Source organism: Acinetobacter sp. YH12058 (genome assembly GCF_013419805.1).
GTDB lineage: Bacteria > Pseudomonadota > Gammaproteobacteria > Pseudomonadales > Moraxellaceae > Acinetobacter > Acinetobacter towneri.
In genome coordinates this window covers 1-57671 of sequence record NZ_VOZL01000006.1, presented here as the reverse complement: position 1 = coordinate 57671, position 57671 = coordinate 1, and the positions used below count along the sequence as shown (strand labels likewise).

Here is a 57671-nt window from a genome sequence, read left to right as displayed (position 1 = left end):
ACATCGTAACCCCGTCTTTTTCCTCAAAGAACTCAATCGTTTCCCTATCAATGCGTTTAGCATAGCTAAGACTGCGCTGAAGAGTTGCTGTACTAAAGCGAGATAGAAAATTGATCAATGAGGACATAATTACCAGACACTAAAAATGTTTATACAATTATAACGGACAAAGGTATCATTTCAGAATATTAGCCGAACGGCCCAACCTGAGCATAACTTGGATTCACTCAAAAGGAATATTGTAAATAAAGACTACTTTTTGCATAAACATTCAAAGCCAAACCTCAATATGTCTACATCATCACAGCATGCATTTCCCACACATATTGACTGCGCATCAATTGCTTTAATTGTTTAAGGTCTTGATATTTTTCCAGTATCTCTTGCGCTCGAGCTAATTTTTGTTGAACATGTCGATAGTCTTGCTCATATTTTCGATACAAATCCTGCACTTTAATTTTACGGTTAGAATATAAAAACTGACTCCAATTAAAAGAGTAAATAATGTCATCTACTTGCATTTGCAAAGTTTCTAACTGTTCTTCTAAAAGCAGGTTATACGCTTTTAATTGTTGATTGGCGAAAGACAAATTATGCTGCTGACCCAACTGAATTTGCAAATTTAACAATGTCAATAAATCATTGGCTTCATAAGCCTGATTGGCTTGCTGCATCAATACGGTTTTTTCTTGTTTTTTCTGCTCATCTTGCTCACGATCTGGGTGAATCCACGCTGTAATTTTTAAGTAAATCGCTTTAATGGACTGATTTGCTAGTTTCTTGGCTTCTTCACGCTGTTGCTGTTTTTTTGCTGCTTTGGCTTTTTCACGGGCAATTTGCTGTTCGGCAAAAGCTTTTTGCGCACTACTCAACTGACTTAAAAAATCCAGCTCCTCTTGTTCTTGCATTTTTTGTTCAAATTTTTTTATAAAGTCATCTAAATCTAATGGATCATGCTGAAAATCAAAAAAATCTATATCTAGGTCATATTCTTCACAAAGAAAATGCTTCAAACTTTCTAGCTTGAGCTGTGCCAAGCACTCTTGTTCAAACTCATCATGTTCAAAACTATTTTGTTCACATTGTTCAACATTTTCGTCTTCTGACTCTGTTGCTGTTTTAGCTTCAGATCTTAAATCCACATCATCTGTGTCTAGCAATTCAATATGATGCCCATAACTGTTCAGCAATTCTGTTAAAAACTGAACTTGTTCGGTAGACATCTGCTGCGAATCCAAAAGTTGTAAACTGAGTTGCTCAATTTTTTGATCCAGCTTAGTTTGCTGGGCTGCCGTCACTTTTTGTTGTTTTTGCTGAAGCAATTGTTGAATTTGCTGAAATATAACTTCACGCAATTGCGCATAAGTCGGTAAAATTTCACGGCTGGCACGTGCCTGAATATCGGCTTGTGCGGTCTGCCATTCATTCAAACGTAGCTGTTCCTGCTCAATTTTTTGGCATAGTTTCTGAAATTTTTTCTGTGGCGCAGAAAGTTTCTGCTCTGGCTCTAAAGTACTTTTCTGTAATTCCATCTTCAATCATATCGAACACATAAGTCTGAGCCGTATTTTAACCAACTTCTTACTCAAGAAAAAACACCCTTGCCCATCACCACATCTTTTCTCATCCATAGTCTTTGACCTGAAACATCTTCAAGCAATTGATCTTCCATTCTATACAGCACATTACACACAGTTCGATTATCATAGGCAGCAATACGATTTTTCCAAATATTTAGGACAATACATGAGCACATTAACCTGTTTTAAAGCCTATGACATTCGCGGAAAATTGGGCACAGAACTCAATGAAGAGATTGCCTATAAAATTGGTCGTGCTTACGGACAAATTTACCAACCTAAAACCGTTGTAATTGGCTGCGATATTCGCCTTAGCAGCGAAGGCTTAAAGCAGGCCACCATTCGTGGTTTAAATGATGCAGGGGTCAATGTGCTCGACTTGGGAATGACAGGCACAGAAGAAGTCTATTTCGCAGCCTTTCATTTAGACGTGCAAGGTGGCATTGAAGTAACTGCCAGCCATAACCCCATGGACTACAACGGCATGAAGTTGGTACGCGAAAATGCGCGCCCGATTAGTGCCGATACCGGCCTAAAAGACATTCAGGCTTTGGCAGAATCAGGCGAATTTACCCCAGTTGAGCACAAAGGTAGTACTCAAAGCTACAATATTTTGCCTGAATTTATTGAACATTTAATGACGTATATCGAGCCTAGCAAAATTCACCCAATGAAATTGGTCATGAATGCAGGCAATGGCGCTGCAGGGCATGTGGTCGATGCAATTGAGCAAAAATTCAAAGCCCTGAATATTCCTGTTGAGTTTGTCAAAATTCATAATGATGCCGATGGCACCTTCCCCAATGGTATCCCGAATCCAATTTTAGTGGAAAACCGTGATAGCACCCGCAATGCCGTATTAGAGCATCAAGCCGACATGGGCATTGCATGGGATGGTGACTTTGACCGCTGCTTCCTGTTCGATGAAAAAGGCCAATTTATTGAAGGTTATTATATTGTTGGCTTATTGGCGCAGGCATTTTTACTCAAGCAAGCAGGCGAAAAAATTGTACATGACCCGCGTTTGGTCTGGAATACCTTTGATGTAGTCGCGCAATATCAGGGTGAAGCGATTCAATCTAAATCTGGACATGCCTTTATTAAAGATGTAATGCGTGAACACAATGCCGTTTACGGCGGTGAAATGAGCGCACACCACTATTTCCGTGATTTCGCCTATTGTGACAGCGGCATGATTCCATGGCTATTGGCGGTTTCGGTATTGTCTGAAACAGGAGAATCGCTATCGAGTCTGGTCGAAGAAATGATTGCCAAATTCCCATGTTCGGGGGAAATTAACTTTAAAGTGGCCGATACTCAAGCCACCATCCAAAAAATCTTTGAGCATTATGCTAGCCAAAACCCAGCAATTGACCAAACCGATGGCGTGAGTCTAGACTTTGGTACATGGCGTTTTAATGTGCGTGCTTCAAATACCGAGCCTTTATTACGCTTAAATATTGAAAGCCGTCGTGACCACAACCCACGCCCGATGCAGGATTATGTGGATGAGTTGACGCAACTCATTCAAGCTTAATCTGAAAAATCAAAGCAATATAAAAATGGGAGTCAAAACTGACTCCCGTTTTTATGCTCTAAACCTTGTGGCTGAGTGTATAGCTAGAATCATTCATCTTGACGATAACCATTCGGATTCTGCTTTTGCCAGTTCCAACTATCGGCCAACATATCTTCTAAGCCATATTGTGGAGTCCAACCCAGTTCTTGCACGGCACGACTATTATCTGCAAAAGATATCGCCACATCACCTTCACGACGTGGTCCAAACTCAAATGGAATCTGCACACCATTGACCTGTTCAAAAGTATTCTTCACTTGCAGCACCGAAATCCCATTACCCGTACCAATATTCCAAGCACGGCAACCCTGTGCAGTCAAACGGTTATTCAAGGCACATAAATGCGCATTGGCCAAATCGACTACATGAATATAATCGCGCACGCCTGTACCATCTGGCGTAGCATAATCCTGCCCAAAAATTGACAGTTTTTCACGACGTCCCACCGCTACTTGGGTGACATAAGGCATTAAATTATTTGGAATACCTTGTGGGTCTTCGCCAATGCAGCCACTTTTATGTGCCCCCACAGGATTAAAATAACGCAATAGCGCAATCGACCAACGTGCATCGGCAAGGGCTGCTTTTTGTAAAAGCTGTTCCACAATCAGCTTGGTATAGCCATAGTTATTGCTTGGCATACCCGTTGGCATCTCTTCATTCAACGGCGAAATATTGGATTCGTCATATACTGTAGCCGATGAACTAAACACCAGTTTAAACACATGCGCGCGTTGCATCGCCTGGATCAAGCTAATTGAACCCGCAATGTTGTTGTCAAAATAGCTCAGTGGAATTTGTTGGCTTTCTCCCACTGCTTTGAGTCCTGCGAAATGAATCACTGCATCAATTTGATGTTCCGCAAACAGGGCATCCAAAGCAGCGGCATCACGAATATCGCCCTGAATAAAATACAAGGTTTTGCCAGTCAGTTGCTGCACCCGCGCCAATGACTCTGCCGAGCTATTAGATAAATTATCTAGCACCACCACGCTGTGCCCTGCATTCAGCAACTCAACACAGGTATGTGAACCGATATAGCCCGCACCGCCTGTGACTAAAATATTAGCCATCTATTTTTCCTAATAAAATTTTTAATAAACCTTGGGTCGATGCATCGAGTGCCGATAAATCCTGTTGCTGCCCATTTAAAATAGGCAAGAGCTGATTGGCAATTTCCTTGCCTTTTTCTACGCCCCATTGGTCAAAAGGATTGATATTCCACAGCACCGATTGCACAAAGACTTTATGTTCATACAAAGCAATCAACATGCCTAAGCTATACGGATTGAGTTCTTGCAATAAAATACTGCTACTTGGCTGATTACCACTGTACTGCTTATATGCCGCTAAGCCATCTAATTCCTGCTGATCTAATGCCTGATTACCAAAGGCCAAAAGCCGCGACTGTGCCAAGCAGTTGGACAAGGCCAAATGATGCTGCTCTACCAAAGCCTCAGCATTTTCCGCATAGGTAAATTGATTGGCATTATAACGCTGCACAGGGGCAATAAAATCACAGCTGACCGCATGTGTCCCTTGATGCAACAATTGATAGAACGCATGCTGTGCATTCGGCCCGACCTCACCCCAAACAATCGGGCAAGTATCGACGCTCACCGCCTCGCCATTACGCTGAATCGACTTGCCATTCGATTCCATTTCTAATTGCTGTAAATACGAAGCGAAGTATTTTAAACGTCCATCATAAGGCAAGACCGCATGAGTCTGAATATTCAGGAAATTATTATTCCACACCCCCAGCAAACCCATCAGCACTGGGATGTTCTGATCAAATGCAGCATTTTGAAAATGCTGATCAACCGCATGTGCACCTGCTAAAAACCGCTGAAAACCCGCAACGCCAATGGTCAAAGCTATCGGTAAGCCAATACACGACCATAACGAATAGCGACCACCCACCCAATCCCAAAGCAAGAGCTGATTTTCAGGACAAATGCCCCAAGCGGTCATTTTATCGGCTTTGGTGGATACCCCAATAAAGTGATGTTTCAGAATTTGCGCATGTTTACCCAAGGCTTTTTCCAGCCATTGTTTCACGGTCTGCGCATTGGATAAGGTATCAATGGTGCCAAAAGACTTGGACGAAATAATAAATAAAGTGGTTTCAGGACGCAGACGATGCAGCAATTCGGATAGCTGGCTGCCATCCATAGTTGACACAAAATGTACATTCAGTGGTTTTTCTGTCGCCACTTTAAAATCAGATAAGGCTTGGGTCACCATTAACGGGCCTAAATCTGAGCCACCCACCCCAATATTGACCACATCCTGAATCACTTCACCCGTGGCACCACGGTATTGGCCTGCATGGATTTTTTCCACCAAGGCATACATACGCTCAAGCTGGGTATGGACTTGCTCAGTCAATGCAGCGTAAGCATCGGTCTGTTCGGAAGCGCTTGCTGCTGTGCTGGTCGCAGGCAAACGCAAGGCCCAATGCATCGCATCGCGCTGTTCGGTATAGTTGATTTTCTCTGAGCCAGTTTCTGTTGAAAATAAACGTCCAATCCACTCAGCAAGCTGACTCTGCTGTGCAAACTGAACTAGGGTTTGCAACACCTTGGCATCAATCCTATGCTTGCTATAGTCAAACAGCACACTGTCCAAAGCCACCGAGAAACGCTGAAAACGCTGCGGATCTTGAGCAAACAGCTGATTTAAATGCAGTTGCTGAAACTGCTGCTGCAATTGTTGTAACTGCGGCAAGGCATTGTCATTTGGAGAAATCGAGCTTTGCGTCTGTGGCATTGTGCTACGAATCATTAGCGCCCCACTCCCATATAAGCAAAACCTTGTGCCTTCACAAATTCAGGATCATAAATATTGCGACCATCCAAAATCAGTGGATGCTGCATCTGCTGCAACAAAGTTGGATAATCCAAACTCCAATATTGTTTCCACGCGGTCAGCACACATAATGCCGATGCACCTTCTACCGCTTGATATTGTTCTGCGCATAAAATCAGATCATCACGCTGACCATACTGTGCCACAATTTCAGGCAAGGCTTGTGGGTCATGCAATTTGACCGTCACACCCTGCGCCCACAACGCAGGCAACATCACATGAATGGGAGAATGTTGCACCCGTGCGGTATTTTCTTTAAAGGCCGCGCCCCAAATCGCCACAGTTTTGCCGTTTAAATCGCCCTGATAATAATTCCAAAGCTTTCTAAACAAGAGTTCTTTTTGTTGTTCATTAATGTCCCAGACCTGCGCCAACAGCTGACTTTTCACCCCTGTGGTGGAGACGGTACTGGCCAGAGTCTGAATATCATGGCTAAAGTTTTCACCACCAAAACCGGCGCCTGGATACATATAGGACGCACCAATCCTGCTATCAGCCGCCATGCCTTGACGTACATGCTCAATATCAATCCCGAGTTTTTCTGCCACCACTGCCAAGTCATTGATATAACTGATACGGGTTGCCAACATGCCTGAAATACTCAGTTTGGTAAATTCTGCATCCAACACAGGCATAAACAGATATTGCTGCGCACGTGGGAATAAGGGGCGGAGTAATTCTTTAAGTTTGACTTGCGCACGTTCATTTTCACAACCCACCGTGAGTTGCTGTGCGCGGGTCATACTTTGAATGGCATTGCCCTCTTGAATCATGTCGGGCAAATAAATCCAGTCATCTTGTGGCAAGATTTTTTGCAGGCGCTGTGTGCCATTTAAACCCAAAGTCGAGGCATTGATCATCAGTTTAGGGTGAATGATCGGACGTTGTTGCAACTGCCGCAAAACAGTTAAGGCGTGAGCTTCTTCAGTCGGGTTCAAACTGAGTAGATACACATCCACATCTAAAGGCAATGCAGCAAAATCACAATAGTGTAAAAAGCCCTTACTGCATTGTTGTTGTAATAACAGGCTCAAGGCTTGGTCTTGAAAGCTGAGATGTTGCTGTTCGAGTGGATGGGCAGCATCCTGAAAGATATCACACCAATAGACTTGATGCCCACATTCTGCCAAGAGTGCAGACATCACGCCTGCATAGAGGGTTTTTCCGAAGACTGCGACTTTCAAAATATGTTCCTGCGTATTGGGTTAACAGTGTTATTTTATTTCTATTAGAGAGGAATTTTCATCACCCTCAATTTTTACACCTTAAGACTCTAGCTTTAATTCTTGAATCAAGGCTTTGAAATCATCCCCTAATTTTGGATGATCCACCCCATAATGCAATACCGCTTTTAAATAACCCAACTTACTGCCACAGTCAAAAGTCTGACCTTGCATACGGTAAGCTTCGACCACACTGTTTTGTTGCAACATGGCAATGGCATCAGTCAATTGAATTTCATTGCCTGCCCCTTTAGGGGTGTTTTCGAGCAAAGTCATAATTTCTGCAGGCAAGACATAACGCCCCACCACCGATAAATTAGAAGGTGCCGTGCCTACTGCGGGTTTTTCGACAATGCCCTGCATCACGGTACTTTCACCTTCAGCAGGTGCTGCAGCTACATCCACAATACCGTATTGATCGACCAGATGATCTGGTACTGCTTCAACCATAATCTGTGCAGCGTTGCTTTGCTCAAAACGCTGAATCATGCGTGCCAAGTCATTTTGTGCAGCATCATCTTTAACCAATACATCGGGTAACAGCACTGCAAAGGCGTCATTGCCCACTACAGATTTAGCACATAAAACTGCATGCCCTAAGCCTAAAGGTTGTGACTGACGTACACTCACAACACTGACATGTGCAGGTAAAATTTCGGTAATTTCTTTGAGCAAATCCAGTTTTTGTTTTTGTGCTAATGTGGTTTCTAGCTCAAAGTTACGGTCAAAGTAGTTTTCAATGGAGGCTTTAGAGGAATGGGTCACCAAAATAATTTGTTCAATCCCTGCTGCAATTGCCTCGCGCACTACATATTCAATCGCAGGACGATCGACCACGGTCACCATTTCTTTGGGAATGGCTTTACTGGCAGGCAGAAAACGGGTGCCTAAACCTGCAACGGGTAAAATGGCTTTTTTAATCATCTCAGATATCTAATTTTACACAAATTTTTTAGTTAAATTTTACTCATCAACAAGTTGAACTGACTTACTTCAACTTAGTTTTTGAAATTTAGTTCACCTTAACTTCTGTCCCACGTGCATAACCATCCACATAGTGTTCAAGCTGTGCTAAAGCCCAGTCGATATCACTTTGAATTGCAGTTAAGTCATGCATACGCTCGAACACCATCAGCAATTCATCCAACGGATACATTTTTTCATAAGAACGCAAAATACGACTGTGCTGGGTCACTTCGGTATTATCGGCATCAATCAACAATTCTTCGTAAAGTTTTTCGCCTGGGCGTAAGCCTGAATATTGGATTTCAATATCACCTTCCTGACTGCCTGTTTCCCGTAATTTTAACCCACTCAGCGCAATCATTTGACGGGCCAAATCCTGAATGCGTACAGGTTCCCCCATATCCAGCAGGAATACATCGCCCCCCTGACCTAAAGCACCCGCCTGAATCACCAATTGCGAGGCTTCTGGAATGGTCATAAAGTAACGGGTGACTTCAGGATGAGTCACAGTAATGGGCCCACCTTTGGCAATTTGCTGTTTAAACAACGGCACCACCGAACCCGATGAACCCAAAACATTCCCAAAACGGACAATGCTAATTTGGGTCTGATCTTGCGCTTCTGCCATCGCCTGACAATACAATTCTGCCATACGTTTAGACGCGCCCATGACATTGGTCGGACGCACGGCTTTATCGGTAGATATGAGTACAAAGGTTTCTACACCTGTTTTGACCGCTGCATTTAAGCTAAATGCCGTACCAATGGCGTTGTTTTTCAAACCTGCCAATGGGTTACATTCTACCAAGGGCACGTGTTTGTAAGCAGCCGCATGGTACACGGTTTGAACCCTATACTGTTCCATCACTCGCTCTAGTTTGGCCTGATCGAGCACTGAACCTAAAATCGGGATAATCGTGACATCGCTATTTAAGCGTAATTCTTTGTCAATGCTATACAACGCAAATTCGGTCAGTTCATAAATCACCAAGGCTTTGGGTTTATTTTTAACAATTTGGCGACACAGTTCAGAACCAATGGAACCACCCGCGCCTGTGACCAAGACCATTTTGTCCTGAATATTTTTAGCCAACAGTTCGGGTACAGGCGGCACAGGGTCACGCCCGAGCAGGTCAATAATATCGACTTCCTGTATATCCGATACGTGAATTTCACCATCGACCAGTTTGGTCAGTCCTGGAATTTCGGTAATTTTAATATGTGCAGGTTCTAAAAATTTGACAATCTCGCTTTTACGCATCCGTCCTACAGAAGGCAACGCAATCAGAATTTCATCGACATTTTTTTTAGCTAACAATTTTAAGGCGCTGTCTGCGTCGTAGACTTTTAAACGTCCCAATTGCTGCCCAGTGAGTGAGGGATCATCATCAATAAACAACACAGGTAAGTGTTCATCGGAATTGTAGAGTGCTGCTGCGATTTGCTGTCCTGCATTGCCTGCACCATAAATCGCTACACGTTTTTTTTGTACATCGGCCTGTAAATAAGAACGCACGATAAAGCGAATAAAACCGCGGCTAAACCAAACCCATGCGAACATGAGAAATCCGAACATGAGCGGAATTGAGGTGGGGATAAAGGCATCGGTAAAGTAAGCCAGCGCATACAACCCTGCCACAGTCAATGAAGTGCCCAACCCCAATTTGACCATAAACAGTTCGCTGTAGGTGCGCACAATAAAGCGATACACCCCAAAAATAAACAGCGATACAACGGCAATCACACTTACCCATACCGAACCAAAAGCCAAGTTGGGCACCACTTCTGCGCCTAAATCAAACTGGCGAATGGCATAACATAGCCACAGTAATACAGGAAATACACAAAAGTCCAGCACCATTAAAAATGCGAGTTTGACTAAGCGGGGGGATTCTACAGCAGGTTCGATAATGGATTTCACGGAATGAGGCTTCTCAATTTTTTACTGAGGATAGATTGGATGAGACATCTTAAAACAACCCTCAGTTCACACTATTTTTATAAAAGTAAGATATATGACTTTGCAATATTTTACTCTATTTTCGATTTAAAGATTAGATGACTCTATCGCACTGCAATAGCCGAATGATGTAAAGCTGCAACAACCAACCTAACGCAGCCCTTTGCGCCCTATCGCAAGATGAAGATCATCACTTGAAGGCTGCATCATAAGTATGGCTTAGCCTGCCATCTTTTGTATCACCTGCTGAATTGCCGCAATGGTTTTTTCTATGCTGTCATTGCTTAAGTTTGGATGTACCAAGAACATTAAACTGGTTTCGCCCAATTGCTGTGCATTTACTAAACGCTGTGCAGGTCGCCATGCTGTACCATCAAAGGCGTGTTCTAAATACACTTCTGAACATGAGCCGCTAAAACAAGGTACATTCAGCACATTGATTTCCTGCATGATACGATCACGTGACCAACCCACAGGTAACTGTTCGCTATTCACCTGGACATAGCACTTGTAATTGGCATGTACATAGTCACTGTCTGGGTAATGCACAGTAAAAAATGGACTGTCCTGAAAGACTGCCAAAATGCGCTGTGCATGCTCGGTACGTTTTTGTGTCCATTCTGGCATGCGCTGTAATTGTATACGTCCAATCACGGCTTGCATTTCCATCATGCGCCAGTTGGTGCCAAAAGAGTCGTGTAACCAGCGGAACCCTGGTGGATGTTGTTTGTGATAAATGCTGTCGTAATTTTTACCGTGGTCTTTGTACGACCACATTTTTTTCCATAGGTTTTCATCGTTGGTGGTGACCATACCGCCTTCGCCACCTGTGGTCATAATTTTGTCCTGACAGAACGACCACGCACCAATATGTCCAATTGAACCTGCAGCTTTGCCTTTGTACATCGCACCATGTGCTTGGGCACAGTCTTCAATCACATACAGACCCTTTTCTTTTGCCAGTTGCATAATCGGATCCATATCACACATCCACCCTGCCAAATGCACACAAATAATGGCTTTGGTCTTTGGAGTCAGTACTGCTTCAATGGTACGGGCAGATATGTTTTGTGAATCGAGTTCTACATCTGCAAAAATGGGGTTGGCACCTGCTGTAACAATGGAGCTTGCCGAAGCTAAAAAGGTGCGTGAAGTGACAATCACGTCATCACCCGCACCAATGTTCAAGGCTTTTAGTGCAACATCCAAAGCGACAGTACCGTTGGCAAGTGCCACGGCATATTGGGTTTGCGCAAATTGGGCAAATTCTTTTTCAAATTCACGGCACTCTTGCCCTGTCCAGTAGTTAACTTTATTGGACAGTAAAACTTGAGATACGGCATCCGCTTCTTCCTGAGTAAAACTTGGCCATGGTTCAAATGCAGTATTTAGCATGCTTTATCCTAGAATATTAATCGTATTCGTCTTAAAAATTAGTTCTTTTTCAACAATCGCGCAGGGTTACCGACAACGGTCACACCTGCAGGTACACTTTTAGTCACTACTGCGCCCATACCAACCACCGCACCCCGACCAATAACTAAAGGTTGGTCTGGCGTGCCTTGTTTTATCACCGCACCCGCACCAAGATAGGCATGGTCATGAATGTGAATATTGCCATTACACTGAACACCTGGGGCAAAGGTCACAAAGTCACCAATCACACAATCATGTTCTACATAGCTATACAAGTTGGCATGAAAGCATTTACCAATTTTTATATTTGAGGTAATGCTCACAAAAGGGCTGAGTGCTGCACCTGCGGCAATTTCAACCTCATCCATCAGTACGACATTATCTGCCTGAACACTCCAGAGCTCAATTGCATCTTGTTCAAGTTGTATTGAAATTTTTTCACGTACTTTACTATTGGCAATCGCAATCAATACCTGTTTTTGGGTCGCAGGCTGTGCTTTAAATGCCGCATAATTCATGGCACGATGTGAGTTGATGATGGTTTCTGCAACTAAGCTATCATCTATAAATACGATTTCAGCAGAATTTCCCAAACGCTTTAATTGGGCCCTTGCCACTGGCATTAAACTGCGTCCACAGCCTGAAGCACCATAGATTGCATATAGTTCAGTCATGCTGTTGATCCGATTGTGTACCTGTAAATTTAGTCATAGTCGCTTCGCCTGCTTCGTTAATATCATCTTTGGCGAGCACTTTTTTAACCGTTTTCAGCATAATTTTAAAATCTAACCAAACCGATTGATTTTCGACATACCACGTATCGAGTTTAAATTTTTCTTCCCAACTAATGGCATTACGTCCATTTACCTGTGCATGCCCTGTCATACCTGGGCGGACTAAATGGCGTTTGGCTTGTTCTTGGTTATATAGCGGTAAATATTCCATAAGTAATGGCCGTGGGCCAACAATACTCATATCGCCTTTAATCACATTCCACAATTCAGGCATTTCGTCCAGACTGGTAGAGCGCAGCATTTGACCAAAAGGCGTTAGACGTTCACTGTCCGGCAATGGGTTCCCCTGCTCGTCCACAGCATCTTTCATGGTTCGAAACTTGATCATCTCAAAAGGCTTGCCATATAAACCGGGACGCACCTGCCGAAACAAGACCGGAGATCCCAAATTTTTTTTCACTTTGTAAGCAACAAATGCATAAAGTGGTGAAAGCAGGATCAGGGCAATGGAGGCGATGATAATATCGAATAGCCGTTTCAACATAAATCAGTCCACAAGAATTTTTTTATAGAAGTCAAAAACATCTTTAGATGTTTTTTTAACATCCAAAATTTGTTTGAGTTGTTTTGCTCCTTCTTGAGCCATATTAGAAGCATGTTGAGGATTTGATAATGCTTCTAAAATTGCTTCGGCCAAAGCCTTAGGGTTTTCTTTGGGAACTAACCAACCTGTAATACCTGGTTTGACTATATCAGGAAATCCACCAATATCAGTTGCAATAGTTGGCACAGCCATAAGGAGAGATTCTGCCGCACCACCTAAATTCTCAGAATGTGAAGGATGTACCACGACATCTATATCAGGATATAAATCGGGTACATCTGTACGTGTACCTAAAAATAAAATTTGATCACCTAATCTATTCTTGCCATATTCAACAATAGATTGAAAATATTGATCTGCACCCACCCAGGGACCACCAATAATTACACATTTAACATTAGGGTGAGAAGCTATAACTATTTCCATAGCATCTATAAGATCTTCGTGCCCTTTTAAACCACGCGTTTGTCCTAACCATTTTTTTGGTGCATAAGCATACGCAACCATACCAACGACTTTAATATCTTTGGAAATTTCAAATTCTTCTCTTAAAACACCTTTATCTTTTTTCTTATATGTAGATATATCAGTACCATAAAAAGTAGTCATTAAACGATCATGCTTAATACCTGAAGCTAAATAAATCTGTTGAGAAAGATTACAGGTAGGGATCCAATAGTCATATTTATTAGCTAACTTAAGGTCAAGAGCACGAGTTAATTTCTTTTCTAAATGTAAAGGGCCTGGCACTTGGAATATTTTTTTAATTCTTAAACCCTTCATCGCAATACGCATAAATATGGTAGTACCGACAAAATGTGAATGAACTATATCTGGTTTAATTTCTTTCAATAATGAGCGAAATAAACTTATATTAGAAAGAAATAAATTAGGCTTTTTAATTAAAGAGGAAAAATCGACATTTAGAATATGAACTTTAGCACCTTTATCCCTATAATTTTGAGCTAAACCTTGATTATTAGGTAAAACAATATGTATATCACAACCTAAAGTAACTAGTTGCTCAATTTGTTTCAAAGCCCAATTAGCACCAGAAGTAGTTTTAATTAAATGTAAAACTTTCATAACTGAAAACCCACAAAAAATATAATTAATAAAACTAAATTTTACTTTTAGTTTCTTTTATTAAATTTAATTGTTTAACATATTCATTACACACCTCTTCCGGAACAAATTCTTTATTTCTTCTTTTATGTAAAATAGACATCAAACCGAATAAAGAAAAAATTAACACAATAATTTTTTTTAAATTCAATTTAAAAAGACTAAACAAATATTTTCTATAACCAATTATTCCTTTATAGTTATTTTTTATAGCTTTGATTTGTATATTATAAGCCTTTAACATTTTATTTTTATTTACGTTTCCCTCTTCACGATAATAATATAAGTAATCATTAATAAATCCTATATTTAAATCATTATTAATAGCGGCTTTTAGCCATAATTCATAATCTTGAGCTACAACTGTTGACTCATTATAATTATTTCTTTTATACCAAGAACTTCTAGCAAGAATTGAAGCATGAACAATATTAGACTTACATAGAAGGACATCAGTTTTTGAAATTTCTTTATGTGAATAGGTTCTTAGTCCAATCAATTGATCCTTATTACTAATAGAAAGTAGCGACGTTGATACTAAATCGTACTCAGAATGTTTTAAAAGAAATTGTATTTGCTTCTCAATCCGATCATTAGGTATAAGATCATCTCCGTCCATACGTGCAATAAATTCATATTTTGCCTCGTTAATAATTTGATTTAATCTACTAGCTAACTTTTTATTTTCTCCGTCAGAAATTACCCTTATACGTTTATCTTTCTTTGCATATAGTTGCGCTATAGCAAGTGATTGATCAGTCGATCCATCATCAATTAGAATTAATTCCCAAAAGGTATGTGTCTGAGCTAGCACAGAACAAATTGCGGCCTCTAAATATTTTTCATTATTATAAAAGGGTATACCAATAGTCACGTAAATTGGGTTATGCATTAGAAAATCTCAAAAATTGGGTTAATAATATAAGGAGTAAGGTTACTAAACCTATAAGTAGTTAAGCTAAAGTATATCACAGAAAGAATAATAGAAATAAGAGTGATATATATATTATTAATTTTTTTCAAAGCAAATGGAATCAACAAAACCAATACCCATGTAAAATAATTTAATAAGCGCTGAGGACCTGATGGATTTAAGCTTAACATCATTATAGGCAACATAAAAAACACCCCCAAGCAATAAAATAAATAAATTTTATTATAATATTCATCCCTTATATTATAAAATTTATTTAAAATAAATAAAAGAATAGATAATATTAAATAGAAAAAAAAGGTTAAAACACCACCAGAGCTCTCAGAAACTTCTGAGTAAGATTCATATCTATCATTAGATGCAGAAAATACTAAAACCAATATTTCACCAAAAAACAAAGAAGAAAGAAAAGCAATAATAACCTTATATATACTTTTTATATGAAGATGCAATAAAAAATAAAAAGGAATTAAAAATAAAGCAGTGAGATGAAAAAGTGAAGCAAAGAAGCTTATGAATAAAAATGGAAGTAATTTTTTTTCTAATAAATATGGTGTAGCAAGTGTTAAAAATGCCATTGCCATGCCTTGTCTAAGACCATTAAAAAAAAATGTATATGTGCCTAATGTTATAAACAAAAAAATAGAAAAACCATAGTTAACACTATATTTTTTAATAATGATTAAATAAGAAAAAACAATTAACAGAGCAGTGACAAAAAATAATACAAAATATTCAACCTTAAGACTTAGTAATAAAAACTCTAAAACTTGATAACCTAATTCAATATTTTTATCAAATATAAAATACTCAGCATTAATGTTATTTAGAAAGTTCCTAACATAAGTTCTTGAGTCAGTACCTACTTGATAACTCCTTATTCCAGCAAAACCACTTAATAAAAATAAAGGAACAAAAAAAGAATTACGGTTTACTGACTTTTTCTCTACGTAAATCCATATCGTAGTAATAAGTATGAGCAAAAAATAAGGAATCATCTATAACTCTTAAAAAATATATCAGGAAATAAATATGATTTAAAAATTTAAATCTCCTTTTGTAATATAAAAGAGATATACTGTTCAGAAATAGTATTAATATGATATTTTGAACGATGATCTTGATAATTTTTTATAAGATTTTCCCGCATTAATGGATTGATCATTAATTCCTTTAAATAGAATTTATAAGTTTCTTTTTCATACATTGGTATTAAAAATCCATTTTTTTTATTCTGAATTAAATCTGCTGGGCCAGCTGGGCAATTATATGCAATACAAGGCAATGGATATGCTAATGCTTCACTCAAAGCATTTGGAAAACCTTCAGAGAGAGAGGTAAAACAAAAAATAGATCCATGTGCTAAATAACTATCTATATTTTTAACAGCACCAATAAGTTTAACACGATCATTTATCATTAAACTATTAATATAATTTTGTAACAACTCTTTATCTGGTCCATCTCCAATAATCCAAAGTTCCCAATTCTTCTCAATATCAACCTCGTAAAAAATATCAATTAATTCTTTAAAATTTTTAATAGGAATTAATCGACCTACCGAAATAATAATATTACTTTTATTCTTTATATATATATTTTCAATTTCTCTTAATGGATTAGGTATCACAGTTATATTATGATTATAATTTTTCTTTAAAGAGTTTTTTCTTGCTAATTCTGTTTGTGAAATCATACCATTTGCAAATGGATAAATTATTTTTCGTAATAGTTGTGTAATAAATCCTAGTTTTTTATTTGGACTACTTCTATCTGAAATAAATATAGGAATACCTGCTAGCTTAGAACAAACTATTGAAAAAGGGTTAAAAACCTCACTGAATGAAAGCACTACATTAGGTTTTATTTGTTTTAAACTCTTAACTAAATAATAAAATAATTTCATTTTATTTAAAAAGCCTTTTTTATATTTAAAATTTGGCTCAACTATATGCACATTACTATCTATATAGTAAAAACTATCCTTACTTACAAGACAAACAATATACAGACAATATCCTTTACCTACAGCATAATTTGATAGCAAAGAAATTACTCTTTCCATTCCTCCCATTTTTAGAGTTGGAACTATAAAGCATATTTTTTTTTCTCTATTCATAAAAAATTCTCTACTTTAATTTGCTCAATCATCCAACCATATGGATCAATACTACCTTCATGCCATTGTAAGAAATTATCCCAATAACCTGGACAATCTTTATATCCACTCACTGAAAAACCATAACTAATTTCTACAATTAAAGGATTACCATTAATATCAAAAATAAAATCGTAAGCTAAACACTGAGTTTTTAATTTATCACTTATTTCAAAAGCAACCTCTAAACACTTTAAATTAATTTCTGAGTTATTATAAATAATATTACCACTACCCGATGCACGAAAATCATTTTCTCTTACCATTCGCTTAATAGCAAAAGCCTTTCCCCCTATTACAATTATACGTATATCAAAATTGTTATTTGGAATAAATTCTTGAAAATATATATACCCTTTCTCAGAAGGCTGTTTCTTCGAAAAATCTGTACCTATAAAAAAACGACCTAATGCTTTTAATACTCCTAAAAAACTATCATGTCCTTTTTTAAATTTCCCATAACGTTCTTTTAAATTATTAACCTTGTCGAATTGGGAAAAACCTTTCCCAAAAGCCCTATTAATTAAATTTATAGCATCTTTACTATTATTTACTAATTTAACATTCGTAGCACCTGCCCCTCCTTTAAGCTTAAATACTTTAGGGTAAGTAGTCTTTTTAGCCCACTCTAAAGCTAGAGGTTTATCATAAAATACATAACTTGGCACTAAAGGTGCATTTATTGCCTCTAATAAATATTTTTGAGCTACTTTATTATCAAAATGCCACCCTGTTTTAAAATCTGGAAAAACTTTAATACCAGCATGCTCTAATGCAAATAATATTTTTTTTGCAGTTAGGACATCTTTAAATTGACCATGGTGATGATGCCACATAAATATATTACAATCTGAAACCTCTTTAATAATATCATTATTAAATGCATTCACAATTTTATAATCAATATTATTTTTTTTACAATATGCGATCCAACAATCTGAGAACCCACCTTGTCTATGATGAATTGCAATTTTCATTTTGCTAAAATACTCCGTTGTATAGCTTTAGCTTTAAACATAATACATAAACCTAGAATAACTCTTGTTCCTGCAATTACACAAGCTGCACCCAAAAAATTATAAAAATAAATAATTGGAAAAGAAAAAATAAAACCAATGATTGAACATATAATTGTAATATTTCTTAATGATTCTTCAAAGCCGTGAATTATTAAGTAATTCAAACCATAGGTATTTATGAGTGTTTGAAAAATTAAAGAAAATGCAATAATTTGTAAAACTGGTATTGCATTATAAAATTCAGGTGTAAAAAATATTTTAATAATAAAAGGAGCTAAAATAACCAATAAAGTAGAAAATATTACTGTAATTGAAATATTTATTTTTTCAAAAACACTGTGCTTGTTTGATCTTCTCGATAAAAAAGGGAAAAAAACTCGCGATAATATATTAATAAACTGTTGAGCAATATTGGCAAATTTACTACCTGCATCTAATAAACCATTTGCTACACTACCTCCCCAAAAACCAAGCAGTACCGATGAGAAACTATTATAAAAGTTTGGTACAATATTATTAATAAAAACATCTTTACTATTTTTTATAGTCAGCATTATCTCTTTTCTTTTAGGGGGTAATACTTTAACCTGCCATTTAAAAATAATCAAGTAAAATGAAACCACACCTACTAATATTGAGCCTAGACTTAAAAATAAAGGTTGTAAAATGAAATCAGATTTTTCTTTAACAAATAAAAAAATACATATGGTAAAAATAGCTTTAGAAATTAAATCAAAAATTGTAATAAATTTCATTTTTTCTATAGCTTGGAAAAACCAGTCAGCAAATAAAATTTTAGCCGGTACAAGCATAAAGGTAATGAATAATAGTATTTGATTTTCTTTTAGGTAAGGAATAAATTCAGTAAGAATAAAAAGTATAATAAAAGAAACTAAAGCAAGTAAACTTTTAGCCCAAAGTACATTAGAAAAAATTTCAGACACTTTTTCTAAATTATCTCTATTACGTGCTACATCACGGGTAGCAGTATAACTAAAGCCCCAATCAGTAATAGTCTGAAACCAAACTATTACTGCTGCTGCAAAAGCAATTTTACCAAAACCGTCCACCCCTATTACTCGTGCCAAATAAGGAATAGTGAGTAATGGAAAAATATAGCCAGCAATTTGCATTATCATCAAATAACCAAAGTTACTGGCTAAAGCTTTACCATCTTTATTAGCACTTAAACGATTTTTAAGTACCTTAATTCTATTTAGCATATTTACTTACTGAAATTGATATACCAAGGCATGGCTTGATCAATTCCTTGTGCAATTACAAATTGTGGCTGATAAGCTAATAAGCTTTTAATCTTTTCAATACTGGCTTGTGAGTGTCGTACATCCCCTGCACGGAAATCACGATATACAGGCTCTTTCGTATAAGTCACGCCACTTTCATTTAACGCAGCTTTAATGGCGTTAAACAAATCATTCAGTGTAGTACGATCCCCCACTGCCACATTATAAACCTGATTTTTGGCTTCATCATTTTGTGTGGTAGCAGCTAAAATATTGGCTTGAACGGTATTTTCAATAAAACAAAAATCCCGACTGGTTTCACCATCACCATTAATAAAAACATCATCATCTGCAATCATAGCTGCAGTCCATTTCGGAATCACCGCTGCATAAGCACCGTTCGGGTCTTGACGTTTTCCAAACACATTAAAGTAACGTAAGCCAATTGCCTTAAAACCATAAGTCCTTGCAAATACATCTGCGTATAACTCATTCACATATTTGGTTACCGCATAAGGCGAAAGTGGGTTACCAATATTTTCTTCCACTTTTGGTAACGCTGGGTGATCACCATAAGTTGAACTGCTGGCGGCATAGGTAAAGCTAGATACTTTAGCATCACGTGCTGCCACCAACATATTCAAAAAACCTGTAATATTGGCAGCATTTGTGGTAATTGGGTCTGCAATAGAACGTGGCACAGAACCCAAAGCTGCTTCATGCAAGACATAGTCCACTCCTGCACATGCTTTCTGGCAATCTGCAAAATTACGGATATCACCTTCATAAAACTTGAAGTTTGCCCACTGTTCAGGCTTGACCAGACTTTGCACTTCATCCAAATTATGTTGATGACCTGTGGCAAAATTGTCCAGACCTACCACTTTTTGGTTCAGCTTTAACAGGGTTTCCAGCAAATTCGAGCCAATAAAACCTGCCACGCCAGTAACTAACCAGGTTTTGGGTGCTTGTTCTAATTGCTCGCATACAGTCTGATATTGGCTCATTCTTATACAGGTCCCTAAAAATTATAAACGAAGGTCAGATTCAGATTGTTCTAATACATATTTTAAGTCATATAAAATATGTTCTGGTTTGGCTAAAGCACGAATATCTGTAGCCCCCATTGCTTTAAACTGCTCATGTGCAACTGCTAAAATGACGGCATCGTACTGGCCTTGCTCTAGGCTTGAAATTGGGGTAATACCGTATTCATGCTCGGCTTCCTGCACATCGACCCAAGGGTCATACACATCTGCCTGAATATTAAATTCTTGTAGCTCATTCACAATATCAATAATTTTGGTATTGCGAATATCTGGGCAGTTTTCTTTAAAGCTAAGCCCGAGCACTAAAACCTTGGCACCTTCAACCTGGATTTTTTTCTTGATCATGGCTTTAACCAATTGGGTCACTACATAAGCCCCCATACCATCATTCAGGCGGCGACCTGCCAGAATGATTTCAGGGTGATAACCGATAGACTGCGCTTTATGGGTTAAATAGTAGGGATCAACACCAATACAGTGTCCACCGACCAAACCCGGACGGAATGGCAAAAAATTCCATTTGGTACCAGCAGCCTGCAATACTGCTTCAGTATCAATACCCAACTTATTAAAGATTACGGCTAATTCATTAATTAAAGCAATGTTCACATCACGTTGGGTATTTTCAATGACCTTAGCAGCTTCAGCCACTTTTATACTCGCAGCCTTATGTGTACCTGCTTCAATCACAAGGTTATAAACTTGGTCTACAAAATCTGCCACTTCTGGGGTAGAGCCTGAAGTGATTTTTAAAATATTGGTGACTCGGTGTAGCTTATCGCCTGGGTTAATCCGTTCCGGACTATAACCGGCGAAGAAGTCCTGATTAAATTTTAAACCTGACACTTGTTCCAAAACTGGAATACAAGCTTCTTCAGTTGCACCTGGGTATACTGTAGACTCGTACACCACTACATCGCCTTTTTTAAGCACTTTCCCTATACTGGTAGAGGCTTTAATAAGTGGGGTTAAATCAGGTTGTTTAAATTCATCAATTGGGGTTGGAACCGTCACAATAAAAAAGTTGCAGCTGCGTAAGTCATCTAAATTGGCTGAGTAACTTAAATGTGTAGCTTGTTTAAGTTCTTCTGGCGACACTTCTAAGGTGTGATCTTCTCCACTTTGTAATTCTTGTATTCGTTTTTGGTGGATATCAAAACCAACCACTGGCAATTTTTTCCCGAATTCAACTGCCAAGGGTAAACCGACATAGCCTAAACCAATAACGGCAATTTTTAGCTCAGAGAGTTGTAGCATTTTAGCGCCTTTAATTTATATCTGTATTTTATGAAGAATGAATCTTTCGGCAGGGATACTAGCAGAAATTTATGAAATTTCTATTATGATTTGTGCTCAAGTGACGTGAAAAAGATTGCAATGTATAATTTTTGTGAATATTCACTTTTTCTATTTAGAATAACTTCATAATTTTTTTTATGAATTCTCTTTTCTGCCTTAAGATTCGGCCAAATATGCAAAATGGTTACAAATTGCTATATACCTCTTTCACAAGTTCGGTAAAATGACAGCAATTTATCCAAAACGATTTTAAAAAATTAATAATAGGATCTCGCGTGCGACACTTTCAACTGGCTATTTTATTGGCATGTGGCATTGCCACTACGGGGTGCGCTGTCACCTCTGGTTTACAAACCTATGACTTACCAAATGAAGGGGTCTATACCACCGACTTGGGTACAGCGGTCAATGTGATTAAACTCACCCAAGAATCAATGCTAGCAGTGCAGCCTGCAGTTCACAATATTCAACAAGACTATGCGCATTTATTTCATACACCACAGCGTCAATACACCTTAAGTTCAGGTGATATTCTCTCTATTTATTTATGGGCATATCCTGAAATTACCCCGCCAACCAATACCATTAGTAACGAAAAAGCCGTTGAGTCAAATGGTTATCAAATTGACTCACAGGGTTATATTCAATTTCCGATTATCGGGCGTTATAAAGCGGCAGGTAAATCTTTAGCGCAAGTGAATCGTGAGTTGCGCGGTCAATTGGCACGTTATTTAAAAACCCCAGACGTGATTGTGCGAGTCTTGTCTTACCAAGGACAGCGATACTCGGTACAAGGCAATGTCATGAAAGGCGGGCAATTCTATTTAAATGATCAACCTGTCAGTGTCTATACCGCTTTAGGTATGGCAGGCGGGGTCAATGCCCAACAAGGTGACAATGCTTCAATGACTTTAGTGCGTCAGGGGCGTAGCTATCAACTCAATACCGTAGAGTTGGAAAAAGCAGGCTTGTCATTGCACAACTTACTCATCCAGCCGAATGACACCTTGTATGTCAATAACCGTGAAAACCAAAAAATTTATGTGATGGGTGAGTCGGGTAAAAACCAGTCCTTACCTATGCGTGATCAAGGCATGAGCTTAAGCGATGTATTGGGTGAAAGCTTGGGCTTAAACCCACTGTCTGCCAGCCGCAGTAAAATTTATGTAGTCCGTAGCCAGCCGAATGCAGCACATACCGAAGTCTATCATATGGATTTAACTAGCATTGCCGATTTTGGTCTGGCCAATCAGTTTAAAATGCGCAGCAATGATATTGTCTATGTCGATGCTTCAGGCCTGGCCCGCTGGCAACGTGTCGTGAATCAGATTATTCCATTCTCAAATGCTTTATATAACCTAGATCGTTTGGGGAACTAATGAAAATTAATCACATTTTGGTGGTGTGTATTGGCAATATTTGCCGTAGCCCCATGGCAGAATACTTTTTAAAACAGCAATATCCACACTTACAGATTGAATCTGCAGGTATTTCAGGTTTGGTGGGTCATGCAGCCGATGACAAAGCCCGTTTATGTATGCAACGTCACGGCATCGACATGAGTCCACACGTAGCAAAAAAACTCAATGCAGACTTAATTAAAAAAGCCGACCTGATTTTGGTGATGAGCCAAAATCAACAAAAGCATGTGGAACAAACCTGGCCCTTTGCTAAAGGCAAAACCTTTAGATTGGGGCACTGGCAAAGTAAAAACGTGGCCGACCCCTATCAGCACGATCAGGCCGTATTTGATGAGACCTGTGCGTTAATTCAAGCCTGCATTGCCGACTGGAAAAAATATATCTAGTTTATTGATATTCTAGATTTTTTTAAAATTCTACTTTTTTGATATTTAAAATATGAGCCAAACCGCCAACACCGAAGATACCATTGATTTAAAGGAATTATTTTTTTCCTTAATCGCACAATGGAAAATGATTACACTTTGCGTTCTACTCAGTATTGTCTGCGCTTTACTGTATTTAAGAACTACGCCAGACACCTATGCAGTAGATGCTTTGGTACAGGTCGAAGACAGTAAAGGGGCCTCTGCAGCGTTATTGGGTGATCTGTCCAATATGATTGAGCAGAAATCACCTGCACAAGCTGAAATTGAAATTTTAAAATCACGTTTGGTGTTGGGCAGCGTGATTGATCATCTGAATTTAAATATTCGCGTTTCGGGTACAGAAGACAGTTTCTGGAATCGTTTAATTGCCAAGCATGAATATAACAGTGAATATTCATCTCAGTCAGTTCTGTTTAAAGACAATCAAAAAAGTTTTGATATTCGCCAGTTCGATATCCCGCAATATTTTCAAGATAAAAACTTAATTTTAAAATTTGCACAAGGCAAATACAGCCTAACCGATGCAGCAACCGAACAGGTGGTTTTTTCTGCACCTTTAAACCAAGTCAGTCAATTACAGTCTGAATTTGGGCTGTGGAAAGTCGCAATTTTTAGTCAAGACAGCTTTAACGCTGCCTATAACATCCGAAAGCAAAGCCTGCCTGCTGCCATGAAAAGCTTAACTGCCAACTATTCAGTAGCAGAAAAAGGTAAGTTAACAGGCGTGTTGGGGCTGAATTACCAAGGGTCAGACAAACAACACATTACCCAAGTACTGAATGCTATTTTAGCGGCGTATAGCCAACAAAATATTGAACGTCGTAGTGCAGAAACAGCACAGACCTTAAAGTTTTTGGAAGACCAACTCCCAGAACTGAAACAACAATTAGATGTCGCAGAACGTGAATTTAACCGTTTCCGCCAACAGTTCAATACAGTCGATGTGACCAAAGAGTCTGAGTTATATTTAACCCAAAGTATTACTTTGGAAACCCAAAAAGCGCAGTTAGAGCAACAAGTGGCTGAAGCTGCGGCCAAGTACACCAACGAACACCCTGTCATGCAGCAAATGAATGCGCAACTGGGGGCAATTAACAAACGCATTGCAGAGTTAGACGGCACGCTCAAACGCTTGCCAGAATTACAACGCCAATATTTACAACTGTTCCGTGAAGTAGAAGTCAAACAACAGCTGTATACAGGCTTGCTTAACTCTTACCAACAGCTGCGGATTGCTAAAGCAGGTGAAATTGGCAATGTGCGTATTGTCGATACTGCGGTAGAGCCGATTGAGCCAATTAAACCAAAGAAATTACAAATTTTAATTTTGTCCGTTTTCTTGGGTGGTTTTCTGGGCACATTATTGGCCTTACTGCGTAACATGTTGCGCTCAGGTATTAAAGACTCGAATCAAATTGAAAACGAGTTGGATTTACCTGTTTATGCCACTGTGCCACATTCACCTGTGCAAGAAAGCCTTATTAAAATTCTGAAAAAGAAAAAGAATATTCCTATTCTTGCGGTTAAAAATAGTAATGATATTGCCATTGAAAGCCTGCGCAGCATGCGTACTGCCATTCACTTTGCCTTAAGCAGTGCCAAAAACAATATCATTATGATTTCTGGCCCTGCACCAGAATTGGGTAAATCGTTTATTTCAACTAACTTAGCGACTATTTTGGCGCAAAGTGATAAGCGCGTATTATTGATTGATGCCGATTTACGTCGTGGTTATATGCACAAATACTTTAATTACGACCCTAAGCCTGGCTTAACCGAATACCTGAATGGTCAGCAAGAGTTAGGCAGCATTGTACGCAGTACTGAAGTTGAAAATTTAAGCATCATCAGCCGCGGCAAAAGCCCTGCTAATCCGTCAGAGTTGTTGAGTACGCAAAAATTTGCAGACATGCTCACGCACTTGTCGAGCCAGTTTGACCATATTCTGATTGATACCCCGCCAGTTCTTTCCGTCACCGATGGGATTATTATTTCACAATATGCGGGTGTGAATTTGGTAGTGGCACGTTATGCCAAGACGCAAATGAAAGAGCTTGAATTGACTGTCAACCGCTTTGAACAAACTGGCGTGAAAGTCAACGGCTTTATTTTAAATGATATTCAACGTGAAGCGGCCGGCTATGGCTATGGCTATAACTATGCTTATGCCTATAAAGCCAATAAGGATGATGATTGATCTGAAGTGATCGGTGGGCTGAAATCAGCCCACCACCGCAATACTCACCTATTGTAAATAATTTTCTTTTGAAATTTACAACAATACTCAACAACTCACATTGCAAAAATCCACTCAAAAACCTATCTTGGTTACATGGTTGCATATTCTTATACAAATGGACACCAAATGAGTTTTACTATGATCAGCTACCCCAACAAAACAAGGTAGCTTAACTAGAGCGGAATATCACTTATAAATACGCTTTTAGTTGTTCAAACAAGTGGGACCACCTCTGTTTAAAATCAGGCTGGCTATACCCCCCTATCAATAAAGGCAGTTTAGAAACCGTGTAGGGTGATCCCCACTGAGGCTAAACCATAACGTTTGTCTAAACGTGAAGCGGTAACACCATTATAGAGGAAGGGAATATCACCAACAAAATTGCGCTGGAACACCTGACCTTCGATAAACCCGGTGACGTGCGGGCTAAAGTCATAGCTGAATTTGGCACCCAAAGTATGATTGTCCTTGATCGGGGAGTTGCCAAAATTACTCACACGATCATCGATATCGTTACGCCACAAGCGCTGGTATTGATAAGCCAGCTGGCTTTCGAACTGACGATAGCGCCAGTTCCATGACCCCCCGAGATTGGCATAATAGGCATCGTAACTTAGGTCTTTCTCGATATCAAAACCAAATTCATTGGCATTGCCCTGTTTATACAAATCATTGACCGTAATATTTTCATTGGAACAAGGAGCAGCTAACTGGCCTGAATATTGATTATTACCATTAACTGAAATATCCATTAAACAGCCTGCGAGTGTGGCCTGGATATCAATATTACTGACTCTAACTTTACTATAACCCACACTGGCAAAAGCATTCAGCTGATTCATCGGATCCAGTTTACGCGAGAAGATGGCATCAAGTTGTAGCTGTAAGTCTTCCGGATTATGCACCTGAACCTGATTAAATACTTGCTGATTGACCTGTGTCGGGGTAGATTTCGATAGCGTATCAGCCGTGTTGCCCCAGATGCTAGCACGGAAACTGAGAGCATCATTCTTTTTCAATGGGAGTGCTGGGCTATAGCGCACAGCCAATAACGCACTCTCAATTTCATTCGTATCCTGACTGTATTCAATTTCACGGTGCCAGTAAGTTCCTTCAATGGACCATTGAGGATTGAGCTCATATTGGCCAGATAGATGAAAACCCTGGTAATCACCCGCGGATTTATCGCTAATGCCTTCACTTTCACGCATATCAAAGATATCAATTCTGTCATTCACAGCATCGATGGCAAGATCGAGTTCAAGAGCAGAATTATGAGGTGAATTGAAGTTTTTCGCACTTAGATACAGGTCATTTGGGGCAGCATAGCTTACAGAGACACTGCCTAAAAATAATCCCAGAATAGTGGATATTTTTTTCATGTTTTTTTCCAGATGATAAAAAAGAGCTGCTTCTCAGCAGCTCTTTTTTCTTGCTTATTGGGTTACTTTAAATTTAGCAGATACACCTGATCCATCAGTTGTACCTAAAGTGTATTTAGATGCAAGAGCTGGCTTACCATTATTAATAGCGATCACTGGTGGGGCTTTGATAACTGCAGTTACAGTGACAGTATCACCTTTTAAGCTAAAGCTGTTGAGCTGAGTTGCTAAAGATGCTGACAATGAACCTAAAGTCGCTGTATTTAGCGCAATTTTACCGTTACTCAGTACATCTTTATCAGCGTTTATGGTGATAGTAGTTTTTAAGCTATTGATTGTGGAATCAACCTTAATCTCTGTGCCTGCTGGAATGCTAGCTGCAGTTAATGTACCTGCAGTAAAGTTAAGATTTAACTTATTTGCAGAGATCGTTAATGTTTTAGTGCCAGTGCTAATGTGTAATGCAGCAGCAGCAACAATTGGGCTAGCCGTTGTTGCATGGATACCTTTAGCAGAGATACCTACCAGCAGGTTATTTAAACTCGGTACTTCAATCGGGTTGGTGAGTGAAGCATTGAGTGCTGTAATCGTTTGGTTGGTATTCTGTACATTAAAGCCATTTAATTCTAAATAGTCTGCATAGAATTCATTGGCGTTTTGAACAGCTTCAGTTGTTGTAGGTGGAAGAATAACTGTTGGAATAGTTTGAATCTGCGTAATTGCACTCGCAATGTCAGTTTCAGATGTTGGAGCAGCAGGGTTAGCAACTGCTGTACTGATTTTCTTCAGTGATTCTTCAACCTGAGTCGGTGCTTGAGTCAGGACAGGTGCCAAGATAGTGACAATTTTTTCTGCAGCAACAGACTCTTTCGCTTCAGTAACTGCAGCTTGAGTTTCATTTTTAATACTTTCGGTACCTGCATTGAAGGTCGCAGCAGGTACATCTAGAATCGCTGTTTCTACAGATTGAACATTGCTTGAAATAACCTCCGCACTTAAAGCTGCTAAGTTGGTTTTTACATTGTCTAAAACAGTTGAGTCCGCTTTAAGTTCGGCAGGTAAATCAGCTTTTACGGCTTCTACAGTTGCTGAAATTGCAGCTGAAATCGTGGCTGTGCTAGTCAAGTCTTCGTCTGAATCGGAAAGTGCTTCTTGTAATGCAGTAAATGCTGCTCTATTTAACTCTGCTTGAGTAGTGCTACCATCCAATGAAGCAACAACTGCTTGAATCTGTTCGACCATTTGCTGTACTGCAACTGTCTTAGCATAGACTTCCTGATTCTTCATCGGGTCAGCAGACAGTAAATCTACGTCTGATAAATTCAAAGCGGCAGCAATTTGCTGAGTTGCTTGAGCAGGGCTAGCACCTGCATCAATACTTGCCTGAATGAGTGTAGTAATTGGCGAAACTACAATGAGATTTTGTTCATTTTGAGCACGTTGTGGCGCTTTAATTTCGCCAGTAAAGGGCAAATCAGTCGCTGTGTCAATACCGCCAGTTACGGTTAATTTACTTGATGTACAGCCTTGTGGGAAAGTGAAGTTACCCTCGTTATCAGTTTCTACTTGAGCATTGTTACAGTCTACAAAAGTAACTGTTGCGCCTGCTAATGGTCCATCAACTGCAAGACCTTTGATCGTCGGTGCCGGTGAATTAGAACCGCCACCACTACTGCTTCCCCCACACGCACTCAGGAGTAATGAAGTTGCAGCCGCAAGCGCTGTAAGTTTAAGTGAATGCTTTAACATAATTTGCCTCGGAAAGTAAGTTTCTAGTTTTGTTACGTTGTAAAAATAGTACGAATGTTAAATGAAAATGTATAATAAGCGAATGACCAAAACATTAGTTATGCTAAAAATTATAAAGATAATTGAGTAAAAGTAACTCGTTTTTGTCTATTCAATATGTAACGATGTATTTAGTTTGTATGATTGATTTTCCCTTTTCTAAAATACGTTGAGCCCAGTCAGCGTAATAATTTACATCTTCTATTTCTACTTTTTTGAAGGATGATTAATTGTAGAGAGGCAGTCCCACTTGTTTGAACAACTAAAAGCGTATTTATAAGTGATATTCCGCTCTAGTTAAGCCACCTTGTTTTGTTGGGGTAGCTGATCATAGTAAAACTCATTTAGTGTCATTTTGGCTATACTCGAATGAGGTCGTTTCAAATTATAAAACTCAAAATATGCACTCAATTGCTTTTTCGCATCTGTGACACTGCTATAAGCTTTGAGATACACTCTTCATATTTAACGCTCCGCCATAATCGTTCAACCATCACATTATCAACCTATGAGCAGTATACTGCGCAAGTTTACCATCCATACTGATTTGAATGCCATTTGATTTCAATACATCAATAAATGCATCACTGGTGAACTGACTGCCTTGGTCTGTATTCAATATTTCAGGTGATCCATATTTTTCAATCGCTTCATTTAAAGCCGAAATACAAAAATCCACCTCCATACTAATCGATACCCTATGCGCAAGTACCTTGCGGCTATGCCAATCAAGGCAAAGAATTTTCCGAACACAAAAGAATTACTGATGCTGGCATAGAGACGTATTTTGCCGATCCTTACAAGTCTATTCAGCGAGCTAGAAATGAAAATACGAATGATTTAATCCGTCAATATCTGCCAAAATCATCATCGTTTGATGACGTGTCAAACGAACAAATAGAGCAGATAGAATTTGCACTCAACCATCGTCCTAGAAAAACACTAGGTTGGTATACACCGAGTGAAGTTATGGCTGGTTTTTATACTGTTGCACTTGCCGCTTGAATCTGCCCTTTAATTAACTCAACCATTTAACGCAAAATTTCAGGCAATGCCTTATAACTACGGCTTTTTCCTAATTCAATTTTCATTTTTTGCAGCATTTGATACGGTTGCTGCTGCACAAACATATTCACAAAACTTAAAGGAATCGAGCCTTCAGGGTTGGCATAGCCATAGGTACTGACTTTGACTTTTTGATTGCCCAGTTTTTGAAATGTCCAGTCGCCTTCGTAATCCTGAATACGCACATAATCTGGGTTCAAGGGATAGCCCCCCTCAATGGCTTTATTTTGAATACTGATAATACCTTGTGCATCTTTACTCATTTTACCTTTGACCACTAAATCACGATCTTTTAGTGGAAAAGGAAAATCCAGCACCATATACAGCAAGAACTCACCTTTTTGGTCATCGCGTGATAAGACTTTGACACTGCCCACATAAGGCACCCATTTCACGGCATGATCAACATCTAAAATTAAGGCAGCAGCTTTTTCTAAAGGTACATTGAAGGTGGTTTCAGCCTTATACACAAACACAGGGCTAGACTGCTGTTGGAAGGTCCAGACTTTAATATTGTTTTTATGTATGCTCAGTTTGGCATGTTCAATATTTTGTGCAGAGGCCGCACAAATACAGGTGCTTAACCCAAGCATCAGCAGAGATTTTTTCATTTTATTTTGCATCTTATTTTAGTTTTATGTGGGGTCTGATGCGTCATCATCCATTACATCAGACCCTATTTTTAGCGGCAGATTGAAAATTGTTCAAGTAATTTTTATCTATTTTGGATTCCTGCGCAGTTTTTAAATCTGAATATCGTTAAATCCAAGAACATCTTTCATATCGTATTTACGCGCTTCGCGTCCCACCACCCACGCTGCAGCACGCACGGCACCTGCAGCAAAGTTCATGCGGTTGGTGGCTTTGTGAGTAATTTCCACACGCTCGCCATCGGCAATAAACATCGCGGTATGTTCACCCACAATGTCGCCACCACGAATGGTTTGGAAACCTATACTTTTACGTTCACGTGGCCCTGTGTGTCCTTCGCGGCAGTAAACAGCATCGTGTTTTAAATCACGACCTAAGGTTGCTGCAATGGCTTCACCCATCATCAATGCCGTGCCTGATGGTGCATCGACTTTATGACGATGATGCGCTTCAATCACTTCAATATCTACACTATCACCAAAGACTTTGGCTGCCAGTTCCAACAGTTTAATGGATACGTTTACCCCAACTGAATAGTTGGCGGCATACACCACTGGCGTCTGTTGAGCCGATTCTTCTAAGAGTGCTTTTTGTTCATCACTCATGCCTGTGGTGCCAATCACAATCGCCACGCCTGCTTCACGACAAAGCTTTAAGTGCTGTGCTGTGGCGGCTGGTGCGGTAAAGTCGATTACGACATCACAGTCAGCTAATACTTGTTCTAGGCTGCCCACGACTTTCACACCGAGTGTACCCACACCTGCCAGCTCTCCCGCATCTGCCCCCAAGAGACTGCTTTCTGGGCGTTCGACTGCAGCTGCCAATTGGTAGCCCGCTTCTTGAACGGCTTGAATTAAGATGCGGCCCATACGGCCGCCTGCGCCTAATACACCAATGCGTGGAGTTGCTGACATAGCATATTCCTAAAATAGATTCTCAATTGTGCTTACTATAGCAAAACTCGCTGCCTAGACTAAGTTTGTCTGCCAAGTTTTTGGGTTTATTTTTATCCGAAAGCAAGCCGAGCTGTACTGCTGATGGTCACTTTACACACCTCAGGTAAACTTTTATCGAAGCGATGCTAAAAATTTATCTGAAAATGCTCATTTTTTATTTTTATTTCACAAATTTGCAAACTTGTATGCGCAGACTAGCCTGCACGAATGAAAACAACTGCACAAATTAAAGGGGATTTACATGCATTCGAAGAACATGGTATTAGCATTATTGTTAGGCATGAGCACAGCATCCGTATTTGCAGAGCCTGCACTTCAAGAAGGTGATACGCTTGAAAGCCTGTCTAAAGTCCGTATTAGCGTGACGCTACAAGAACCTCTTGCTGTTGAAGTCGATGCACCTGAACTAGAAGAAACAGCAGCAGAACATGGGGTTGTTGCAAGCGCTCAACCACAAACTGTCGTTAAAACAGCAACCACTGAAATGGTGGATGTTTTAGAGATTGATGTACCTGAAGTCGAATAAGAGTACAGCAGATACAACAAAGGCGATCTTCAAGATCGCCTTTATTTTTGAGTTTAGATGAGGTCGTGCTTTGACATACCTAACCTAGGTTTCCTTAATCAAACAAACGATCAAAGAAAGACTTTTTCTTTGGTGATGACTGACTGCCCTCACCTTCCATCGTCGTCTGCAACTCTTTTAACAATTCACGCTGACGTGCCGTTAAATTCACAGGTGTTTCCACCACAATACGGCAGAGTAAATCGCCCTGCATACTGCTACGCACAGGTTTTACCCCTTTACCACGCAAACGGAACAATTTACCCGTTTGTGTTCCCTCAGGTACTTTCAGGCTCACGCGACCATCTAGAGTAGGAATTTCAATTTCCTTACCTAAAGCAGCATCGGCAATGCTGACAGGTACATCCATATATAGGTCGGCACCATCACGCTGGAAGATTTCGTGCTCACGCACCACCACTTCTACATATAGGTCGCCCGATTGACCATCACGAATGGCTTCACCTTTACCTGTTAAGCGTACGCGGTCGCCATTGTCCACGCCAGCAGGAATGGTCACCTCAAGGGTTTGCTGACGATCTGACACACCCGAACCATGACATTTTTTACATGGGTTCTTGATAATTTTGCCCTGACCACGACAAGTGCTACAGGTTTGCTGTACCGAGAAGAAACCTTGCTGCATGCGTACTTGACCCGCACCATGACAGGTTGGACAGGTTTCAACATCATTTGGATTTTCCGAGCCTTTACCATCACAAGCTTCACATGGCGCAGGTGCTGTAAAGGTGATGGTTTTCTTAACGCCTTTGACTGCTTCTTCAAGCGTCAATTCCATCACATAGCGTAAGTCTGAACCACGGCGTTGACGTTGCTGGCCACGCCCCCCCCCACCAAAGGCTCCACCGAAAATATCCCCAAACTGGCTAAAGATGTCTTCGGCACTAAAACCACCGAAGCCGCCAGCACCACCGCCCATACCACCTTCAAAGGCTTGATGGCCCATACGGTCGTACATGCTGCGTTTTTCGCTGTCTGACAGAACTTCATACGCTTCTGAAGCTTCTTTAAACTTCTCTTCAGCTTCAGGATTGTCCGGGTTACGGTCTGGATGATATTTCATCGCCAACTTACGGTAGGCTTTTTTAATTTCATCATCACTAGCGGTTTTAGCGACACCCAAAACCTCATAATAATCACGTTTAGCCATGTCTGGCGATGCTCCTCACGGAATTCTATTTAAAACTTAACTGAAGTCTGAAATTGGGGTCAAACTGAGTTTTACAAGGGAAAGCTGTTAAAAATTTTAGCTGAAGTGCTTTAGATGAAGTTCAAGCCATTAGAACACAGCTTTATTTTTCAAAAATTTGGATAGCCCTTTAATCCAAGCATTGATTAAAAATAAGAAGGCAATCACGGCAAAGACCACACCTGCTACGGTGCAGGCTTTGACCCATAAAAAGGCATCCCAAGGAAAGAAGGCCAATGGAATAAACCACAATGCAGCAAACAATGCCAATACACTGTAAATCACCACATTACGCATGATCCATAAAGCCTGTGCCTGTAACCAGACCTCAGTGCTATCGACCACAATCACTTTTCGTGCATACCAATACGCCAATGCACCACTCACCACAGTAAATAAAGCAAAAAACATAAACACGTAAGAGATCGCGACAGACCGGCGCAACTTTAACAAGTTATCTTGCTTCATAATGTGATTAAACCCCATCTGTGCCATGCTTTATTTTTTAATCTGGCGCATGCTGTGACGTATGCAAAGGCTGAAAAATATAAGGTGCTACTATATTGAAATTTTCCAAGTTTCGCACCCGTTATTATGTCACTTTTACAGATTATGTGGATTTTTTTTCACTTTAAACCACTGGGCGTATAACGCAGGTAAAAAGAACAGAGTTAATAAGGTCGCGACAATTAATCCGCCCATAATCGCCACAGCCATCGGGCCAAAGAAAATACTGCGAGAAAGTGGAATCATGGCCAAAACAGCCGCTAATGCTGTGAGGACAATTGGACGACAACGGCGTACCGTGGCGTTAATAATCGCATCCCACTGCGACTCTCCTGCCCGAATATCCTGCTCAATCTGATCAATTAAAATCAAGGAATTGCGCATGATCATGCCCGATAAGGCAATCGTGCCAAGCATCGCCACAAAACCAAAGGGTTTGTTAAACAGCAACAGGAACAATACCACGCCAATAATGCCGAGCGGTGCAGTTAAAAACACGATGAATGCACGGGACATGCTACGCAGCTGAATCATCAACAAAGTCATCACCACGGCAAGGAAAAATGGCATGCCTGCATTGACTGACTTTTGCCCACGTGCCGATTCTTCAACCGTGCCACCCACTTCAATTAAATAGCCACTTGGCAACTTTTCACGCAGGGCCGCCATCGGTTCAGACAGTTCTGCCACCACCGTTGCAGGTTGCAAATTGCTACGAATATCACCACGTACGGTAATGGTCGGCAAGCGGTTACGATGCCAAATTAAGCCTTCTTCAAAACGGTATTCGATTTGTGCAATTTGCGCCAACGGCACCGATGTTCCACGTGAAGTCGGTATAGCCAAACTGCTTAAAGATGCGACATCTAGGCGCTCGGTTTGATCACCACGTAAACGAATTTCAATCAGTTCACGTTTTTCACGATACTGATTGATTGCTGCGCCACTGATAGAGCTATTTAGGAAGTTAGCCAAATCCAGACTCGACACTCCCATTTGACGGGCACGGTCTTGATCAATCTGCAATTGAATGACTTTGCTCGGCTCACCCCAATCTAAATGCACATTGGTGCTGTTTGGGTTGGCACTGATGGTGGCTGCGACTTGCTGCGCCCATTGTCGTACTTGTGCCAAGTCTTCGCCTGACACGCGAAATTGCAATGGATAACCCACAGGCGGACCATTTTCCAATAACGACACGCGAGTACGCACCTCTGGCAATAACAAGCGAATTTGTTCAGATAAATTACGGCGAATTTCATTGCGGTCTTCTAAGGACGATGCCAACACCACAAATTGGGCAAAACTGGCCTGCGGTAATTGCTGATCTAAAGGCAAATAGAAACGCGGCGAACCTGTGCCAACATAGGCTACATAATTGTCGATGCCTTGTTGTTGCGCCAAGAACTTTTCAACTTTTTTAACGGCTGCTTCTGTGGCTGTTAAAGACGCACCTTCTTCAAGTTTTAAATCGACTAAAATTTCTGCCCGATTGGAAGGTGGGAAAAATTGCTGTGGTACCAATTTAAACATGGCAATGGATAGGACAAAAATGGCCACGGTCGCTGCAATGACGGTTTTTCGATAGCGCACACAAGTATTAACCCATCCACGAAACACTTGATAAAAGCGGGTTTGATATGGGTCGTGTAATTCACCTGCGTGCTGTAGCACAGGCTGCGGTTCAGCTTGTTTGCGTACACGCGCCCAAAGACGTTGATACCACGGCGCTCGCTGTGCATGACGCTGAAAATCTGGCAATAATTTATCGCCCAGATACGGCACGAATAGCACGGCAGCAAACCAGGACACCACCAAAGCTATGGTGACCACTTGGAAAATTGAACGGGTATATTCCCCTGTACTTGAGGCTGCTGTGGCAATGGGTAAAAAACCTGCCGCGGTAATCAATGTCCCTGTCAGCATAGGGAAAGCAGTGGTACGCCACGCATGACCTGCGGCTTGCAAGCGGCTATAGCCCTGCTCCATCTTAATTGCCATCATTTCAATGGCGATAATGGCATCATCCACGAGCAATCCGAGGGCTAAAATAAGCGCACCGAGTGAAATTTTGTGCAGTCCGACATCAAACAAATGCATACCTGCAAAAGTCATCGCCAAGACCAGTGGAATGGAAAATGCCACCACCAAGCCCGTGCGAAAACCCAGTGAAAAGAAGCTGACCAAGAGCACGATAATCACCGCCTCAGCCAACACTTTCATAAATTCATTGACGCTGTGTTTTACCGCAACAGGCTGATCAGAAACTTTTTGCAGTTGCATGCCCAAAGGCAAGGTCTTTTGCAAACGGGCAAATTCAGTTTCCAGATTTTCACCCAAAGCCAGAATATCACCGCCTTTACGCATCGACACCGCAATGCCAATGCCGTTTTCACCCATAAAGCGCATACGCGGTTGAGCAGGTTCGCTAAACCCACGATAAACTTCGGCAACATCGCCCAGTTGAATGGTGGTGCCATTCACTAACAGCGGCATTTGTTTTAGCTCATCAACACTGTGCAACGCACCGCTGACACGTACCTGAATACGGTCTGAATGGGTTTCAAAAAAACCTGCGCTTGCCATGCTGTTTTGTTGTTGTAAGGCTTGCTGAATCGCGGTAACAGGAATACCGAGTTGCGCGGCTTTGGTGTTAGATAACTCAATCCATATTTTTTGATCTTGTAAACCGACCAAATTAACTTTGGCAACATCTTTGACCCGCTGTAATTGTAGCTGCAAACGGTCGGCATATTCTTTGAGGGTGGCGTAGTCATAGTCTGCGCCTGTCAGCACATAAATATTGCCAAAAGTGTCGCCAAATTCATCATTAAAAAATGGGCCTTGCACCCCTTGCGGCAGTTCATGACGAATATCATTGACCTTTTTACGCACCTTGTACCAAACATCTGGAATTTGGCTAGAACGCATGGAATCTTTGGCAATAAAAGTCACCATGGACTCGCCCGGACGCGAATAAGCCATGATGCGTTCATAGTCGCCCGTGCTCATCAATTCTTTTTCGATGCGGTCGGTGACTTGTAACGAGACCTCTTTGGCGCTCGCTCCCGGCCAATAGGTTTGAATCACCATCACTTTAAAAGTAAACGGTGGATCTTCACTTTGTGCCAGTTTGGAATAGGAAAAAATCCCGACAATGCCCAACAGCAGCATCAAGTAGACCACTAGACCTTTATTTTTCAGCGCCCATTCGGATAAGTTAAAATTCATATTTTAACGCTCCGTCTGTGTGGCCGCAGAAGCTGCCTGAGCTGTTGGATTGACTGCCTGTACAGCTTGATTGTCACGGTTAATCGGGCGAATTTTTTGTCGATCACGCAGTAAATGCACCCCACCCATCACCACATAATCTTGCGGCTGTAAGCCACTCAGTACAGGCACGCTGTCACGTCCATAAGCGCCCAATGTAACAGGAATTTGGCGCACGGTTGAGTCTGGCTGTAAGACCAAAACAAAAGCTTGTTGCCCTGTTGCCGACACGCTAGATAAAGGCACATATAAACCCTGATTGGCTTGGCGAGTCAGAAATACCCGCGCACTTTGCCCCAATTGAATCTGTGCATTGCCTTCACGTAAAGCCACTTTGACTTTAAAAGTACGCGACTGATCTGCCGCAGGGGAAATTTCTCGAACCGTACCTGCAAAACGGGTATCGGGTTGTGACCATAAACTTACCGTTGCCTCTTGCCCGACTCGAATTTCACCCACCGCTTGTTCAGGCACGCCAATCACGACTTCACGCTCCCCATCAATCGCCAATTGATAAGCGACCTGCCCTGCCGCTAAAACCTGCCCAACTTCAATATTGCGTTCAGTAATCACACCATTTTTTGTGGCACGTAACTGGTTATAGTCGGTTTGATTACTGCTGACTGCATAATTGGACTGTGCCTGTTTCAACTGTGCCATAGCATGTTGATATTGGTTTTTGACTGCATCATATTGCGAGCGACTGACGGCATTCATGGGTAATAATTGCTGAAAACGCTGTAACTCATCGCTAGCAATTTTTGCAGCAGATTGCGCACTTTCCAGTTGCGCACGCGCGGCATTGAGCTGCAATGCTGCATCTTGCACATCCAGTTTTGCTAAGACTTGCCCAACTTTGACCTGATCTCCCACATCGGCAAAACGCTGTGTAACTTGCCCTGCAACCCGAAATGCCAAAGCCGTTTGCTGACGTGCTTGCACCTCGCCTGCATAGCTTTTTTGCTCAAAATGTAAACTGCTGGGCTGGGTCACCATCACCAAAGGGACTTCCTGTTCAACCTCGGTTTTTTGCTTACTGCATCCAATTAGGGTGATACAGCACAGCAGCATCAGGCTGGCAATGAGATTCTGAGTCGTGTTCATCAGGTTTGCTCTTATTTAAACGTTTTTTTTAGGGCAGAATACGGTAGGGTTTGCTGACACTTCGTCTATGTTTGCGACAGCGCATATTTTTAGCTGATATAAGGCATGAGGCAGGAAACTTAGTCATTCTAAGTAACTGACTCATAACGTAATAGCAGTAAAAAATATGCTTGTTCCAAATGACTGTGGCTAAAACTTTCTCAGATTGCGTTATGAAACTTGGTAATAGTCTCGCTATTCCCTGCGTTTCATGCCTGATCTGCTCAGTTTTAGCCTACAGCGCAAGCCATTTATGAAGTGCGTGCAAACCCCTATATTAAATTGATTATTTTTTAATTAATATACCACTGGGTACATTAATTAAAACTGAAGCGTCATTTTCCAGTTGTACTGATGCAAATTAGGATGAGCGTGTGCAGATTCATGTCGGACGACCAAAAGATTTAGAAAAACGCCAACGCATTTTAATGTCGGCAAAACACTTGTTTTTAAAGTTGGGCTTTCATGGTTCTAGTATGAATCAGATTGCACGTGAAGCAGGCGTGACCAAATTAACGGTGTATAACCACTTTCAAGACAAAGCCACGCTATTTTCCTGTGCCATTGAAGAAACCTGTGAAAGTCTGCTCAAAGCACAGCCCTTGCACTTAAGCGCAAATAGCGATTTTCGGCAGGCTTTATACCAAGCCTGTAAACTGTCCTTGAACTTGGTCAATATGCCTGAAGCGATTAAATTAGAACATTTGCTGATGGAACTGGCCTCGGAGCAAAATCCGTTGGCATTGCAGTTTTACAATGCCTCACATGCCAAACTTCGCGCGATGTGGGAAAGCTTCTTTCGCCAAGCAGTAGAATTGCAGTTTATTCAGGCCGATGAACCAAAAACGCAAACTGAATTGATCGTTTCCTTACTGCATGGTTTACGTCACCATGAAGTTTTACTCGGTGTACGTGCCGTGCCCGATGCTGCACAATCTCAAAAGATTATTGAAGATGCGATTGGTATTTTTATGCTGCGTTATGGTTGAACAGGCTAATAAAGGTTGATCTAAATCGGAGTTTCTTTTACCAAATAGCATTCCACTCCGCCCAGTATTTCTCTCCTAAATACTGCCGCTTGGCTCTATAACTTCAGATGCGCAAATTCCATGCAACTTTTGTAGATAGCCCGCTTGGATTGTATCTAAATCGGGGTATAGTCTTAACAGAGTAGAAAAACACAGAACATGGAGAACAACGAATGATTCAACAAATTGATGCTCCTCTACGCGATGACGTACGCTTACTTGGCAACTTATTGGGTGAAACCCTCAAGTTACACGCAGGACAAGATTTGTTTAATCAGGTCGAACAAATTCGTGCTTTATCTAAAGGCGCGCGCGATGGACAAGCCGAAGCTGAAAAACAACTCGAACAACTGTTTTTAAGTCTGGAAGATGATGAAATCTTACCGCTCACCCGTGCCTTTACCCACTTTTTGAACTTTGCCAACATTGCCGAGCAATATCATGTGGTGCGGAGCCGTCGCCAAAGCGAATTTGATGAAAATGGCGTTTCTCCAAACCCACTAGATCACTTATTTATCAAGTTTAAAGACAACCAAATTTCTGCAGAAACACTCTTTCAACAAGTCTGTGAACTGAAAATTGAGTTGGTTTTAACTGCGCATCCGACTGAAGTCAGCCGTCGTACCCTCATTCAAAAATATGACGATATTAATGACTGCTTGTTTAAAATGGATCAGCAAAAACTGACACCACGAGAACGTCAGGCAGTTTTGGCAGATTTAAAACAGCTGATCAGCTCGGCTTGGCAAACCGATGAAATTCGCCAACATCGCCCAACCCCTGTCGATGAAGCCAAATGGGGCTTTACCACCATCGAACAAACCCTGTGGAATGCGGTGCCTAAATTCATGCGTGAATTAGACAGCATTGTGCAGGAACATTGTGGACAAAGCCTACCGCTGAGCGTTGCACCTGTACGTTTCGCCTCTTGGATGGGCGGTGACCGCGATGGTAACCCGAATGTCACCCATAAAGTCACTCAAGAAGTGCTGTGGCTGTCACGCTGGAAAGCAGCAGAACTGTATTTACGTGATATTGAAAACCTGCGTTGGGAACTCTCCATTCAGCAATGCAGCCCAGAATTGGCAGATGCTTTGGGACATTTCCATGCCGAGCCGTACCGTGAATATTTACGCGACACCCGAGAACGCCTAAAAGCCACCCGCGACTGGTTAGCAGCGAAACTGCAAGGCAAAGAGGCTGATGACAGTTTGGTCATCAAAAGCAAAGACGAACTGTTACAGCCTTTATTGCTGTGTTATCGCTCGCTGACGGCTTGCCAATTATCAGACATTGCGAACGGCAAATTGTTGGATTTAATTCATCGTGTGAATTGTTTCGGCATTGAATTACTAAAACTGGATATTCGCCAAGAATCGGGACGTCATCGTCAAGCCATTTCTGCCATTACCGAATATTTAGGTTTGGGCAATTTTGAAACTTGGACTGAACAAGCGCGTCAGAACTTCTTGCTTCAAGAGCTACAAAGTAAACGTCCGTTATTGCCAAAATTCATGCAAGAACCTGCACAAAGCCTGATTCAACATCCCGATGTGCAAGAAGTGTTTGCCACCATGCGCACTTTGGCTGCACAGCCGCAGGAAAGTTTGGGCGCTTATATTATTTCCATGGCGGAATATCCAAGTGATGTATTGGCAGTGTTATTGCTGCAAAAAGAAGCGGGCATTCAGCATCCTTTGCGTGTGGTGCCGCTGTTTGAAACCCTGAAAGACTTGGATGGGGCTGCCCAAACCATGAATACCCTATTTAATATGCATTGGTACAAACAGCATATTCAGGGCAAACATGAGGTGATGATTGGCTACTCAGACTCCGCCAAAGATGCAGGGTTCATGTCTGCCAACTGGGCGCAGTACCGCGCGCAGGAAGAACTGACTGCGGTAGCGCAGCAACATGCTGTGCAGCTGACTTTATTCCATGGTCGCGGTGGTTCCATCAGCCGTGGCGGTGCACCAACACAACAAGCATTGTTCTCACAACCACCGGGTTCTATTTCAGGTGCAATCCGCGTCACCGAACAAGGTGAAATGATTCGTTTTAAATTTGGACTTGAAGGGGTTGCCTTACAAAATCTGGAAGTCTACACCGCTGCAACCTTAGAAGCGACGCTGATGCCACCACCTGTGCCGAAAGCAGAATGGCGCGAGTTGATGGATAACATGACCGAACTTTCGGTGCAGGTCTATCGCCAAACCGTGCGTGAAAATCCACATTTTGTGAAATATTTACGCACCGTTACGCCAGAGCTGGAATTGCAGATGTTGCCACTCGGTTCACGTCCTGCGAAGCGTAAAGTGAGCGGTGGAATTGAATCCTTACGTGCCATTCCGTGGGTATTTGCATGGACACAAATCCGTTTAATGCTGCCTGCTTGGTTAGGGACAGGCGCAGCAATTAACCAAACGCTCGATCAGGGACAAAAAGCCACTTTGGATGAAATGCTCAGCGATTGGCCGTATTTCCAGACTTTAATTGATATGCTAGAAATGGTGCTATCTAAAGCCGACAGTAATATTGCCCTGTACTACGAATCTAACCTGACCGATGACGAAGACTTAAAACAACTCGGTGAGCAACTGCGTCAACGCCTGCGTGATGCCGTGGCCACCTTACTGACCCTCAAAGGCGAATCACAATTGCTCAGCAGCAATGATGTGCTAGATCAATCGATGCGGGTGCGTAAACCGTATTTATTGCCACTGCATTTGTTACAGGCAGAGTTGATGAAACGTCGTCGTTTATATTTGGCAGAACAGAATGCCGAACATACCCCTGTCGATCATGCCCTCATGGTAAGCATTGCAGGAATTGCAGCAGGCTTACGCAATACAGGTTAAGCCTCTACGAATAGCACAACAAGCAGAGTCTGTACTCTGCTTGTGGCTACTGCTCTCCCTTAGAAATGACTTAGGCTGATGCTTTATAAAGCCAAACACAGTGAACATAATAACGTGAAAGCAGACATGGACAAAGACATGCGTTGCGGGGCTAAAAATCAGTCTAAATTATGTGCAATTAAATTTATTCTTAGTCTGCTTTCATCCCACTAATGCGGCAATACATTCTTTAAATTTATAAATAAAATTACTTATTTATATTAAATGTAAATTTTATCAAATAGTAAAATTTAATCCTAAAAATAAGCAGCTGATCTGTTTTCTGGCAAAATTTTTAAAAAATTTAGGCAATACAAGAGTATGATGTGCTCAATTTAGCTTTTGAGTGCTTACTTTATGTCCAATTGGTTTCCCAAATGGCGCCCTTATGAAGGCAGCATTGATGCACGTCCTGTAGGTACCAATGAGTATCTACCGCCTGCACAAACCGTTGTATTGGGGATACAACACGCATTTGCCATGTTTGGTGCCACTGTACTTGCACCTTTTTTAATGGGCTTTGATCCGAACCTTGCCATTTTAATGTCAGGGATTTGTACCATCCTGTTCTTTTTCATGACAGGTGGGCGTGTTCCAAGTTATTTAGGCTCAAGCTTTGCCTTTATTGGGGTGGTGATTGCTGCCACAGGCTATGCAGGCGCAGCAGGCGGTTTAAATGCCAATATTGGGGTTGCGGCAGGCGGGATTATTGCCTGCGGTATTTTATATGCCCTGATTGGCTTTTTGGTGATGGCTACTGGCACCCGCTGGATTGAAAAATTAATGCCACCTGTGGTGACAGGTGCGGTGGTGATGATCATTGGTTTAAACCTTGCTCCTGTCACGGTCAAAGCGGTTGCAGGCAATCCATTTAATATGTGGATGGCCTTGGTGACTGTGCTATGTATGGGCATGATTGCCGTATTTACCAAAGGTTTACTGCAACGCCTCTTGCTCCTGATTGGCTTGCTCATATCGTATCTGATCTATTTTGTAGTCACCAATGTCATGGGTTGGGGGACGCCAATTAACTTCGCACCGATTCAGCAAGCCGCTTGGTTTGGCGTACCAGACTTTCATGCGCCTGTATTTGATGTGAATGCCATGCTGATTATTGCCCCAATTGCCTTCATTTTGGTGGCAGAGAACTTGGGACACATTAAAGCAGTAGGTGCCATGACTGGTGAAAACCTCGATCCACACATTGGTAAAGCCTTTGTAGCCGATGGTGTTGCCACAACACTCGCAGGCGGTGTCGGTGCACCAGGTATGACTACCTATGGTGAAAACATTGGGGTGATGGCTGTTACCCGCGTGTATTCCACGATTATTTTTGTGGTGGCGGGAGTCTTTGCTATTTTCCTTGGCTTATCACCAAAATTTGGGGCAATTATCCATACCATTCCTACCGCCATTTTAACGGGCGCTTCGATTGTGGTATTTGGTTTGATTACCATTGCTGGCGCAAAAATCTGGATTGAAAACAAGGTCGATTTTTCTAAAAACAAGAACCTGATGGTGGCTGCCGTGACCATTATTTTAGGAACGGGTGACTTTGCACTGCAATTGGGCAGCTTTAACTTGGGCGGGATTGGGACAGCAACTTTTGCAGCCTTGTTCCTGAACTGGTTCTTTAGTTTGCGTGATCCCTCTTAATCAGAACTTGCGGTCATTTGCTTGAACCTAAGCAAATGCCGAAACAATGCAAAAAGACCGAACAACAGTGATTGTTCGGTCTTTTTTTACCTCAAACGGTCTGTCTAGAATGAACCGTTTTTAAGAGATAATGCTTTTACTTGGCTTATTTCTGTTTTTTAAGCTCTTGCTTAAGTTGCTTCAATTTGCCTTTATGTTTTGAAATCTTTTTCAAACGTGCTTTGATTTGTTGCTTCAAAGATTTAACTTGCTTAGCCATGGTATTACTCCTTAGTAAGGCTATTCGTTGCCATTGTGTTGTTTCACAAAACTACGAATAAATTTTCTTAATTCACGAGCAGCACTAGTATCAAGTTCTTCACATAAACGAATAAATTCATCACGTTCAGTACTATTAATACGAATTAAAAGTTGTCCATCTTTCTTGCCTGTCTTTATTTTTTTGATTTGCTCGTTCATTGCTGATCTCTCCAAAATAAAGACTGCTTTGCAAAAGATGTATATACAATATATATACTTTTTAAAATAAAGCAAACTTACAATGTTAAAAAATGTAATAAAATCATATTCTTTTTTTTACCAATTCTTTTTAAAAACCCAGCAAAGCCAAGACAGGCAAGGCTTAGCGCTCAAAGCCACCTGCAGAAAAAACAAGCAAATAATTTTTAAAAATTATGCTTTGAACACCAAAATGACATATAGATACGCGGTTTTTCCGCATAAATGCAAAGTTTGGGCTGCGTTTGAAGCATCGCCCAAACTTAGGGATAGATCTGCTTAGAGATAGGCTAATTAAGGACGAAATTCTTTTAATTCACGCTGAATAAAATGCTGAATCATATCGTGATACAAACGCTCGACCATGTCTGGATCGACTGCATGCTGCACAGCCAAAGCACGGACTTTTTCAATCACTTCTTTCACGCGCTGCGGCGACTGCACATCTTCCACAGTCTGTTTATGGCGCATGGCCTGATCGACATAAAACTGACGCGATGCAATCAGTTCAATTAAAGCCACATCAATTTGGTCTATTTTGTCACGTGCTTGTTGTAATGATTTTACTTTTTCATTGTTCATGGGCTTGGGCTACACTTTCAGTTTCGGTTTCACTCTTATACTTTTCTTCTAACACATTACTGAAAATACTTTCAATCATCCACACCCGATATAAGCTATTAAACACGTAGCTTTGCCCATCTATACGCAATTCCAACACAGGAAAATCAGGCTGAGATTTCATTTCACACAGCATATCATTTTCTTTGAGCAACTCAGTCACATCCGCTGTGGTCAGTTGATCTAACTCGAGTTCACGCTGCATACGTTCAAAATGCGCTTTAAAGGATAAATCCTGCCCCCTCGTCCATACCGCCTGCAAAATGCGATATATGGCATCGACACGCTGTTCTTCAGGCACACTGTAATACAGTTGTGCCATTTGATAAGTCGCCTGCTCAGTCGGGCGGCAAAACGGCGTAAACGCAACATCAGTACGTTTAGATAAACGTGTTGCCAAACTCCAGTCAAACCAGTCGCGTCCATGATAAGACAAGGGATACACATTCAAATGGATATTGTAATAGGCAGCTAATTCTTCTTTGATATACGCCAATAACAACCAAGAAATCGGGTCTTCCAGTGCAATATACAAATCCAGTTCAGGGTCGAGTGCCTGAATTTCATTGAGTTCTTCGGCATCACTAATTAAATGTTCTCGCCATTCAATGTGATTGATCAAGAAAATAGGATTATCGGTGAGTAATTTTTGTTGTTTTAAACGGCGTGTCAAACGCAATAAATCATCGACCGCATGATATTTACGTCCACCAAACTCAAAATAACTGGCCAATACAGGTGCATCATCAAAAACCCGTTCAGGAAAATCCTGAATTTGATGATGACGGCTGGACATGGCATATAAAGTGCGTAATTTACCCGACTGCTTTTGCCACAGCATGTGAAACACATCTTCGAGTAAATACAAAAAATCCTGACCACGTAACGGCGTATGCCGCAAAATGGTTTCTGCCTGCATTAAGGCTTCTGCAGTCGGTGATTCAGGGCTATCGTGAAAACTAAACCGATGTTGTTTGGCAAGAATTTGTGCATCTTGAATACAGTAATTTTGCCATTCTGCAGCCGACATTTGATTCGGTGCATCGCCACTTTGCCGCGAAATCACCACGGTTAAAGGTTTTAATTCATCGGCCAGAATATCTTCTAATTGCGGCAACTCCTGTACCGCCAAATAGCTATATACATCATCTAGACGCAAATGCACACTCAGTCCGTGTTCCGTGGGCAACACCGCTTGCCGAGATGGTTTTTGATAAAACCAACTCGATCTGATCGGATCGAACCAACGGCGTAACAGTGACATGAGATCAGCCTCTAAAAAGAAAATCCTTGTGGTTTGGGGACAAGCCACATGCAAATCATGTGCGCTCGTCCTTCAATAGTACACAAGGATTTATATCAATTCATATAAAAATGATCAATTAGACCTCTAAATTCAGATCAGTCACTGCACCTTTTTCTGCGCCCGATGCCAATTTAGCAAATTTCGCCAATGCACCATGGGTATAGTTTGGCTTTGGTTTGACCCATGCCGCTTTACGTGCTGCCATTTCCTCTTCCGACACATGCCAAGTCATTTCACGGGTTTCGGCATTAATCGAAATTTTATCGCCATTTTTCACCAGACCAATTGGCCCGCCTTCATACGCTTCTGGGGTCACATGCCCAATCACAAAACCGTGACTGCCACCCGAAAAACGTCCATCGGTAATTAACGCGACTGAATTACCCAAACCTTTGCCAATAATTGCAGAAGTTGGTTTCAGCATTTCTGGCATACCCGGGCCACCTTTAGGGCCTTCACCACGAATCACCACCACTTCACCTTCTTGCACTTCACCATCTAAAATGCCGCGCATCGCGCCAATTTCACCTTCAAAAACGCGTGCAGGGCCTTCAAAATACAAGCCTTCTTTGCCTGTAATTTTTGCCACTGCGCCCGTAGGTGATAAGTTGCCTTTTAAAACCACCAAGTGCGAATCTTTTTTGATTGGTGCATCAAACGGTAAAATAATTTGCTGACCTTCAGGATAATCAGCAACATCGGCCAAGTTTTCTGCCAAAGTTTTACCTGTAACCGTTAAGCAAGAACCATCAAGCATGCCTGCATCTAACATACGTTTCATCAATGGTTGAATTCCGCCAATGGCAATCAGCTCCGACATTAAATACTTGCCCGATGGACGTACATCGGCCACCACTGGAGTTTCCTGACCAATACGCACGAAATCATCTAGTGTCAGTTCAACCCCTGCAGAATGTGCCATGGCAATTAAATGCAGTACACCATTGGTCGATCCACCCAAAGCAATCAGCACTTTAATGGCATTTTCAAAGGCAGATTTGGTCATAATGTCACGTGGTTTAATATCCAGACGTAACAGATTCATGACCGCTTCGCCTGCGCGTTGGCAGTCATCCATTTTATCTTGAGAAACAGCTTCTTGTGCTGAAGACCCCGGCAAACTCATGCCCAATGCTTCAATGGCCGATGCCATAGAGTTGGCGGTGTACATGCCACCACAAGAGCCTGCACCTGGCAAAGCCACTTCTTCAATTTGTTTGACCTGAATTTCGTTAATTTCACCTTTGGCATGCTGACCCACGGCTTCAAACACCGAAATAATATCGGTATGTCCTGCACCCGGTTTAATAGTGCCGCCATAAACAAACAAGCCCGGACGATTTAAACGCGCCAGTCCCATAATGCAGCCCGGCATGTTTTTATCGCAGCCACCAATTGCAATCACACCATCATAGGCCTGACAACCCACCACGGCTTCAATTGAGTCGGCAATAATTTCACGTGAAACCAATGAATATTTCATGCCTTCGGTGCCGTTTGAAATACCGTCTGAAATGGTGATGGTATTGAAAATAATGCCTTTACCACCCGCTTGATTCACGCCTGTTTCCGCTTCACGCGCCAAGCCATCAATATGCATATTACATGGTGTGACATTGGCCCAAGTCGATGCAATGCCAATAAATGGACGAGTAAAATCTTCATCCTTAAAACCCACCGCACGCATCATGGAGCGTGCAGGTGCATTTTCAATGCCTTCATAGACTTCGGCTGAATGTTCGCGGATATTCTGTTTACTCATGGCTGATTCCTTAGCAAGATGGGTGAAATGACGTGCTCATCATGACAATTTATTTTATTTTTCATTGTATCGAAAGCAGGCAGGATGTAAACGAAAATGCCTGTCTAATTTCATCGCTCAAATTTGCTGCGATACTGACATCGCTCATTGCAGACACATAAAAAAGCACCCCAATTTTGGAGTGCTTTTTTGTAGCAGCTTAAATTGCCAAGTACTGCTTAGATTTCACGTACCGCACCTTTTGCCGCACTGGTGGTATGCATGGCATAAGCTTTCAACGCTTTAGAAATTTTACGTGGACGTTCTTCTGCAGGATGCCAGCCTTTAGCTTCTTGCGCTTCACGACGTGCCGCCATAGTTGCGTCATCTACCGCCAAGTGAATGCTGCGGTTTGGAATATCAATTTCGATACGGTCACCATCTTCAACCAGACCAATCGCACCACCTTCAGCCGCTTCTGGAGAAACGTGACCAATTGAAAGACCTGAAGAACCGCCCGAGAAACGACCATCGGTCAGTAAGGCACATTCTTTGCCTAAACCTTTCGATTTCAAATAGCTGGTTGGATAGAGCATTTCTTGCATACCTGGGCCACCACGTGGGCCTTCGTAGCGAATCACCACCACATCACCCGCTGTAATTTTACCGCCCAAAATCGCGTCTACAGCAGCATCCTGACTTTCAAAAACACGTGCTGTGCCGTTGAATTTCAAAATAGAATCATCCACCCCTGCAGTTTTTACAATACAGCCATCTAAAGCAATATTGCCGTAAAGTACCGCCAAACCACCATCTTTAGAGAAAGCGTGTTCTGCATTACGAATCACACCATTGTCACGGTCACCATCTAAACGTGAATAGTAACGGTCTTGTGAGAATGCTGTTTGGGTGGGTACGCCGCCCGGTGCAGAACGGAAGAACTGGTAAACGTCTTCATTTTCGGTACGGATGATGTCCCATTTATCCAAAGCATCTTTTAAAGTCGCTTCGTGAACTGTGCCTACTGAAGTGTCCAATAAACCTGCGCGATCCAGCTCGCCTAAAATAGACATAATGCCACCCGCACGGTGTACATCTTCCATGTGAACATCTTGTTTTGCAGGCGCTACTTTACATAGTACAGGCACTTTACGTGATAAACGGTCAATATCATCCATGGTGAAATCCACACCTGCTTCATTGGCAGCCGCCAACAAGTGCAGTACGGTGTTGGTTGAACCGCCCATGGCAATGTCCAACGTCATAGCATTTTCATAAGATGCTTTGGTTGCAATTGAACGTGGCAATACGCTGTAATCGTCTTGTTCATAATGGCGTTTGGCCAATTCCACAATCAACTGACCTGCTTTATCAAACAGTTTTTTACGGTTGGCGTGAGTTGCTACAATTGAACCGTTGCCTGGTAAAGATAAACCTAGAGCTTCTGTTAAGCAGTTCATTGAGTTTGCAGTGAACATCCCTGAGCATGAACCACAAGTTGGACATGCAGAACGCTCATATTCAGCAACTTCTTCATCCGTATAGTTGTCATCTGCCGCCACAATCATCGCGTCAATCAAGTCAATCGCGTGTTCATTGCCACGAATTTTGACTTTACCTGCTTCCATTGGGCCGCCAGACACAAACACCACTGGAATGTTCAGACGCATAGCAGCCATCAGCATCCCTGGTGTGATTTTGTCACAGTTGGATATACACACCATTGCATCGGCGCAGTGTGCGCTGACCATGTATTCTACCGAGTCGGCAATCAAGTCACGCGATGGCAATGAATACAACATGCCGTCATGACCCATGGCAATCCCGTCATCTACAGCAATGGTGTTAAATTCTTTGGCAACACCACCTGCCGCCTGAATTTGCTCTGCCACCATTTGACCGAGGTCTTTTAAATGCACATGGCCAGGTACAAATTGGGTAAATGAGTTGACCACCGCAATAATCGGCTTACCGAAATCTTCGTCTTTCATACCCGTTGCACGCCATAAGCCGCGTGCACCCGCCATATTTCTTCCGTGTGTCGATGTTTTTGAACGATAGTCAGGCATTATAAAGTTCCAACTTGGTTGTGCTGAAATGAATCTGAAATTCATTCTGGCGAAATAATACTGTTTGCAAGATCTGTATCACTGCAAAATAGTTTAAGAGTCTTTCTATTTTACTACAGCTTGAGGTAGTAAGGCTGCTGCTTTACCAACTTTATGATGGATAAAAAGTGACGAGAACCCACAGCACCTTGTTGATCATACTGAATGCAATACAAAACTTTCATGAATAATTTTTAAATTTTGCATTACTAATTTTTATCATAATAATTTATAGCACAGCGACAAGGTGGATTTGTTACAACCCGTTCCGACCTTTGAGCCGCAATTTGTTATAATTGCCGCGTCATCTAAAACTATGGGTTGATTTCCATTGAAAATCGTTTTTGCAGGTACGCCTGAATTTGCTGCAAGCGCTTTGGCAGCACTCCTGAACACCGAACATGAGATTGTCGCGGTTTACACCCAGCCTGACCGTAAAGCAGGACGCGGACAAAAACTCACAGCATCTGCGGTGAAGCAATTGGCACTACAACACGATCTTCCTGTCTATCAACCTTTACATTTTAAATCATCTACTGAAGAAGGTCTGGCGGCTCAACAAGAATTGGCTGCATTGAATGCCGATGTGATGGTGGTTGCTGCCTATGGTTTAATTTTGCCGCAAGTGGTTTTAGATACTCCAAAATATGGCTGCTTGAATATTCACGGTTCTTTACTACCACGTTGGCGTGGTGCAGCGCCGATTCAGCGTGCTATTGCCACAGGTGATACCGAAACAGGCATTACCATTATGAAAATGGCTGCAGGCTTAGATACAGGCGATATGATGTATAAAACCCTATGCCCAATTACTGCCACAGACACCTCTGCTACTTTACATGATAAACTGGCGCAGCAAGGTGCCGAAGCAATTGTCGAAGTACTGGCTTCAGAGCAAAAATTGCAAGACTATTTGGCTGCGCGTGAAGTGCAAGATGAAGCCTTGACGGTCTACGCACACAAACTGACGAAAGCCGAAGCGCAAATTAACTGGTCACAAACTGCAGCCGAAATTGACCGTAATATCCGTGCCTTTAATCCGTGGCCTGTGGCGTTTATCCCTTTAGATGACACTCAAAACTTGCGCGTCTGGGGTTCAGCATTATCGGATGAATCTGCACAAGGCAAAGCTGCGGGTACAATTTTAAAACTAGACAAACAAGGCGTACACGTCGCTTGTGGCGATCAACAAGCAGTGTGCTTAAGCTCGTTGCAATGGCCAGGCGCTAAACCCCTGAATCCTGTGCAAATCATTCAAACTCAAAAACTTCAAACAGGACAAGTTCTCGCATGAGCCATTCTGAATCAGGCAACTCACATTTGAACTTGCGTGCCCAAGTCATCCGTACGCTATTGGCTGCACAACAAGGGCAGTCATTGGCGAGTGTTTTACCTGCACATTTAAGTAAAGTCGCAGAACGAGACCGCGCCTTGTTTCATGAGCTGGTTTTGGGCACCTTGCGACAATGGTATGCCCTAAAAAGCATTACTTTGCCGCTGTTGGTAAAACCACTCAACAATGAAACCGTTGAAACCTGTTTATATGTTGGCTTATATCAAGTGCTTTGCACCCGTGTAGCCAGTCATGCCGCAATTTCAGAAACCGTAACTGCAGCCAAACAATTGGGCTATCAAGCACTCAGCGGTGTGGTGAATGCGATTCTGCGTCGTGTTTCACGTGAAACATCGGAATTTCAAACGGCTTTGGCACAAGCACATGGTTTGCCAAGTTGGTTGTATAAACGCTTGAAAAAAGATTGGCCTGAACAATTAGAACAACTGACGCAAACTTTAAAGCAAACCGCACCTCTGACCTTAAGGGTTAATACACGCCAAATCAGCCGTGATGACTATTTAGAAATTTTGCAGGAACAAGAGATTGCAGCAGAAGCTTGCACCGTGTCTGAAGTCGGCATTGTGATGTTGCAAAATGTGCACATTCCTGACTTACCTGGTTTTGATGAAGGCGTATTTTCCGTTCAGGATGAACATGCCCAACTGTGTGCAACGCTCTTGCCAAATTTAGATGGCAAAGTCGTGGTCGATGCCTGCGCAGCACCCGGCGGTAAAACAGCGCATCTGCTCGAAAAATTTCAGCCTAAAAAATTGATTGCCTTAGATCAGGATGCCAAACGTCTGTTACGTGTCAGCGAAAACCTAGAACGTCTGCAACTGAATCAAGAAGCGCAAGTCGAAATTTTGGCTGCCGATGCAACCACATGGAATGCCAGTGAAGCAGTAGACTGTATTGTATTGGATGCACCATGTTCTGCAATTGGAGTCTTGCGTCGTCATCCAGATATTCGTTTGCTGCGTCAATCTAGCGATATTCAGCAGACGGTGGTATTACAGCAACAGATTTTGCAGCAGATGTGGCAACAGCTCAAAGTTGGTGGCACCTTGCTTTACATTACCTGCTCGGTTTTAAAAGCCGAAAATGAACAGCAAATGCAGCAATTCTTTTCCGAACATCAAAATGCCAAAGAAGTCAAAATTGAGGCAGATTGGGGCATTCCACAACTGTATGGGCGCCAATTATTGCCGCAACAAGGACGCGGGGATGGTTTTTATTATTGTCGTATTGAAAAAACCGCCTAAGCTATTTCTGTTTTAACGATTCTTCTCATTTAATAGCCTTTCCAAAAAAATAACCCTTGAATCAATCAAGGGTTATTTTAGTTAGCCAGTGCAATGCTTTACAGCATCGCACCCGTTTCAGCAAAATGCTTAGTCTTCGAGTTCATCTGGGTTTTTGATCAGGTGAATCATCGCCAAAACTAAACCACCCCAAAGTACCACTGTTGAAATAATCAACATCACCAATGCAGATGTATTCATCTTATTTCTCCGCTGCGTCGTGATCTTTTAAGCGGCTAAGCAATACCGCGCCAATAATAAAGAGCACCACGGTACCACCACCCACGGTGAGTAAAATGTGTAATGGATAACCACCATAGCCTTCTGCAAAAATAGATTTCAGGGTTAAGCCTAAAGCCACGAGCAATGAAAGCGGAGTCACGATGGTTAATAGGAAATTCCAGCCCCAACCCAATTTAATGCTTGAGTATTGGTTAACGTGTTGCTGCAATTCTTTGAGCAATGGACGACGGAACCAAGTCACCAAAATGATCGACAATAAACCACCACCAACAATACCAATGTTGTTGGCAAAGTAGTCAATGATGTCGACAAAAGTGATCGCGCTGTGGGTAGAGAATAAAATGGTTGAAACAATAGCTGAACCACCCGCAATGATGGTTACTGCACGCTTACGCGACCAACCCAGTTTGTCTTGGAACGCAGCAATGGGCACTTGCAGAATACTCACCATTGAGGTCACCCCTGCAACCGTCAATGAAGCGAAGAATAAGAAACCAAATAAATCGCCACCTGCACCCAAGCTTGAAATGATTTTCGGGAATGCAATAAAGGCTAAACCAATACCGCCAGAAACCACTTCATCTACCGATGAACCTGCGCTGTACGCCATGAAACCAAGCGCAGCAAAAATACCAATACCCGCTAAAATTTCAAAAGATGAGTTTGCAAGTGCAACCACCAAGCCTGAACCAGTCAAGTTGGTTTTACGTTTTAGGTAAGATGAGTAGGTCAACATAATCCCGAAACCCACTGAAAGTGAGAAGAAGATATGACCAAAGGCAGCTAACCATACTTTATAGTTCGCCATCGCTTCCCAGTTAGGCGTAAAGAAAGCATTTAAGCCATCGACTGCACCCGGTAAACGTAAAGCTTGAACCACGAGAATAGAGAACAAAATCAGCAAAAGTGGTATAAAAATTTTATTTGACAGCTCAACCCCTTTTTTCACCCCACCATATAAAATGAACATCACCACCGTCCATACGATGACTAAGCCAATAAATAAGGTTGGTACAAAACCAAAGGCTAAACCTTCACCATTTTGTAAGTAGCTTGTGAAAAAGAATTTTTCAGTGTCTGTTCCCCATTGCTGACCAATGGAATAGAACATATAACTGCCTGCCCAAGACAATACGCTGGCATAATAAATACCAATCAGCAAAGTCACCATCACCTGCCACCAGCCCAATGCTTCACTGTTCATGAGCTTTTTATAAGCGGTTGGTGGTGCTTTACGGTATTTATGTCCGACTGCATAGTCCAAAAACAGCAATGGCAAACCTGCGGCAAAGATCGCAATTAAATAAGGGATTAAAAATGCGCCGCCGCCATTTTCATAGGCAACATAAGGGAAACGCCAAATATTGCCCAACCCGACCGCAGAACCAATGGCTGCGATAATAAAGCCTGATCGCGCGGACCAACTCTCACGAGAATCTGTCATAGAACACCTAAACTTCAGGCTATTTTTTGCTGCTTGTTTTTTAATTCTGACCTTTTATATAAATAACTTGCTTTTTCATTAGCTTAAATTTACTTTATATAACGGTACTTTAGCGCACGCAAAAAATATCCTGCAAAAAATGAAAATCTGGGTGTTTGCTTTAGAGTCACACCTTTTGAGCATCAAATTCTAAAGGTCAAACAGCGAAATATTCGGAAAATCTTGCTTAAAGTCTTTGCCCAATATTGCGCTTTTGTATGGCTTAACAATACTCATTTTTGAACAATTTTTCTGTAAATTCTGCTTAGAAAGATGCTTTTTGTATGCATTTTTTTAATCAAACGTTCAAATTCCACTCCATTTTGACTTGATTTTTTAGTTATAAATCGTATAACTATTTGGAATGAAATTTTGATGCTATTTGAGTTATTTTAATTTTCATCTATTTTAGCAGCGCTGTAGCCTATTATTCACCGAACTACAGCACTGTAATCAATCATCTCAAAATTCAGAGTTAACTCATCCTTTCTCTTTATTTATAACGATGCATCATTAGATCAGATACTTAACGCTTAATTACCAATAAACGCTCTTCCTGCATATCCCGAATAGCAGATTGAATCCCTTCACGCCCTAAACCTGAATCCTTCACGCCACCATAAGGCATATTGTCCACACGGAACGATGGAATATCATTAATAATCACCCCACCAACTTGTAACTGATCCCATGCATACAGCATTTTTTCCAAGCTTTGTGTATAAATACCCGCCTGTAAACCAAAACGGCTTTGGTTAATACGTGTAATTCCTTGTTCAAAAGATGAATATTTTTCCAAAATGGCAACAGGGCCAAAAACTTCATCTTTATAAACCTCCAAGTTTGGATCGACCTGTTCCAATAAAGTCGGCTCAAACATCACACCTTTCAGCTCGCCACCTGCCAATATTTTTGCGCCTTTTTTCACTGCTTTATCAATCCACTTTTGCAAGCGCTGTGCTTCAGCTTCCTTAATCATTGGCCCGACCAAAGTACTGTCTAAATCAGGATCTGCTGCTTTAATTTTCTTGAGCTGGCTCACGAGTTTCTTTTTCAGTTCGGCATACACGTCGGCATGCACCAAAATACGTTGCACACTAATACACACCTGCCCAGCATGATTATACGCTCCACCAATTAAGCGATGAATCAATGCATCATTCAGGTCAGTATCGGGTTCAATCATCACCGCTGCATTGCCGCCCAACTCTAGTGTTACTTTTTTGCGTCCTGCGCGGGCTTTCATATCCCAACCCACCACATCTGAACCCGTAAAACTGAGCAGTTTAAAGCGGTCATCTGTCACTAAAACATCGGCTTGCTCACGCTCACAAGGCAATACCGAAAATGCACCTTTAGGTAAATCTGTTTCTGCCAACACTTCTGCAATTTTCAATGCTGAAATAGGCGTGGCACTGGCAGGTTTTAATACAAAAGGACAACCTGCGGCAATCGCGGGTGCAATTTTATGTGCAGTTAAATTCAACGGAAAATTAAAAGGACTGATCAAAGATACTGCACCAATGGGTACATGCTTAACCATTCCTTGATAATTCACAGCAGCAGCCGTCACCGCCAACGGTAAAATACGCCCTTCATCTAGTTGTGACACCGCATCTGCCGCAATTTGAAAGGTATTAATTAAACGTTCAACTTCTGCCATCGCGGCCAAACGTGGCTTTCCACCTTCAGCAATTAAAATCTCGACCAATTCTTCACGCATGTTTTGAAAACGCTGCACACAATGCAACAGAATTTTTTGTTTTTGAAAGGGCTGTAATTTTGCCATTTCAGCTTCTGCTTTTACGGCTGCACGAATGGCCTTTTCAATACTTTTTTCATCGGCAAGTGCAACACGCGCATATAAATTTTGAGAATATTTATGCTGAACGGCTAACCATTGCCCTGTTTCTACGGCTTTATTGGCAAGATAGAGCGGATAATCGACAGGTGGATGGACATTTTGCATACTGAAATCCTCTATTTTTGGCGCGAATTAAGCTATATTTTTACAAGAATTTTGATTCTAGAAAATGTATGATGCGCTAAGTTGGACAATATTTCACATGATTTTTTGTCACGAGAACATACAACACCACACCATTCATCCCAAATGATGATGACAAAATACTAGAGTTTATATGCTTACATTACAACGTTTTGCTTTAGCATGCAGTTTAATTAGTTGTTCAGCGGTGCATGCCGATATTATTGGGGTAAAAGCCAGTGTAGATTATTGGAAATATAGCGCAGACTGGAATCAGGCTCAGTTATCACCAAACTTAGATGACGATTTTGCCTTACCCTTTACTCTGGCAGTAGAACATCCTGTTCCTTTTTTACCCAATGCCAAAATTAAGCATGCCAATTTGCAGGCCGAAAGCGAGCAAAGCGCTGCTGGTGTAAAAATCAATCAGCTGGATTTAGATTACTCAGACTTCATTTTATATTATGAAATTTTAGATAACATTGTTGCAGCAGATGTTGGATTTGGCGCCAAAGTACTTGAAGGTGACTTAAGATCTAATTTGTTTTCAACACAAGACGTCAGTGAAACTTTAGCTATGTTATATGCAGAGGCAGCAGTTAAATTACCGTTTACGGGTTTAAGTGCCAAAGCTGAAGCAAATTACGCCAAAAATAGCGACAATGAAGTTCGTGATGCTCAGGCAGAAATTAAATATAACTTTGTCGATACCGTTTTGGTCGATGTGGGTTTAAAAGCGGGCTATCGCATTTTAGATATTAAGCTCAATCAAGATTCCAATCAGGAAACTCAATTAGAGTTTAAAGGCCCATATTTAGGCTTAGAAGCACATTTCTAAATATTTGATATTTAAATAAATTTAAAACCCTTAAATTATGTTTAAGGGTTTTTTTATTCATTCTACTTTTCTTTTTTACATAAAAAAACACCCTCAACGCTAGTTGAGGGTGTTTGAATAATGAGCTGGCGATGACTTACTCTCACATGGGTAACCCCACACTACCATCAGCGCGAAGAGGTTTCACTTCTGAGTTCGGGAAGGGATCAGGTGGTTCACTCTTGCTATGGTCGCCAGCACAA

Annotated in this window: 45 protein-coding genes, 1 rRNA gene and 2 pseudogenes (1 of these 48 running past the window's edge); 12 read left to right on the top strand and 36 right to left on the bottom strand. The window is 41.3% G+C overall.

Annotation, left to right across the window (positions count from 1 at the left end):
• On the bottom strand, positions 1 to 127 hold the start of the coding sequence (locus FTU09_RS05720) for a DEAD/DEAH box helicase (RefSeq protein WP_180038326.1). The gene continues 3221 nt to the left of window position 1, outside the view; only the first 127 of its 3348 coding nucleotides appear in the window; its start codon is at positions 125 to 127; the stop codon falls past the left edge of the window.
• A gap of 166 nt (positions 128 to 293) precedes the next feature.
• Positions 294 to 1532 carry a hypothetical protein gene (locus FTU09_RS05715; protein WP_180079770.1) on the bottom strand — a complete coding sequence of 413 codons (1239 nt, stop codon included), beginning with the start codon at positions 1530 to 1532 and terminating at the stop codon, positions 294 to 296.
• Positions 1533 to 1746: 214 nt separating this feature from the next.
• On the opposite strand from FTU09_RS05715, the gene FTU09_RS05710 reads away from it, so the two are divergent.
• Entirely contained in the window at positions 1747 to 3117 is a 1371-nt protein-coding gene (locus FTU09_RS05710; protein WP_180079769.1) for a phosphomannomutase CpsG, read from the top strand.
• Between the two features lie 89 nt (positions 3118 to 3206).
• Here FTU09_RS05710 and galE read toward each other — a convergent pair whose 3' ends face one another.
• The 16 genes from galE to tviB form a co-directional block, all read right to left on the bottom strand.
• Complete coding sequence (galE, locus tag FTU09_RS05705) at positions 3207 to 4232, bottom strand: UDP-glucose 4-epimerase GalE (RefSeq protein ID WP_180079767.1); 1026 nt, start codon at positions 4230 to 4232, stop codon at positions 3207 to 3209.
• Positions 4225 to 5946 carry a glucose-6-phosphate isomerase gene (pgi, locus tag FTU09_RS05700; protein WP_373685366.1) on the bottom strand — a complete coding sequence of 574 codons (1722 nt, stop codon included), beginning with the start codon at positions 5944 to 5946 and terminating at the stop codon, positions 4225 to 4227. The genes galE and pgi overlap by 8 nt, the downstream gene beginning before the upstream one ends.
• The gene (locus FTU09_RS05695) at positions 5946 to 7214 is read right to left on the bottom strand and encodes a nucleotide sugar dehydrogenase (RefSeq protein WP_180079765.1); all 1269 of its coding nucleotides are present in this window, start codon (positions 7212 to 7214) and stop codon (positions 5946 to 5948) included. The genes pgi and FTU09_RS05695 overlap by 1 nt, the downstream gene beginning before the upstream one ends.
• An 81-nt stretch (positions 7215 to 7295) precedes the next feature.
• Entirely contained in the window at positions 7296 to 8177 is an 882-nt protein-coding gene (gene galU, locus FTU09_RS05690; RefSeq protein WP_180079763.1) for a UTP--glucose-1-phosphate uridylyltransferase GalU, read from the bottom strand.
• Positions 8178 to 8265: 88 nt separating this feature from the next.
• Positions 8266 to 10140 carry a nucleoside-diphosphate sugar epimerase/dehydratase gene (locus FTU09_RS05685; RefSeq protein ID WP_180079761.1) on the bottom strand — a complete coding sequence of 625 codons (1875 nt, stop codon included), beginning with the start codon at positions 10138 to 10140 and terminating at the stop codon, positions 8266 to 8268.
• 258 nt (positions 10141 to 10398) lie between these two features.
• Positions 10399 to 11574, bottom strand: coding sequence for a DegT/DnrJ/EryC1/StrS aminotransferase family protein (locus tag FTU09_RS05680; protein ID WP_180079759.1), 1176 nt, complete (start codon positions 11572 to 11574; stop codon positions 10399 to 10401).
• 38 nt (positions 11575 to 11612) lie between these two features.
• Positions 11613 to 12269: an acetyltransferase gene (locus FTU09_RS05675; RefSeq protein WP_180079757.1), complete on the bottom strand. Its 657-nt coding sequence runs from the start codon at positions 12267 to 12269 to the stop codon at positions 11613 to 11615.
• Positions 12262 to 12873 (bottom strand): sugar transferase, encoded by a 612-nt coding sequence (locus FTU09_RS05670; protein WP_180079755.1) that lies wholly within the window; start codon positions 12871 to 12873, stop codon positions 12262 to 12264. Before FTU09_RS05670 ends, FTU09_RS05675 begins: the two co-directional genes overlap by 8 nt.
• Positions 12874 to 12876: 3 nt before the next feature.
• Entirely contained in the window at positions 12877 to 14019 is a 1143-nt protein-coding gene (locus FTU09_RS05665) for a glycosyltransferase family 4 protein (RefSeq protein WP_180079753.1), read from the bottom strand.
• A gap of 34 nt (positions 14020 to 14053) precedes the next feature.
• Complete coding sequence (locus FTU09_RS05660; RefSeq protein WP_180079752.1) at positions 14054 to 14950, bottom strand: glycosyltransferase family 2 protein; 897 nt, start codon at positions 14948 to 14950, stop codon at positions 14054 to 14056.
• The gene (locus tag FTU09_RS05655) at positions 14950 to 15990 is read right to left on the bottom strand and encodes an EpsG family protein (RefSeq protein WP_180079750.1); all 1041 of its coding nucleotides are present in this window, start codon (positions 15988 to 15990) and stop codon (positions 14950 to 14952) included. Before FTU09_RS05655 ends, FTU09_RS05660 begins: the two co-directional genes overlap by 1 nt.
• A gap of 47 nt (positions 15991 to 16037) precedes the next feature.
• Complete coding sequence (locus FTU09_RS05650) at positions 16038 to 17111, bottom strand: glycosyltransferase (protein ID WP_180079748.1); 1074 nt, start codon at positions 17109 to 17111, stop codon at positions 16038 to 16040.
• The gene (locus tag FTU09_RS05645) at positions 17108 to 18127 is read right to left on the bottom strand and encodes a RimK family alpha-L-glutamate ligase (protein ID WP_180079746.1); all 1020 of its coding nucleotides are present in this window, start codon (positions 18125 to 18127) and stop codon (positions 17108 to 17110) included. Before FTU09_RS05645 ends, FTU09_RS05650 begins: the two co-directional genes overlap by 4 nt.
• The gene (locus FTU09_RS05640) at positions 18124 to 19392 is read right to left on the bottom strand and encodes an oligosaccharide flippase family protein (protein WP_180079744.1); all 1269 of its coding nucleotides are present in this window, start codon (positions 19390 to 19392) and stop codon (positions 18124 to 18126) included. The genes FTU09_RS05645 and FTU09_RS05640 overlap by 4 nt, the downstream gene beginning before the upstream one ends.
• A 2-nt stretch (positions 19393 to 19394) precedes the next feature.
• Positions 19395 to 20420: an NAD-dependent epimerase/dehydratase family protein gene (locus FTU09_RS05635; protein ID WP_180079742.1), complete on the bottom strand. Its 1026-nt coding sequence runs from the start codon at positions 20418 to 20420 to the stop codon at positions 19395 to 19397.
• A 21-nt stretch (positions 20421 to 20441) separates the two neighbouring features.
• Positions 20442 to 21719 (bottom strand): Vi polysaccharide biosynthesis UDP-N-acetylglucosamine C-6 dehydrogenase TviB, encoded by a 1278-nt coding sequence (tviB, locus tag FTU09_RS05630; RefSeq protein WP_180079740.1) that lies wholly within the window; start codon positions 21717 to 21719, stop codon positions 20442 to 20444.
• 317 nt (positions 21720 to 22036) lie between these two features.
• On the opposite strand from tviB, the gene FTU09_RS05625 reads away from it, so the two are divergent.
• From FTU09_RS05625 to FTU09_RS05615, 3 genes are read left to right on the top strand one after another with little or no spacing between them, the layout of a single operon-like run.
• Positions 22037 to 23140, top strand: coding sequence for a polysaccharide biosynthesis/export family protein (locus FTU09_RS05625; protein WP_180079738.1), 1104 nt, complete (start codon positions 22037 to 22039; stop codon positions 23138 to 23140).
• Complete coding sequence (locus FTU09_RS05620) at positions 23140 to 23568, top strand: low molecular weight protein-tyrosine-phosphatase (protein ID WP_019837353.1); 429 nt, start codon at positions 23140 to 23142, stop codon at positions 23566 to 23568. The genes FTU09_RS05625 and FTU09_RS05620 overlap by 1 nt, the downstream gene beginning before the upstream one ends.
• 52 nt (positions 23569 to 23620) lie before the next feature.
• A complete protein-coding gene (locus FTU09_RS05615; protein ID WP_180079736.1) occupies positions 23621 to 25807 on the top strand; it encodes a polysaccharide biosynthesis tyrosine autokinase in 2187 nt (728 codons plus the stop codon).
• 320 nt (positions 25808 to 26127) lie between these two features.
• Here the strand turns inward: FTU09_RS05615 and FTU09_RS05610 are convergent, their stop codons facing one another.
• From FTU09_RS05610 to FTU09_RS05600, 3 genes and pseudogenes are all read right to left on the bottom strand, one after another.
• The gene (locus FTU09_RS05610) at positions 26128 to 27231 is read right to left on the bottom strand and encodes a hypothetical protein (RefSeq protein ID WP_180079734.1); all 1104 of its coding nucleotides are present in this window, start codon (positions 27229 to 27231) and stop codon (positions 26128 to 26130) included.
• 54 nt (positions 27232 to 27285) lie between these two features.
• On the bottom strand, positions 27286 to 28980 hold the full coding sequence (locus tag FTU09_RS05605; protein ID WP_180079732.1) for a hypothetical protein: 1695 nt from the start codon (positions 28978 to 28980) through the stop codon (positions 27286 to 27288).
• A 336-nt stretch (positions 28981 to 29316) separates the two neighbouring features.
• Positions 29317 to 29752 (bottom strand): annotated as a pseudogene (locus FTU09_RS05600) (transposase); the annotation flags it as partial.
• Here FTU09_RS05600 and FTU09_RS05595 point away from each other — a divergent pair.
• Positions 29746 to 30024 (top strand): annotated as a pseudogene (locus FTU09_RS05595) (IS30 family transposase); the annotation flags it as partial. The pseudogenes FTU09_RS05600 and FTU09_RS05595 sit on opposite strands and share 7 nt — an antisense overlap.
• 26 nt (positions 30025 to 30050) lie before the next feature.
• On the opposite strand, the gene FTU09_RS05590 reads toward FTU09_RS05595, so the two are convergent.
• Together FTU09_RS05590 and dapB are read right to left on the bottom strand one after the other, a co-directional pair.
• A complete protein-coding gene (locus FTU09_RS05590) occupies positions 30051 to 30695 on the bottom strand; it encodes an START domain-containing protein (protein WP_180079730.1) in 645 nt (214 codons plus the stop codon).
• Positions 30696 to 30827: 132 nt separating this feature from the next.
• Positions 30828 to 31649, bottom strand: coding sequence for a 4-hydroxy-tetrahydrodipicolinate reductase (gene dapB / locus FTU09_RS05585; protein ID WP_180079728.1), 822 nt, complete (start codon positions 31647 to 31649; stop codon positions 30828 to 30830).
• Positions 31650 to 31932: 283 nt separating this feature from the next.
• Here dapB and FTU09_RS05580 point away from each other — a divergent pair, with 283 nt between their 5' ends.
• Positions 31933 to 32217 carry a hypothetical protein gene (locus tag FTU09_RS05580; RefSeq protein WP_180079727.1) on the top strand — a complete coding sequence of 95 codons (285 nt, stop codon included), beginning with the start codon at positions 31933 to 31935 and terminating at the stop codon, positions 32215 to 32217.
• A 94-nt stretch (positions 32218 to 32311) separates the two neighbouring features.
• On the opposite strand, the gene dnaJ is transcribed toward FTU09_RS05580, so the two are convergent.
• The 4 genes from dnaJ to FTU09_RS05560 all read right to left on the bottom strand — a co-directional run bounded on the left by dnaJ (position 32312) and on the right by FTU09_RS05560 (position 38347).
• Positions 32312 to 33427 (bottom strand): molecular chaperone DnaJ, encoded by a 1116-nt coding sequence (dnaJ, locus tag FTU09_RS05575; protein ID WP_180079725.1) that lies wholly within the window; start codon positions 33425 to 33427, stop codon positions 32312 to 32314.
• Between the two features lie 129 nt (positions 33428 to 33556).
• Positions 33557 to 33934, bottom strand: a complete 378-nt coding sequence (locus tag FTU09_RS05570; RefSeq protein ID WP_180072906.1) for a hypothetical protein — start codon at positions 33932 to 33934, stop codon at positions 33557 to 33559.
• Positions 33935 to 34069: 135 nt separating this feature from the next.
• Positions 34070 to 37204 (bottom strand): efflux RND transporter permease subunit, encoded by a 3135-nt coding sequence (locus tag FTU09_RS05565; protein ID WP_179991420.1) that lies wholly within the window; start codon positions 37202 to 37204, stop codon positions 34070 to 34072.
• A gap of 3 nt (positions 37205 to 37207) precedes the next feature.
• Positions 37208 to 38347, bottom strand: coding sequence for an efflux RND transporter periplasmic adaptor subunit (locus FTU09_RS05560; RefSeq protein WP_180079724.1), 1140 nt, complete (start codon positions 38345 to 38347; stop codon positions 37208 to 37210).
• A gap of 413 nt (positions 38348 to 38760) precedes the next feature.
• Here FTU09_RS05560 and FTU09_RS05555 point away from each other — a divergent pair, with 413 nt between their 5' ends.
• The 3 genes from FTU09_RS05555 to FTU09_RS05545 all read left to right on the top strand — a co-directional run bounded on the left by FTU09_RS05555 (position 38761) and on the right by FTU09_RS05545 (position 43967).
• Positions 38761 to 39375: a TetR/AcrR family transcriptional regulator gene (locus FTU09_RS05555; protein WP_180079722.1), complete on the top strand. Its 615-nt coding sequence runs from the start codon at positions 38761 to 38763 to the stop codon at positions 39373 to 39375.
• Between the two features lie 212 nt (positions 39376 to 39587).
• Positions 39588 to 42272, top strand: a complete 2685-nt coding sequence (ppc, locus tag FTU09_RS05550) for a phosphoenolpyruvate carboxylase (RefSeq protein WP_180079720.1) — start codon at positions 39588 to 39590, stop codon at positions 42270 to 42272.
• 396 nt (positions 42273 to 42668) lie between these two features.
• Positions 42669 to 43967, top strand: coding sequence for a solute carrier family 23 protein (locus tag FTU09_RS05545; RefSeq protein WP_004970352.1), 1299 nt, complete (start codon positions 42669 to 42671; stop codon positions 43965 to 43967).
• A 279-nt stretch (positions 43968 to 44246) separates the two neighbouring features.
• On the opposite strand, the gene FTU09_RS05540 is transcribed toward FTU09_RS05545, so the two are convergent.
• The 5 genes from FTU09_RS05540 to ilvD (FTU09_RS05520) all read right to left on the bottom strand — a co-directional run bounded on the left by FTU09_RS05540 (position 44247) and on the right by ilvD (FTU09_RS05520) (position 50202).
• On the bottom strand, positions 44247 to 44426 hold the full coding sequence (locus FTU09_RS05540; RefSeq protein ID WP_004970356.1) for a hypothetical protein: 180 nt from the start codon (positions 44424 to 44426) through the stop codon (positions 44247 to 44249).
• A gap of 333 nt (positions 44427 to 44759) precedes the next feature.
• Positions 44760 to 45047, bottom strand: coding sequence for a chorismate mutase (locus FTU09_RS05535; protein ID WP_179990837.1), 288 nt, complete (start codon positions 45045 to 45047; stop codon positions 44760 to 44762).
• A complete protein-coding gene (locus tag FTU09_RS05530) occupies positions 45037 to 46350 on the bottom strand; it encodes a hypothetical protein (protein ID WP_180079718.1) in 1314 nt (437 codons plus the stop codon). The genes FTU09_RS05535 and FTU09_RS05530 overlap by 11 nt, the downstream gene beginning before the upstream one ends.
• A 118-nt stretch (positions 46351 to 46468) precedes the next feature.
• Positions 46469 to 48154: a dihydroxy-acid dehydratase gene (gene ilvD, locus FTU09_RS05525; RefSeq protein WP_004970362.1), complete on the bottom strand. Its 1686-nt coding sequence runs from the start codon at positions 48152 to 48154 to the stop codon at positions 46469 to 46471.
• Positions 48155 to 48372: 218 nt separating this feature from the next.
• A complete protein-coding gene (gene ilvD, locus FTU09_RS05520; protein ID WP_019837334.1) occupies positions 48373 to 50202 on the bottom strand; it encodes a dihydroxy-acid dehydratase in 1830 nt (609 codons plus the stop codon).
• A gap of 370 nt (positions 50203 to 50572) precedes the next feature.
• Here ilvD (FTU09_RS05520) and fmt point away from each other — a divergent pair, with 370 nt between their 5' ends.
• Both fmt and rsmB read left to right on the top strand, forming a co-directional pair.
• Complete coding sequence (gene fmt, locus FTU09_RS05515) at positions 50573 to 51535, top strand: methionyl-tRNA formyltransferase (RefSeq protein ID WP_179994460.1); 963 nt, start codon at positions 50573 to 50575, stop codon at positions 51533 to 51535.
• The gene (gene rsmB, locus FTU09_RS05510; protein WP_180079716.1) at positions 51532 to 52839 is read left to right on the top strand and encodes a 16S rRNA (cytosine(967)-C(5))-methyltransferase RsmB; all 1308 of its coding nucleotides are present in this window, start codon (positions 51532 to 51534) and stop codon (positions 52837 to 52839) included. The genes fmt and rsmB overlap by 4 nt, the downstream gene beginning before the upstream one ends.
• A 129-nt stretch (positions 52840 to 52968) precedes the next feature.
• Here the strand turns inward: rsmB and FTU09_RS05505 are convergent, their stop codons facing one another.
• The 3 genes from FTU09_RS05505 to FTU09_RS05495 all read right to left on the bottom strand — a co-directional run bounded on the left by FTU09_RS05505 (position 52969) and on the right by FTU09_RS05495 (position 56573).
• Positions 52969 to 53079: a methionine/alanine import family NSS transporter small subunit gene (locus FTU09_RS05505; RefSeq protein WP_004970370.1), complete on the bottom strand. Its 111-nt coding sequence runs from the start codon at positions 53077 to 53079 to the stop codon at positions 52969 to 52971.
• A gap of 1 nt (position 53080) precedes the next feature.
• Complete coding sequence (locus FTU09_RS05500; protein WP_104852799.1) at positions 53081 to 54565, bottom strand: sodium-dependent transporter; 1485 nt, start codon at positions 54563 to 54565, stop codon at positions 53081 to 53083.
• 565 nt (positions 54566 to 55130) lie between these two features.
• On the bottom strand, positions 55131 to 56573 hold the full coding sequence (locus tag FTU09_RS05495; protein WP_180079714.1) for an aldehyde dehydrogenase family protein: 1443 nt from the start codon (positions 56571 to 56573) through the stop codon (positions 55131 to 55133).
• A 172-nt stretch (positions 56574 to 56745) separates the two neighbouring features.
• On the opposite strand from FTU09_RS05495, the gene FTU09_RS05490 reads away from it, so the two are divergent.
• A complete protein-coding gene (locus tag FTU09_RS05490) occupies positions 56746 to 57429 on the top strand; it encodes a TIGR04219 family outer membrane beta-barrel protein (RefSeq protein WP_131262041.1) in 684 nt (227 codons plus the stop codon).
• Between the two features lie 123 nt (positions 57430 to 57552).
• Here the strand turns inward: FTU09_RS05490 and rrf are convergent.
• Positions 57553 to 57667 (bottom strand): 5S ribosomal RNA (gene rrf, locus FTU09_RS05485).
• Positions 57668 to 57671 lie beyond the last annotated feature (4 nt).

Bases quoted from the DNA above. Each gene is read 5' to 3' on its own strand.
- FTU09_RS05565 (WP_179991420.1), bottom strand. From the start codon at position 37,204: ATGAATTTTAACTTATCCGAATGGGCGCTGAAAAATAAAGGTCTAGTG.
- FTU09_RS05535 (WP_179990837.1), bottom strand. From the start codon at position 45,047: ATGAACAATGAAAAAGTAAAATCATTACAACAAGCACGTGACAAAATA.
- FTU09_RS05650 (WP_180079748.1), bottom strand. From the start codon at position 17,111: ATGAATAGAGAAAAAAAAATATGCTTTATAGTTCCAACTCTAAAAATG.
- FTU09_RS05580 (WP_180079727.1), top strand. From the start codon at position 31,933: ATGCATTCGAAGAACATGGTATTAGCATTATTGTTAGGCATGAGCACA.
- ilvD (WP_004970362.1), bottom strand. From the start codon at position 48,154: ATGAGTAAACAGAATATCCGCGAACATTCAGCCGAAGTCTATGAAGGC.
- FTU09_RS05605 (WP_180079732.1), bottom strand. From the start codon at position 28,980: ATGTTAAAGCATTCACTTAAACTTACAGCGCTTGCGGCTGCAACTTCA.
- FTU09_RS05545 (WP_004970352.1), top strand. From the start codon at position 42,669: ATGTCCAATTGGTTTCCCAAATGGCGCCCTTATGAAGGCAGCATTGAT.
- FTU09_RS05710 (WP_180079769.1), top strand. From the start codon at position 1,747: ATGAGCACATTAACCTGTTTTAAAGCCTATGACATTCGCGGAAAATTG.
- FTU09_RS05635 (WP_180079742.1), bottom strand. From the start codon at position 20,420: ATGAGCCAATATCAGACTGTATGCGAGCAATTAGAACAAGCACCCAAA.
- galE (WP_180079767.1), bottom strand. From the start codon at position 4,232: ATGGCTAATATTTTAGTCACAGGCGGTGCGGGCTATATCGGTTCACAT.
- FTU09_RS05615 (WP_180079736.1), top strand. From the start codon at position 23,621: ATGAGCCAAACCGCCAACACCGAAGATACCATTGATTTAAAGGAATTA.
- FTU09_RS05675 (WP_180079757.1), bottom strand. From the start codon at position 12,269: ATGACTGAACTATATGCAATCTATGGTGCTTCAGGCTGTGGACGCAGT.
- FTU09_RS05610 (WP_180079734.1), bottom strand. From the start codon at position 27,231: ATGAAAAAAATATCCACTATTCTGGGATTATTTTTAGGCAGTGTCTCT.
- FTU09_RS05590 (WP_180079730.1), bottom strand. From the start codon at position 30,695: ATGAAAAAATCTCTGCTGATGCTTGGGTTAAGCACCTGTATTTGTGCG.
- FTU09_RS05660 (WP_180079752.1), bottom strand. From the start codon at position 14,950: ATGCATAACCCAATTTACGTGACTATTGGTATACCCTTTTATAATAAT.
- FTU09_RS05715 (WP_180079770.1), bottom strand. From the start codon at position 1,532: ATGGAATTACAGAAAAGTACTTTAGAGCCAGAGCAGAAACTTTCTGCG.
- rsmB (WP_180079716.1), top strand. From the start codon at position 51,532: ATGAGCCATTCTGAATCAGGCAACTCACATTTGAACTTGCGTGCCCAA.
- FTU09_RS05665 (WP_180079753.1), bottom strand. From the start codon at position 14,019: ATGAAAGTTTTACATTTAATTAAAACTACTTCTGGTGCTAATTGGGCT.
- ilvD (WP_019837334.1), bottom strand. From the start codon at position 50,202: ATGCCTGACTATCGTTCAAAAACATCGACACACGGAAGAAATATGGCG.
- FTU09_RS05570 (WP_180072906.1), bottom strand. From the start codon at position 33,934: ATGAAGCAAGATAACTTGTTAAAGTTGCGCCGGTCTGTCGCGATCTCT.
- ppc (WP_180079720.1), top strand. From the start codon at position 39,588: ATGATTCAACAAATTGATGCTCCTCTACGCGATGACGTACGCTTACTT.
- FTU09_RS05560 (WP_180079724.1), bottom strand. From the start codon at position 38,347: ATGAACACGACTCAGAATCTCATTGCCAGCCTGATGCTGCTGTGCTGT.
- FTU09_RS05620 (WP_019837353.1), top strand. From the start codon at position 23,140: ATGAAAATTAATCACATTTTGGTGGTGTGTATTGGCAATATTTGCCGT.
- FTU09_RS05530 (WP_180079718.1), bottom strand. From the start codon at position 46,350: ATGTCACTGTTACGCCGTTGGTTCGATCCGATCAGATCGAGTTGGTTT.
- dnaJ (WP_180079725.1), bottom strand. From the start codon at position 33,427: ATGGCTAAACGTGATTATTATGAGGTTTTGGGTGTCGCTAAAACCGCT.
- tviB (WP_180079740.1), bottom strand. From the start codon at position 21,719: ATGCTACAACTCTCTGAGCTAAAAATTGCCGTTATTGGTTTAGGCTAT.
- FTU09_RS05540 (WP_004970356.1), bottom strand. From the start codon at position 44,426: ATGAACGAGCAAATCAAAAAAATAAAGACAGGCAAGAAAGATGGACAA.
- FTU09_RS05670 (WP_180079755.1), bottom strand. From the start codon at position 12,873: ATGTTGAAACGGCTATTCGATATTATCATCGCCTCCATTGCCCTGATC.
- FTU09_RS05500 (WP_104852799.1), bottom strand. From the start codon at position 54,565: ATGACAGATTCTCGTGAGAGTTGGTCCGCGCGATCAGGCTTTATTATC.
- FTU09_RS05495 (WP_180079714.1), bottom strand. From the start codon at position 56,573: ATGCAAAATGTCCATCCACCTGTCGATTATCCGCTCTATCTTGCCAAT.
- FTU09_RS05655 (WP_180079750.1), bottom strand. From the start codon at position 15,990: ATGATTCCTTATTTTTTGCTCATACTTATTACTACGATATGGATTTAC.
- pgi (WP_373685366.1), bottom strand. From the start codon at position 5,946: ATGATTCGTAGCACAATGCCACAGACGCAAAGCTCGATTTCTCCAAAT.
- FTU09_RS05640 (WP_180079744.1), bottom strand. From the start codon at position 19,392: ATGCTAAATAGAATTAAGGTACTTAAAAATCGTTTAAGTGCTAATAAA.
- FTU09_RS05490 (WP_131262041.1), top strand. From the start codon at position 56,746: ATGCTTACATTACAACGTTTTGCTTTAGCATGCAGTTTAATTAGTTGT.
- galU (WP_180079763.1), bottom strand. From the start codon at position 8,177: ATGATTAAAAAAGCCATTTTACCCGTTGCAGGTTTAGGCACCCGTTTT.
- FTU09_RS05505 (WP_004970370.1), bottom strand. From the start codon at position 53,079: ATGAATACATCTGCATTGGTGATGTTGATTATTTCAACAGTGGTACTT.
- FTU09_RS05645 (WP_180079746.1), bottom strand. From the start codon at position 18,127: ATGAAAATTGCAATTCATCATAGACAAGGTGGGTTCTCAGATTGTTGG.
- FTU09_RS05680 (WP_180079759.1), bottom strand. From the start codon at position 11,574: ATGCTAAATACTGCATTTGAACCATGGCCAAGTTTTACTCAGGAAGAA.
- dapB (WP_180079728.1), bottom strand. From the start codon at position 31,649: ATGTCAGCAACTCCACGCATTGGTGTATTAGGCGCAGGCGGCCGTATG.